The 55,514-nt window shown below is 74.2% G+C and carries 62 protein-coding genes (1 of these 62 running past the window's edge); 43 read left to right on the top strand and 19 right to left on the bottom strand.

The window, feature by feature from the left end:
* Positions 1–760 carry the 5' portion of a long-chain fatty acid--CoA ligase gene (locus ACL02T_RS30995; protein ID WP_412834354.1) on the bottom strand. The gene continues 866 nt to the left of window position 1, outside the view, so 760 of the gene's 1,626 nt are visible here — the first part of the coding sequence; the start codon lies at positions 758–760; its stop codon lies off the left edge, out of view.
* 118 nt (positions 761–878) lie between these two features.
* Between ACL02T_RS30995 and ACL02T_RS30990 the strand changes: the two genes are divergently transcribed.
* The 3 genes from ACL02T_RS30990 (at position 879) to ACL02T_RS30980 (ending at position 4,592) form a co-directional block, all read left to right on the top strand.
* The gene (locus ACL02T_RS30990; protein WP_412834353.1) at positions 879–2,249 is read left to right on the top strand and encodes a glutamate mutase L; all 1,371 of its coding nucleotides are present in this window, start codon (positions 879–881) and stop codon (positions 2,247–2,249) included.
* A gap of 305 nt (positions 2,250–2,554) precedes the next feature.
* Positions 2,555–4,057 carry an adenosylhomocysteinase gene (gene ahcY / locus ACL02T_RS30985; RefSeq protein ID WP_412834352.1) on the top strand — a complete coding sequence of 501 codons (1,503 nt, stop codon included), beginning with the start codon at positions 2,555–2,557 and terminating at the stop codon, positions 4,055–4,057.
* Positions 4,058–4,109: 52 nt separating this feature from the next.
* Positions 4,110–4,592 carry an NUDIX domain-containing protein gene (locus tag ACL02T_RS30980; RefSeq protein WP_412834351.1) on the top strand — a complete coding sequence of 161 codons (483 nt, stop codon included), beginning with the start codon at positions 4,110–4,112 and terminating at the stop codon, positions 4,590–4,592.
* 144 nt (positions 4,593–4,736) lie between these two features.
* On the opposite strand, the gene ACL02T_RS30975 is transcribed toward ACL02T_RS30980, so the two are convergent.
* Both ACL02T_RS30975 and ACL02T_RS30970 read right to left on the bottom strand, forming a co-directional pair.
* Positions 4,737–5,375 (bottom strand): dTMP kinase, encoded by a 639-nt coding sequence (locus ACL02T_RS30975; protein WP_412834350.1) that lies wholly within the window; start codon positions 5,373–5,375, stop codon positions 4,737–4,739.
* A complete protein-coding gene (locus ACL02T_RS30970; RefSeq protein WP_412834349.1) occupies positions 5,363–5,830 on the bottom strand; it encodes a hypothetical protein in 468 nt (155 codons plus the stop codon). Before ACL02T_RS30970 ends, ACL02T_RS30975 begins: the two co-directional genes overlap by 13 nt.
* Positions 5,831–5,849: 19 nt before the next feature.
* Between ACL02T_RS30970 and ACL02T_RS30965 the strand changes: the two genes are divergently transcribed.
* From ACL02T_RS30965 to secA, 12 genes are all read left to right on the top strand, one after another.
* Entirely contained in the window at positions 5,850–6,635 is a 786-nt protein-coding gene (locus ACL02T_RS30965; protein WP_412834348.1) for a helicase-related protein, read from the top strand.
* Complete coding sequence (locus ACL02T_RS30960) at positions 6,620–6,934, top strand: DUF3427 domain-containing protein (protein ID WP_412834347.1); 315 nt, start codon at positions 6,620–6,622, stop codon at positions 6,932–6,934. Before ACL02T_RS30965 ends, ACL02T_RS30960 begins: the two co-directional genes overlap by 16 nt.
* Positions 6,935–6,964: 30 nt before the next feature.
* Positions 6,965–8,488: a TIGR02677 family protein gene (locus tag ACL02T_RS30955; RefSeq protein ID WP_412834346.1), complete on the top strand. Its 1,524-nt coding sequence runs from the start codon at positions 6,965–6,967 to the stop codon at positions 8,486–8,488.
* Entirely contained in the window at positions 8,485–9,705 is a 1,221-nt protein-coding gene (locus ACL02T_RS30950; protein WP_412834345.1) for a TIGR02678 family protein, read from the top strand. The genes ACL02T_RS30955 and ACL02T_RS30950 overlap by 4 nt, the downstream gene beginning before the upstream one ends.
* Complete coding sequence (locus ACL02T_RS30945) at positions 9,702–13,739, top strand: TIGR02680 family protein (RefSeq protein ID WP_412834344.1); 4,038 nt, start codon at positions 9,702–9,704, stop codon at positions 13,737–13,739. The genes ACL02T_RS30950 and ACL02T_RS30945 overlap by 4 nt, the downstream gene beginning before the upstream one ends.
* Positions 13,736–14,962 carry a TIGR02679 family protein gene (locus ACL02T_RS30940; protein WP_412834343.1) on the top strand — a complete coding sequence of 409 codons (1,227 nt, stop codon included), beginning with the start codon at positions 13,736–13,738 and terminating at the stop codon, positions 14,960–14,962. The genes ACL02T_RS30945 and ACL02T_RS30940 overlap by 4 nt, the downstream gene beginning before the upstream one ends.
* Before the next feature lie 321 nt (positions 14,963–15,283).
* Positions 15,284–15,961: an MtrAB system response regulator MtrA gene (gene mtrA, locus ACL02T_RS30935; RefSeq protein WP_232872986.1), complete on the top strand. Its 678-nt coding sequence runs from the start codon at positions 15,284–15,286 to the stop codon at positions 15,959–15,961.
* Between the two features lie 41 nt (positions 15,962–16,002).
* Entirely contained in the window at positions 16,003–17,781 is a 1,779-nt protein-coding gene (gene mtrB, locus ACL02T_RS30930; RefSeq protein WP_412834342.1) for an MtrAB system histidine kinase MtrB, read from the top strand.
* Positions 17,778–19,502, top strand: a complete 1,725-nt coding sequence (locus tag ACL02T_RS30925; RefSeq protein ID WP_412834341.1) for an LpqB family beta-propeller domain-containing protein — start codon at positions 17,778–17,780, stop codon at positions 19,500–19,502. Before mtrB ends, ACL02T_RS30925 begins: the two co-directional genes overlap by 4 nt.
* A gap of 93 nt (positions 19,503–19,595) precedes the next feature.
* Entirely contained in the window at positions 19,596–20,279 is a 684-nt protein-coding gene (locus ACL02T_RS30920) for a ComF family protein (RefSeq protein ID WP_412834340.1), read from the top strand.
* 283 nt (positions 20,280–20,562) lie between these two features.
* Entirely contained in the window at positions 20,563–21,246 is a 684-nt protein-coding gene (hpf, locus tag ACL02T_RS30915) for a ribosome hibernation-promoting factor, HPF/YfiA family (RefSeq protein WP_412834339.1), read from the top strand.
* 248 nt (positions 21,247–21,494) lie between these two features.
* Entirely contained in the window at positions 21,495–24,473 is a 2,979-nt protein-coding gene (gene secA / locus ACL02T_RS30910) for a preprotein translocase subunit SecA (protein ID WP_412834338.1), read from the top strand.
* A gap of 123 nt (positions 24,474–24,596) precedes the next feature.
* Here secA and ACL02T_RS30905 read toward each other — a convergent pair whose 3' ends face one another.
* Positions 24,597–25,235, bottom strand: a complete 639-nt coding sequence (locus ACL02T_RS30905; RefSeq protein WP_412834337.1) for an Rv3235 family protein — start codon at positions 25,233–25,235, stop codon at positions 24,597–24,599.
* Between the two features lie 101 nt (positions 25,236–25,336).
* Here ACL02T_RS30905 and ACL02T_RS30900 point away from each other — a divergent pair, with 101 nt between their 5' ends.
* Together ACL02T_RS30900 and ACL02T_RS30895 are read left to right on the top strand one after the other, a co-directional pair.
* The gene (locus ACL02T_RS30900) at positions 25,337–25,753 is read left to right on the top strand and encodes a MarR family winged helix-turn-helix transcriptional regulator (RefSeq protein WP_412834336.1); all 417 of its coding nucleotides are present in this window, start codon (positions 25,337–25,339) and stop codon (positions 25,751–25,753) included.
* Entirely contained in the window at positions 25,750–26,124 is a 375-nt protein-coding gene (locus tag ACL02T_RS30895; protein ID WP_412834335.1) for an HAD-IA family hydrolase, read from the top strand. The genes ACL02T_RS30900 and ACL02T_RS30895 overlap by 4 nt, the downstream gene beginning before the upstream one ends.
* A 74-nt stretch (positions 26,125–26,198) precedes the next feature.
* Here the strand turns inward: ACL02T_RS30895 and ACL02T_RS30890 are convergent, their stop codons facing one another.
* The 3 genes from ACL02T_RS30890 to ACL02T_RS30880 all read right to left on the bottom strand — a co-directional run bounded on the left by ACL02T_RS30890 (position 26,199) and on the right by ACL02T_RS30880 (position 28,538).
* Positions 26,199–26,423 carry an antitoxin gene (locus ACL02T_RS30890; RefSeq protein WP_412834334.1) on the bottom strand — a complete coding sequence of 75 codons (225 nt, stop codon included), beginning with the start codon at positions 26,421–26,423 and terminating at the stop codon, positions 26,199–26,201.
* 43 nt (positions 26,424–26,466) lie between these two features.
* A complete protein-coding gene (locus tag ACL02T_RS30885) occupies positions 26,467–27,687 on the bottom strand; it encodes an alpha-hydroxy acid oxidase (RefSeq protein ID WP_412834333.1) in 1,221 nt (406 codons plus the stop codon).
* Positions 27,688–27,782: 95 nt separating this feature from the next.
* The gene (locus tag ACL02T_RS30880) at positions 27,783–28,538 is read right to left on the bottom strand and encodes a TrmH family RNA methyltransferase (protein WP_412834332.1); all 756 of its coding nucleotides are present in this window, start codon (positions 28,536–28,538) and stop codon (positions 27,783–27,785) included.
* Positions 28,539–28,574: 36 nt separating this feature from the next.
* On the opposite strand from ACL02T_RS30880, the gene ACL02T_RS30875 reads away from it, so the two are divergent.
* The 3 genes from ACL02T_RS30875 to ACL02T_RS30865 all read left to right on the top strand — a co-directional run bounded on the left by ACL02T_RS30875 (position 28,575) and on the right by ACL02T_RS30865 (position 30,955).
* Positions 28,575–29,987, top strand: a complete 1,413-nt coding sequence (locus ACL02T_RS30875; protein WP_412834331.1) for a WS/DGAT/MGAT family O-acyltransferase — start codon at positions 28,575–28,577, stop codon at positions 29,985–29,987.
* 16 nt (positions 29,988–30,003) lie between these two features.
* Positions 30,004–30,516 carry a DUF6912 family protein gene (locus ACL02T_RS30870; RefSeq protein ID WP_412834330.1) on the top strand — a complete coding sequence of 171 codons (513 nt, stop codon included), beginning with the start codon at positions 30,004–30,006 and terminating at the stop codon, positions 30,514–30,516.
* Between the two features lie 214 nt (positions 30,517–30,730).
* A complete protein-coding gene (locus tag ACL02T_RS30865) occupies positions 30,731–30,955 on the top strand; it encodes a hypothetical protein (protein ID WP_412834329.1) in 225 nt (74 codons plus the stop codon).
* 49 nt (positions 30,956–31,004) lie between these two features.
* On the opposite strand, the gene ACL02T_RS30860 is transcribed toward ACL02T_RS30865, so the two are convergent.
* Positions 31,005–31,529 (bottom strand): enoyl-CoA hydratase-related protein, encoded by a 525-nt coding sequence (locus ACL02T_RS30860; protein ID WP_412834328.1) that lies wholly within the window; start codon positions 31,527–31,529, stop codon positions 31,005–31,007.
* Between the two features lie 825 nt (positions 31,530–32,354).
* Between ACL02T_RS30860 and ACL02T_RS30855 the strand changes: the two genes are divergently transcribed.
* The 7 genes from ACL02T_RS30855 to ACL02T_RS30825 all read left to right on the top strand — a co-directional run bounded on the left by ACL02T_RS30855 (position 32,355) and on the right by ACL02T_RS30825 (position 35,216).
* Entirely contained in the window at positions 32,355–32,663 is a 309-nt protein-coding gene (locus tag ACL02T_RS30855) for a cyclase family protein (protein ID WP_412834327.1), read from the top strand.
* Positions 32,626–32,802 carry a hypothetical protein gene (locus tag ACL02T_RS30850; RefSeq protein ID WP_412834326.1) on the top strand — a complete coding sequence of 59 codons (177 nt, stop codon included), beginning with the start codon at positions 32,626–32,628 and terminating at the stop codon, positions 32,800–32,802. Before ACL02T_RS30855 ends, ACL02T_RS30850 begins: the two co-directional genes overlap by 38 nt.
* Before the next feature lie 157 nt (positions 32,803–32,959).
* Positions 32,960–33,601, top strand: coding sequence for a TetR/AcrR family transcriptional regulator (locus ACL02T_RS30845; RefSeq protein WP_412834325.1), 642 nt, complete (start codon positions 32,960–32,962; stop codon positions 33,599–33,601).
* Between the two features lie 16 nt (positions 33,602–33,617).
* Positions 33,618–33,959 (top strand): hypothetical protein, encoded by a 342-nt coding sequence (locus ACL02T_RS30840; RefSeq protein ID WP_412834324.1) that lies wholly within the window; start codon positions 33,618–33,620, stop codon positions 33,957–33,959.
* A 34-nt stretch (positions 33,960–33,993) separates the two neighbouring features.
* On the top strand, positions 33,994–34,206 hold the full coding sequence (locus tag ACL02T_RS30835; RefSeq protein ID WP_412834323.1) for a hypothetical protein: 213 nt from the start codon (positions 33,994–33,996) through the stop codon (positions 34,204–34,206).
* A gap of 78 nt (positions 34,207–34,284) precedes the next feature.
* Positions 34,285–34,902, top strand: coding sequence for a GNAT family N-acetyltransferase (locus ACL02T_RS30830; protein WP_412834322.1), 618 nt, complete (start codon positions 34,285–34,287; stop codon positions 34,900–34,902).
* Positions 34,884–35,216, top strand: a complete 333-nt coding sequence (locus ACL02T_RS30825) for a hypothetical protein (RefSeq protein WP_412834321.1) — start codon at positions 34,884–34,886, stop codon at positions 35,214–35,216. The genes ACL02T_RS30830 and ACL02T_RS30825 overlap by 19 nt, the downstream gene beginning before the upstream one ends.
* On the opposite strand, the gene ACL02T_RS30820 is transcribed toward ACL02T_RS30825, so the two are convergent.
* Entirely contained in the window at positions 35,188–35,808 is a 621-nt protein-coding gene (locus ACL02T_RS30820; RefSeq protein WP_412834320.1) for a TetR-type transcription factor C-terminal domain-containing protein, read from the bottom strand. The two genes, ACL02T_RS30825 and ACL02T_RS30820, sit on opposite strands and share 29 nt — an antisense overlap.
* 128 nt (positions 35,809–35,936) lie before the next feature.
* Here ACL02T_RS30820 and ACL02T_RS30815 point away from each other — a divergent pair, with 128 nt between their 5' ends.
* From ACL02T_RS30815 to ACL02T_RS30805, 3 genes are read left to right on the top strand one after another with little or no spacing between them, the layout of a single operon-like run.
* A complete protein-coding gene (locus ACL02T_RS30815; RefSeq protein WP_412834319.1) occupies positions 35,937–36,074 on the top strand; it encodes a hypothetical protein in 138 nt (45 codons plus the stop codon).
* A 13-nt stretch (positions 36,075–36,087) separates the two neighbouring features.
* Positions 36,088–36,882, top strand: a complete 795-nt coding sequence (locus ACL02T_RS30810) for an enoyl-CoA hydratase/isomerase family protein (RefSeq protein ID WP_412834318.1) — start codon at positions 36,088–36,090, stop codon at positions 36,880–36,882.
* The gene (locus ACL02T_RS30805) at positions 36,879–37,796 is read left to right on the top strand and encodes a crotonase/enoyl-CoA hydratase family protein (protein ID WP_412834317.1); all 918 of its coding nucleotides are present in this window, start codon (positions 36,879–36,881) and stop codon (positions 37,794–37,796) included. Before ACL02T_RS30810 ends, ACL02T_RS30805 begins: the two co-directional genes overlap by 4 nt.
* A 20-nt stretch (positions 37,797–37,816) precedes the next feature.
* Here ACL02T_RS30805 and ACL02T_RS30800 read toward each other — a convergent pair whose 3' ends face one another.
* Complete coding sequence (locus tag ACL02T_RS30800; RefSeq protein ID WP_412834316.1) at positions 37,817–38,305, bottom strand: DUF1707 domain-containing protein; 489 nt, start codon at positions 38,303–38,305, stop codon at positions 37,817–37,819.
* A gap of 181 nt (positions 38,306–38,486) precedes the next feature.
* Here ACL02T_RS30800 and ACL02T_RS30795 point away from each other — a divergent pair, with 181 nt between their 5' ends.
* Positions 38,487–38,894, top strand: a complete 408-nt coding sequence (locus ACL02T_RS30795; protein WP_412834315.1) for a YciI family protein — start codon at positions 38,487–38,489, stop codon at positions 38,892–38,894.
* Between the two features lie 8 nt (positions 38,895–38,902).
* Positions 38,903–40,063, top strand: a complete 1,161-nt coding sequence (locus ACL02T_RS30790) for an RNA polymerase sigma factor (protein WP_412834357.1) — start codon at positions 38,903–38,905, stop codon at positions 40,061–40,063.
* A gap of 32 nt (positions 40,064–40,095) precedes the next feature.
* On the opposite strand, the gene ACL02T_RS30785 is transcribed toward ACL02T_RS30790, so the two are convergent.
* The 3 genes from ACL02T_RS30785 to aroA form a co-directional block, all read right to left on the bottom strand.
* Positions 40,096–40,932, bottom strand: a complete 837-nt coding sequence (locus tag ACL02T_RS30785) for an SCO4651 family lipoprotein (protein WP_412834314.1) — start codon at positions 40,930–40,932, stop codon at positions 40,096–40,098.
* Positions 40,933–40,966: 34 nt separating this feature from the next.
* Positions 40,967–41,992: a ribosome small subunit-dependent GTPase A gene (gene rsgA / locus ACL02T_RS30780; protein ID WP_412834313.1), complete on the bottom strand. Its 1,026-nt coding sequence runs from the start codon at positions 41,990–41,992 to the stop codon at positions 40,967–40,969.
* 73 nt (positions 41,993–42,065) lie between these two features.
* A complete protein-coding gene (aroA, locus tag ACL02T_RS30775) occupies positions 42,066–43,358 on the bottom strand; it encodes a 3-phosphoshikimate 1-carboxyvinyltransferase (RefSeq protein WP_412834312.1) in 1,293 nt (430 codons plus the stop codon).
* 90 nt (positions 43,359–43,448) lie between these two features.
* Between aroA and ACL02T_RS30770 the strand changes: the two genes are divergently transcribed.
* Both ACL02T_RS30770 and ACL02T_RS30765 read left to right on the top strand, forming a co-directional pair.
* Positions 43,449–44,261: an SOS response-associated peptidase gene (locus tag ACL02T_RS30770; RefSeq protein ID WP_412834311.1), complete on the top strand. Its 813-nt coding sequence runs from the start codon at positions 43,449–43,451 to the stop codon at positions 44,259–44,261.
* Positions 44,258–44,959 (top strand): alpha/beta hydrolase family protein, encoded by a 702-nt coding sequence (locus ACL02T_RS30765; RefSeq protein ID WP_412834310.1) that lies wholly within the window; start codon positions 44,258–44,260, stop codon positions 44,957–44,959. Before ACL02T_RS30770 ends, ACL02T_RS30765 begins: the two co-directional genes overlap by 4 nt.
* Positions 44,960–45,031: 72 nt before the next feature.
* Here the strand turns inward: ACL02T_RS30765 and ybaK are convergent, their stop codons facing one another.
* A complete protein-coding gene (gene ybaK / locus ACL02T_RS30760; RefSeq protein ID WP_412834309.1) occupies positions 45,032–45,511 on the bottom strand; it encodes a Cys-tRNA(Pro) deacylase in 480 nt (159 codons plus the stop codon).
* 200 nt (positions 45,512–45,711) lie between these two features.
* Between ybaK and ACL02T_RS30755 the strand changes: the two genes are divergently transcribed.
* Both ACL02T_RS30755 and rsrA read left to right on the top strand, forming a co-directional pair.
* On the top strand, positions 45,712–46,389 hold the full coding sequence (locus ACL02T_RS30755) for a sigma-70 family RNA polymerase sigma factor (RefSeq protein ID WP_412834308.1): 678 nt from the start codon (positions 45,712–45,714) through the stop codon (positions 46,387–46,389).
* Complete coding sequence (gene rsrA, locus ACL02T_RS30750; RefSeq protein WP_412834307.1) at positions 46,386–46,721, top strand: mycothiol system anti-sigma-R factor; 336 nt, start codon at positions 46,386–46,388, stop codon at positions 46,719–46,721. The genes ACL02T_RS30755 and rsrA overlap by 4 nt, the downstream gene beginning before the upstream one ends.
* A 73-nt stretch (positions 46,722–46,794) precedes the next feature.
* On the opposite strand, the gene ACL02T_RS30745 is transcribed toward rsrA, so the two are convergent.
* A complete protein-coding gene (locus ACL02T_RS30745; protein WP_370467464.1) occupies positions 46,795–46,869 on the bottom strand; it encodes a 50S ribosomal protein bL37 in 75 nt (24 codons plus the stop codon).
* Positions 46,870–46,932: 63 nt separating this feature from the next.
* On the opposite strand from ACL02T_RS30745, the gene ACL02T_RS30740 reads away from it, so the two are divergent.
* Positions 46,933–48,432 carry a sensor histidine kinase gene (locus ACL02T_RS30740; RefSeq protein WP_412834306.1) on the top strand — a complete coding sequence of 500 codons (1,500 nt, stop codon included), beginning with the start codon at positions 46,933–46,935 and terminating at the stop codon, positions 48,430–48,432.
* 230 nt (positions 48,433–48,662) lie between these two features.
* On the opposite strand, the gene ACL02T_RS30735 is transcribed toward ACL02T_RS30740, so the two are convergent.
* The gene (locus tag ACL02T_RS30735; RefSeq protein WP_037051753.1) at positions 48,663–48,914 is read right to left on the bottom strand and encodes a WhiB family transcriptional regulator; all 252 of its coding nucleotides are present in this window, start codon (positions 48,912–48,914) and stop codon (positions 48,663–48,665) included.
* A gap of 437 nt (positions 48,915–49,351) precedes the next feature.
* The gene (locus ACL02T_RS30730) at positions 49,352–50,302 is read right to left on the bottom strand and encodes a diacylglycerol/lipid kinase family protein (protein WP_412834305.1); all 951 of its coding nucleotides are present in this window, start codon (positions 50,300–50,302) and stop codon (positions 49,352–49,354) included.
* A 36-nt stretch (positions 50,303–50,338) separates the two neighbouring features.
* Between ACL02T_RS30730 and ACL02T_RS30725 the strand changes: the two genes are divergently transcribed.
* Entirely contained in the window at positions 50,339–50,788 is a 450-nt protein-coding gene (locus tag ACL02T_RS30725; RefSeq protein WP_412834304.1) for a hypothetical protein, read from the top strand.
* On the opposite strand, the gene ACL02T_RS30720 is transcribed toward ACL02T_RS30725, so the two are convergent.
* Positions 50,774–51,262: a GNAT family N-acetyltransferase gene (locus ACL02T_RS30720; protein ID WP_412834303.1), complete on the bottom strand. Its 489-nt coding sequence runs from the start codon at positions 51,260–51,262 to the stop codon at positions 50,774–50,776. The two genes, ACL02T_RS30725 and ACL02T_RS30720, sit on opposite strands and share 15 nt — an antisense overlap.
* 111 nt (positions 51,263–51,373) lie before the next feature.
* Between ACL02T_RS30720 and ACL02T_RS30715 the strand changes: the two genes are divergently transcribed.
* Positions 51,374–51,901, top strand: coding sequence for a L,D-transpeptidase (locus ACL02T_RS30715; protein WP_412834302.1), 528 nt, complete (start codon positions 51,374–51,376; stop codon positions 51,899–51,901).
* A gap of 48 nt (positions 51,902–51,949) precedes the next feature.
* On the opposite strand, the gene ACL02T_RS30710 is transcribed toward ACL02T_RS30715, so the two are convergent.
* Entirely contained in the window at positions 51,950–52,537 is a 588-nt protein-coding gene (locus tag ACL02T_RS30710; RefSeq protein WP_412834301.1) for an acid phosphatase, read from the bottom strand.
* A gap of 142 nt (positions 52,538–52,679) precedes the next feature.
* Between ACL02T_RS30710 and ACL02T_RS30705 the strand changes: the two genes are divergently transcribed.
* From ACL02T_RS30705 to ACL02T_RS30690, 4 genes are all read left to right on the top strand, one after another.
* Positions 52,680–53,318: a carboxymuconolactone decarboxylase family protein gene (locus tag ACL02T_RS30705; protein WP_412834300.1), complete on the top strand. Its 639-nt coding sequence runs from the start codon at positions 52,680–52,682 to the stop codon at positions 53,316–53,318.
* A 106-nt stretch (positions 53,319–53,424) separates the two neighbouring features.
* Complete coding sequence (locus tag ACL02T_RS30700) at positions 53,425–54,582, top strand: globin domain-containing protein (protein WP_412834299.1); 1,158 nt, start codon at positions 53,425–53,427, stop codon at positions 54,580–54,582.
* 68 nt (positions 54,583–54,650) lie between these two features.
* On the top strand, positions 54,651–55,004 hold the full coding sequence (locus ACL02T_RS30695; protein ID WP_412834298.1) for an ArsR/SmtB family transcription factor: 354 nt from the start codon (positions 54,651–54,653) through the stop codon (positions 55,002–55,004).
* Positions 54,982–55,464: an SRPBCC family protein gene (locus tag ACL02T_RS30690; RefSeq protein WP_412834297.1), complete on the top strand. Its 483-nt coding sequence runs from the start codon at positions 54,982–54,984 to the stop codon at positions 55,462–55,464. Before ACL02T_RS30695 ends, ACL02T_RS30690 begins: the two co-directional genes overlap by 23 nt.
* Positions 55,465–55,514: the final 50 nt, after the last annotated feature.

The raw sequence follows: 55,514 nt of genomic DNA, 5'->3' as shown, positions 1-55,514 counted from the left end.
TCGGGCCGGGGAGGACCAGGTCGGTGCCGGCGAGCAGCGCGCCGTAGGGGATGCCCCAGGCGTTGGCGTGGAACATCGGCACGACCGGCAGGACGACGTCCCGCTCGGACAGGGCGAAGGCGTCGGCGGTGAGCGTGATCAGCGAGTGCAGCACCGCGGAGCGGTGGCTGTAGACCACACCCTTCGGGTTGCCGGTGGTGCCGGAGGTGTAGCACATGGCCGCGGCGCTGTTCTCCTCCGCGACCTCGAAGCGCCCGGCGAAGGGCTCGGCCGCGGCGAGCAGCTCCTCGTAGTCCCGGACGCGCGGGTCCGCGGGGATCTCGTGGTCCGCGCCGTCGTCGATCACGACGACGTGCCGGACGGTCTCGAACTTGTCCACCAGCGGCCACAGCAGCGGCAGCAGCGAGCGGTCGACGAAGACGACCTCGTCCTCGGCGTGGTTGACGATGTAGACCAGCTGCTCGGGGAACAGCCGGATGTTCAACGTGTGCAGGACACGTCCGGTACAGGGCGCGGCGAGGTACAGCTCCAGGTGGCGGTCGGTGTTCCAGCAGAAGGTGCCCACCCGGGCGTCGGCGGACAGGCCGAGCGTGTCGAGGACCGTCGCAAGCCGTCGGACGCGCACGGCCCACTCCGCGACGGTCGTCACCCGCTCGCCGGAGGTCTCGGCGGTGATCAGCCTCTTGTGCCCGAAGAGCTGTTCGGCGCGGTGGAACACCTGGGGCAGCGCCAGCGGGCGGTCCTGCATCAGTCCGAGCATCTTCGCTCCCGAGGAGTGTCGTGGATCACAATCACCGTACCGGGGCACCCCGACATCGGGACAGATCCGGCGCGCGTGACGGGACCGCGCAGCGTCACCGCCGGTACGCTCCCCGTCCATGACGGGTGCGGCAGCGCCGGGCGGTCCGGGGGCGCCTCGGGGGACCGGTGCCGTCTGCCTGGACGTCGGTTCGACCTGGACCAAGGCGGTGCTCGTGCACCCCGACGGCGGACTGGCGGGGTTCGCCGAGCACCGCACCACCACCGGGGACGTCCTCGAGGGGGTCGACGCCGCCCTCCGCGGCGTCACGGCGGCGGCCGCGCGCGAGCCCGAACCGGCAGTGCTGGCCTGCTCGTCGGCCGGGGGCGGGCTGCGGCTCGCGGTCGTCGGCACCGAGAAGCTGATCTCCGTCGAGGCCGGTCATCGGGTCGCGCGGTCGGCGGGCTCGCACGTCGTGCACGTCCACGCCGGGCCCCTCGAGCCGGCCGACGTCCGGGTGCTGCGCGGGCACCGGCCCGGGGCCGTCCTGCTGGTCGGCGGCGCCGACGGGGACGATCCGTCCGTCCTGCTGCACAACGCCGGCAAGCTCGCCCGGGCCCGCGTCCGGTTCCCGATCGTGCTGGCCGGCAACGCCGAGGCGCGCGACGACGCCCTCGCTCTGCTCCGCGCGACCGGCCGCACCGTCGTGGCCTGCGCGAACGTGGCGCCCGCGCCGGGCGAGCTGGTCCCCGGGCCGGCCCGCGCGGCGCTCGCCGAGGTCTTCGCCCAGCACGTCCTCGGCGGGCGGGCGCCGGCCGCGGCGCCCCGCTTCCGCCGGATGGTCCGGTTCATGACGCCCGACGCCGTGTGCCGCGGTACCGCCGAACTCGCGCGGATCTGCGGGACCCGGGTCCTGGTCGTCGACGTCGGGTGTGCGACCACGGACGTCCACTCGGCGCGGCCGGGGCGGCGGGTCCGGCGCACCGTGGAGGGGGACCTCGGGGTGCGTGCCGCCGCGGAGGGTGTGCTGCTGGAGGCCCAGACCGAGGAGATCGTCGACCCGGTCGAGGCCGACCTGCTCTCGGCGACCGTCCGGGGGATGACGGCCGAGATCGGGTCGGTCCCGCGGGACCCGGGCAGCGCCGCCGAGGACCGGCGGATCGCGGCGCTCGCGGCCGTCGTCGCCGCGCGGCGGCACCTGCGCGACGCCGATCCGGACCCGGAGGACCCCGCTGCGGGGCCGGCCCGTGCGGCGGGAGCGGAGGCCGATCCCGGCCCGGTCGGGCTCGTCGTGCTCTCCGGCGGGGTGTTCCGGCAGCGCGACGCCGCCGGCCTCGGGGCCGTGGTCGGCACGCTGCAGCAGGACCCGGTGCTGGCCCCGCTGCTCGCCTCGGCGTCGGTGCTGGTCGATGCGGACTTCGCACTCGCCCCCGCCGGCCTGCTCGCCGCCCACGGCCGGTGCCACGCGGCCGAGGCACTGCTGCGCGACCACCTGCTGGGGTCACGTTGAGCGGGGCGGGTGGGCGTGCCATCCTGGACGGCGTACGCACCGCGGGACCGAGAGGCGCTGCAGCGGACGGAACCGTCCGCCACGCTCGGTCCGCGGCCTGACGACGAGAAGGGCGCCTCCACCGTTTTCGAGGGAGGAGGCCCCGTGTCGGCATCCGGTCCGGCCCCGCGGTGGCGCCGCCGCCGCGTCGATCCCGCAGGGCCCACCCCGCAGCCGCCGACCCCGCAGCCGTCGACCCCGCCGTCGTCGGCCTCGTCGGGGTCCCTCCCCCCTGCCCCGACCGCAGCACGAGGAGACAGTTCACGATGACCGCCAGCATCACCGACCCGCACGGCCGGCTGCAGGAGCGCAACGGCCTCGACTTCGCCGTCGCCGACCTGGGCCTGCACGAGTTCGGCCGCAAGGAGATCCGGCTCGCCGAGAACGAGATGCCGGGCCTGATGGCGCTGCGTCGCGAGTACGCCGAGGCCAAGCCGCTGCACGGTGCCCGGGTCGCCGGCTCGCTGCACATGACCGTGCAGACCGCCGTCCTGATCGAGACCCTGGTCAGCCTGGGGGCGGAGGTCCGCTGGGTCTCCTGCAACATCTTCTCCACCCAGGACCACGCCGCCGCCGCGATCGTGGTCGGCCCGCACGGCACCCCCGAGGAGCCGAAGGGCGTCCCGGTGTTCGCGTGGAAGGGCGAGACGCTCGCCGAGTACTGGTGGGCGACCGAGCAGCTGTTCAACTTCCGGGACTCCGGGGGCAACCTCGTGGGCCCCAACATGATCCTCGACGACGGCGGGGACGCCACCCTGCTCGTCCACAAGGGCGTCGAGTTCGAGAGGACCGGCGTGGTGCCCACCGTCGAGGACGAGGACCTGACCGTCTCCGACGAGTACCGGGTCATCCTCGACGTCCTGCGCCGCTCGCTGACCGAGGACCCGCGGAAGTGGACCACGGTCGCCTCGGACATCCGCGGCGTCACCGAGGAGACCACGACCGGCGTCCACCGGCTCTACCAGCTGGCCGAGCAGGGGCTGCTGCTGTTCCCGGCGATCAACGTCAACGACTCGGTCACCAAGAGCAAGTTCGACAACAAGTACGGCATCCGGCACTCGCTGATCGACGGCCTCAACCGCGGCACGGACGTGCTGATCGGCGGCAAGGTCGCGCTGGTCTGCGGTTTCGGCGACGTCGGCAAGGGCGCGGCCGAGGCGCTGTCCGGCCAGGGCGCGCGGGTCATCGTCACCGAGGCGGACCCGATCTGCGCACTGCAGGCGCTGCTCGAGGGCTACCAGGTCGCGCGCCTGGAGGACGTCATCGAGCAGGCCGACATCGTCATCACCACGACGGGCAACAAGGACATCGTCACCGTCGAGGCGATGAAGCGGATGAAGCACCAGGCGATCCTGGGCAACGTCGGGCACTTCGACAACGAGATCGACATGGCCGGGCTGGCCCGCATCGAGGGCATTGTCCGGATCACCATCAAGCCGCAGGTCGACGAGTGGGTCTTCCCGGACGGCCACTCCATCCTGGTGCTCTCCGAGGGCCGGCTGATGAACCTCGGCAACGCGACCGGGCACCCCTCCTTCGTGATGAGCAACAGCTTCTCGAACCAGGTGATCGCGCAGGTCGAGCTGTTCACCAAGCACGAGGAGTACGACAAGGACGTCTACCGGCTGCCGAAGGTCCTCGACGAGAAGGTCGCGAAGATCCACGTGCAGGCGCTGGGCGGCGAGCTGACGACGCTCACCAAGGACCAGGCCGAGTACATCGGCGTCGACGTCGAGGGCCCGTTCAAGCCGGAGCACTACCGGTACTGATCACCGGCTGTTCGTCTGGTTGGGGTGGCGGTCGTCGGGTTACGCTCGCCGGGTGACCGCCGCTCCCCTCCCCGAGCCGATCCCGACCGGCTCCAGCGGCGACGGGTGGCAGTACTGCGCCCAGGGGCACAAGCACTGGGGGTTGTACGGGGCCGCGGGCCTACTGGTCCGCTCCGGCGACCTGGTGCTGCTCCAGCACCGGGCGCTGTGGAGCCATCACGGCGGCACCTGGGGCATCCCCGGCGGCGCGCGCCACTACGGGGAGCCCGCCGAATCGGCGGCCCGGCGCGAGGCCGCGGAAGAGTCGGAGCTCGACACCGCGCCGCTGCTCGAGACCGCCCGGTTCGTCGACGACCACGGCGGCTGGAGCTACACGACCGTGGTGGTCCGGACCGCGGAGGCGCGGCCGGTCGACATCCGTGGCGGCGAGAGCGTCGAGTTCCGCTGGTTCTACGCCGCCCTGCTCGGCACCACCGAGGGGCCCGAGCTGCACCCGGGCTTCGCCGCCACCTGGCCTCGTGTCTCCACCCTCTGACGGTCCGACGCTCGCCCGCAGTATGGCTCCACAACGCGAGCCGGGCGCGGGATCTGAGCGCAATATGGTTCCATAGTGGGCAGCGAGGACGGCCTCTGAGCGCATTATGGCTCCATAACGCGAGCGGGCGTCGTGAGCCGCTCGTCAGGGGCGAAGGAGCGTCCTGGCGAGGGCGGGGATGTCGGTGTCGCCCTCCAGCACCGTCCAGGGGCTGAGCCACGACCGGGCCGCGAGCTCCCGGTACACGGCGTCGGTGCGTTCCTGCAGGCCCTCGTCGGACTCGTAGGCGTCGCGCGCCCGGCCCGGATCGGCCGCCGCCCGCCGCTGCGCCCGCTCTGCGGCCACTGCTCGCGGGGTGGCGAGCAGCAACTGGTGGTCCGGCACGGGGATGGCGAAGCGCGCGATCTCCAGCTCCCGCACCCAGCCGACGACCTCGCCGTCGGCCCCCTGCGTCAGCCGCGCGGCGTTGTAGGCGGCGTTGCTCGCGACATACCGATCGACGAGGACGACGTCGTGCGCGGCGAGGAGTCCCCGCAGCTCGGGCGCGGCGTCGCGGCGATCCAGGGCGAACAGCACGGCCATCCCGTGCACCGAGTCGGCGAGGTCGCCGAGCCGGCCGTACAGGGCGTCGCGCGCGAGCGCGGCGTGGACGTCGGCCTCGTAGCGGGGGAAGGCCAGGGTGGCGACGCGTGCGCCGCGCTCCTGCAGCGCGGCCACCAGCGCGGCGGTCAGCGTGGCCTTGCCCGAGCCGTCCAGCCCCTCGATCACGATCAGCCGCCCCACGGGACCGGACGGTAGCGGAGCGCACGCCGGCCCTCCGACGTCACCCGATAGCGTGGCCGCCTCGCTGATCTTGAGGGGTGCGCCGGCGGGCGCGGGTAGGGGGCGGTGTGCTGAACGAGGGCGTGCACGAACGGTTGCGCACGACGGGGCTGGAGGTCGAGCTGGCGCGCGTCGCCGAGCCGGTGCCGCATTGGGCCGACGTGGAGAAGGCCGACCAGCCGCAGGTCCTCGCCCGCCACGTCGCCGCCGCCGTCGAACGGGCCCTGCTGGCCAGCCCGACCGAGGCGCAGCGGGTGGCCCTCGTCAACGACCTGCTCGACCGGGTCTCCGAGCACGACCAGCGCCTCGCCGAGGCCGTCGAGCAGCTGGTGGTGCTCGCCCGGCAGATCGTGCGCGACAAGGTCACGGACGCCCGGTCGATGCGGGCGCTCGGCTTCTGCGTCTCCGTGGCGCACGCGGAGTACATGGCCGAGGGTGTTCACGCGGGCCGGCATCGCGAGCCTCGCGGTCTCCGGGGCGACGCCGCGGCCCGAGCGCGAGCAGGCCCTGCGCCGGCTTCGCGAGCGCGAGCTGAACTGCCTGTTCGCCGTCGACCTCTGCAACGAGGGCCTCGACGTCCCCGAGATCGACACCGTGCTGCTGCTGCGGCCCACCCAGAGCGCCACCGTGTTCCTGCAGCAGCTCGGCCGCGGGCTGCGCCGGGCGCCGGGGAAGGCGGTGCTCACGGTGCTCGACTTCATCGGGCAGCACCGCCGCGAGTTCCGGTTCGACCTGCGGTACCGGGCCCTGACCGGCAGCTCGCGACGCCGGCTGATCGCCGACGTCGAGCAGGGCTTCCCGTACCTGCCCGCGGGGTCCGCGCTGGTCCTCGACCCGGTCGCGCGGCGGACGGTGCTCGAGAACGTGCAGGGGCAGCTGCGGCTGCGGAGGGTCGACCTGGTGGCCGACGTCCGCTCGTACGGCGACGTCGGGCTGGCGGACCACCTGCGCGAGGCGGACCGGGACCTGGCCGACGTCTACCGCTCCGGCGGTTCGTGGACGGCGCTGCGTCGCGAGGCCGGGCAGCCCACGGCCGGCGCCGGCCCGGGTGAGACCGCGCTGCTCCGGCGGCTGGCCCTGTTCACGCACGTCGACGACCCCGAGCGGGCGTCGGCGTACGCGGGGCGCGGCACGTCCCGCGGTCCCTCGGCGAGGGGCTGCAGCACGCGCCGCTGCAGAGCCACGCGCACCACCGGCGCGAGGAGGTGCTCGCCGCGCTGAACTGGGCGTCGCTCGAGCGGAAGGCGCACCGGCACGCGGCCGGCGTGGTGTGGGCGCCGCAGACGCGCACGGACGCCTTCTTCGTCAACCTGCGCAAGACCGAGCGGGACTTCTCCCCGACCACCCTGTACCGCGACTACGCCCAGCGGCCCGACCTCTTCCACTGGGAGTCGCAGAACGCGACCACTTCGCGTCCGAGACTTGCGCCGGGAGATGCCGGGGAAGACCTTCCTCGCGGCGAGCGTGGTGGCGGGCTGATCGGTCCGGTCCGGTCCGACCGGGACGAGGCGGAGCCCTGAACCGTCGGTGGCCGTCGCTACCCTCGCGCCATGCCGTCGGAGATCGACCTGACGCACGTGCAGCGGGTGCGACTCGAAGCGCTCCGCTACGCCTGCGGGGAGGAGTCGGCCACCTATCTGGCGATCATGCGGTCGTTCACCGGGGACGTCGCGGGACTGCTGTCGGACCAGTCCGCCGCCGAGGTCGCCGGTCGGCTCGCCGAGCTCGGCGTCGAGCTGTGCACCGACACGGTCGACGATCGACTGTCGTACCTGGTCGAACACGGGAACCTGGCCCGCAGCCCGCGCGAGGCCGAGGCCCGCAGCCTGCGCGAGTACCTGCAGAACCGGGCGCGCTACCAGCTCACCCAGCGCGGCGAGCTGGTGCACCGGTTCGTCGAGGAGCTCCTCGGGCACACCGAGTCCGCGCGGGAGGTGTCCACCGAGATGCTCGGCGGCATCCTCTCGGGCCTGCAGGACCTCGCCCGGGTCGACCCGGACACCGCCGACCCCGACACCCTCGCACGGGAGATCGGCACCCTCTTCGCCCAGTTCGAGCGCCTCGTCTCGTCGACCAGGGACTTCTACACGTATCTCGCACAGGTGCTCGTCCGCTACGACCTGGACCGCGGCGAGTTCGAGGCCTTCAAGACCGCCTTGCTCGACTACCTCCAGCGCTTCGTGGACGAGATCGCCCGCCATATGCCGCAGCTCGCCGAGGCACTGGTGGCCGTCGAACCCGCCGTCCCGGGGTTGTGCGCGCGGGCGAACTCCGGGAGGCGTCTCCTCGGCGTCGACGGGGAGCGGGCCCGCCGGTCCAGCGGGCTCGATCGCGAGGACTGGGCGGGCCTGCACGCATGGTTCGTCGGGGCCCCGGGCCGCGACTCGGACGCGGCAGGAGTCCGCAGACTCGCCACGGAGGCGATGCGGGCGCTGCTGGTCAACCTGCGGCGGATCGCCAAGGGCAACCGGGAGCAGAGCCGCTACACGGATCTGCTGACCCTCGCGAGCTGGTTCGCGGAGGCGGAGGACGACACGGCCCACGCGCTGTGGGCCTCGGCGTTCGGGCTCTACTCCTGTCGTCACCTGGCCTTCGCCGCGGACGACGACGACGATCCGGTGCCGGCGACGGCCTCGTGGTGGCGCACCCCGGTGGCCGACGTCCCGCTGGCGCTGCGCCGGACCGGGACACGCACGATCCGCGGCCGGACCGGACGGAAGGAGGACTTCGCCGCGGCGAAGGCGGCCCGGATCGCCGAGCGGGAGCGGGCCGAGCGGGCGCGTGCCGCTGCGCTCGCCGAGATCGGGAGCAGGCGGGGCAGGCTCGGCGTCGTGCGGCTCTCGGACGACGCGCGAGCGGTGCTGCTGAACCTGTACGCGCAGGCGCTCGTCGGCCGCGGTCGGCCCCTGGCGGACGGGGCGACCGCGGAGGCCGACACCGAGGACTGGCGGTTGGTGGTCGAGCGCTCGCCGGGCGCGGACACGGTGATCGTCAGCCCGGAGGGACGGCTGGAGCTGACGGGGCTGACGCTCCACGTCGTCCCCCGCGGGGCCGCCGAGCGGAGGACCGGATGAGCAGAGCGAGGATCGAACGTCCGGCACCGGCGGTGGACGCCGCGGCGCTCGCGGAACGCCGTCGTGCCGTGCGGGCCCTCCTCCGGAGCCCGCTCCTGCACGGCGACGGCCCGCACGCGGACGAGTTCCGGTTGGTCCGGAGGCACCGGGCCGAGCTCGAACGGATCTTCGCCGACGGTCTCGGGTACCGGCTCGTCGTCGAACCCGGTTCGGCCCGGCTGATGAAGGCGGGCCTCGGCCGGGACGCCACGCACCCGCTGCGGCGGCGCAGCGGTGCGCCCTTCACCCCGCGGATGTACTCGCTGCTCTGCCTGACCGTCGCGGCGCTGACGCGGAGCAAGGGCCAGCTCCTCGTCGACGAGCTGGTCGCCCAGGTCCGGTCCACCGCGGCGGATGCCGGGATCGAGGTGGACCTCGACGCGATCGCCGACCGGCGTGCCCTGCACGCGGCCCTCTCGGCCCTCGTCGAGCTGGGGGTGATCCACGAACGGGACGGGGACCTGGAGCACTGGGCGGACCAGCGCACGGCGTCCCTGCTCGACGTGCGGCGAGAGCGACTGGCGTTGCTCGTCTCCGCGTCCGTGGCGGGGATGTCCTCGCCCGAGGACCTGCTCGACGCCGCGGCGCTGCCGTCCGCGGTCGGTGGCGCGAGGGTCGCGGTGCGCCGCACGCTGGTCGAGACCCCTGTCCTGTCGGCCGACCAGCTCACCGAGGACCAGGCCGAGTGGTGGAGCCGGAGCCGCAACCGCGAGCGCGAGTGGTTCGTGGAGACCGTCGGCCTGGATCTGGAGCTCCGGGCCGAGGGCGCCGTCGCGGTGGATCCGGACGGCGTCCTGACGGACGTCGCGTTCCCCGCGGGAGGATCGGCGCGTCACCTCGCGCTGCTCCTCCTCGAACGGCTGGTGGCGTTGCTCAGGGAGCCCGCGCGTCAGGCCGCCGTCACCGACCGCGTGTGGCGTCGGGTGCCGGCGGACGCGCTCGCGGCGACCGCGCGCGAGGTGATGGCCGAGTGGGGCGCGGGGCTGCGCAAGGACCATCGTGAGGATCCGGACCTCGCCCTCGCCGAGGCGCGGGACGTCCTGATCGGCGCGGGACTGGTCCGTCTCCGCGCCGACGGTGGCTGGCAGGTCCACGCCGCGGCGGCGCGCTACGCGGTGTCCGCGGCGATCACCGAGCCGGTCGGCGACCAGCGGTCCCTGTTCGAGGAGGAGACATGAGCGGGGTGGAGCGGTTCCGGCTCACGCGGGCGGGTGTGCTCAACGTGTGGCAGTACGACGACCAGGTCTTCGAGTTCGCGGGCGGCCGGCTGTTGTTGCGCGGCGCGAACGGCGCGGGCAAGTCGAAGACGCTCGAGATGCTGCTGCCGTTCGTCCTCGACGGGGACAAGGCCCGGATGACCGCGTCCGCCCGCCATCACACCAGCCTGCTGTGGCTGATGCTGGACGGCTATCCCGGGCAGAACCGCGCGGGTTACCTGTGGGTGGAGTTCACCCGCGGCGACGAGGTGCTGACGTGCGGGATCGGGATCCGGGCGTCGCAGAGCCAGCGCTCGGCCACGTCCTGGCACTTCACCTTCCCCGGGCGGGTGGGCGAGGACCTGCACCTGGAGGACGCGGCCGGGCCGCTCGCCCAGGACCGGCTCCGGGAGGCGGTCGAGTCGGGCGGTGGCCACTTCATCCGGGAACCGCGCGCCTACAAGCAGCACATCGGTCGACTGCTGTTCGGACTCGAACCGACCCGGTACGACGAGCTCCTCAGGCTCCTGTACTGGCTGCGTCAGCCCCAGGTCGGCGAGGACATCGAGCCGGCGCGGCTGGCCGAGCAGCTCGTCCAGGCGCTGCCCCAGATCGACGACGAGGCCGTCCGGACCGCCGGCGACACCTTCGACGAGCTGGCGGCCTTCGGCGAGCAGCTGGAACGCCAACGGCGGGCCGCGGAGGGCGTGGCGGCGCTCGCCGAGGTCTACGCCGGCTACGCCCGCGAGGTCCTGCGGCGCCGCGGCGCGGACGTGAGCGAGGCGCACACGGAGCGGACCCGGCGGGGGCGGGCCGTGGAGGCGGCGGAGACCCGGGTCCGCGAGCTCGACGAGCGGCGGGTCGAGACGGAGGCCCGGCTGGCCGAGGTCACGGCCGAGCGTGAGCGCCTCGCCGCCCGCCTGCGCGAACTCCGGGCGGATCCGCTCATGCGCACCGAGCAGCGGCTGGACGCGGCGCGACAGCTCGCCCGGGCCCTGGCGGAGGAGGCGGTGCGGGCGGAGCGCACCGCCACGTCCGCCCGGGAGCGGGCCGAGGCGTCCGGAACCCGGCTGCGCCGGGATGCCGGGGGGATCGCGGACGAGGTCCGCGAGTTCGCCGAGCTCTCCCACCGGCTCGCCGGCGGACTCGCCGAGGTGGGAGCACGCCCGTCGCTGGCCGTCACGACCCTGCCGGCGACCTTGGCGACCACCGCGGACGCGGGGACGACCGTCCAGGCACTGGAGCGGCAGCGCGAGGACACCACGGTCGCGCAGGCCTCGGTCGGGAGCCTGCAGGCCGCGGTCCTCGTCGTGCAGGAGGCGGAGCAGAGCCTGGGTCGCGCGGCCGGGGACGCGCGACATGCGGCGGAGGCGGCCGCGGTGGCGGAGCAACGCGCCGAGGAGGAACGCGGGCAGCTGGCCGACGCCCGATCCGGGGCCGACGATGCCGAGGCCCGGTACGCGGAGGAGCTCACGACCTGGGCCGCGGCTCCGGCCGCAGTGCCCTTCGCCCTGCCGGACGAGCTGACACCGGAGGCGGTGGCCGGCATCGGTGGGCTGGCCAGGACGGCCGCCACGCCACCGTTGCGTGGTCATCGGGAGCGACAGGACGACGCGGCGGGAGCCCGGGTCGCCGCGTCCGAGCGCCTCGTCGCGGCCACCGCGCGCCGCGAGGCGGTGGCGGCCGAGGCCGATCCGGCCCCGCCGGCGCCTGCGTGGCGGCGCGCTCCGCGCGCGGCGTCGGACGGGGCACCGTTCTGGCGTCTGGTCGACTTCGCCGAGGAGCTCGACCCGGGGCGGCGGGCAGGTCTCGAAGCGGGTCTCGAGGCGTCCGGGCTGCTCGACGCCTGGGTCCGGATCGACGGCGCGGTGCTGGACGATCGGGAGGACACGGTCCTGGCCAGGGCGTCCGGAGCCGAGGACGGCCCGGGGTTGAACGGCCTGCTGCGGGCGGATCCACCCGCCGGGTGCCCGGTCGCCGCCGAGACGGTGCAGGCGGTGCTGGCCAGGATCGAGGTCGGCGGCACCGGCACCGCCCGGGTCGGCACGGACGGCACGTGGACCCTCGGGCCGCTGTCCGGTCGCGCGCGGAAGGAGGCGGCGCAGTACATCGGCGCCACCGCCCGCGAGGCGGAGCGCGCCCGCCGGATCGCGGAGCTGGACGAGAAGATCGCGGCGCTCACCGCGGCCCGCGACGTCGCAGCGGCCGAGGAGGAGACCGCCCGGGCCGCGGTCGCCGCGATCGAGGCATGGCTGGCCCGCGTTCCCGACGGCACGGCGGTCGTGGCCGCGTGGGCTCGGGTCGACCAGTGCGCCCGAGGCGTGGTGCGGGCGGAGCGGTTCGCCGCGCAGGCGGAGGAGACCGCCCGGTCGGCGCGGTCCGTCGAAGCCGCGCGACGCCGGGACCTGCACGATCTCGCGGCCCGGCACGACCTCCCGGTCGAGGCGGGCCGGCTCGAGGCCAGGAGGCTCACGCTGCAGGGGCTGGACCGGGCGTTGACCGACCACCTGCGGCGCGGCCGGGAGCTCGGCAGGGCTGCCGAGCGGTGGGGTCGGGACGCGCAGGGGCACGAGGCGGCGATGCGGGACGCCGAGGAGGCCGGTGCGGCCCTCCGCGATGCTCGCGCGCGCGCCGACCGGGCCGCGTCCGCCGCCGAGGTGCTGGAGGAGACCATCGGCAGGCCGCTGCAGGAGATCCGGTCCCGAATCGAGGAGGCCACGGACCGGGACCGGCTGCTGGAGCGGACCGGGTCCCACCTGGAGAAGACCGTGCGCGAGGTGCTCGCCGCCGGCGGCGCGGCCGCGCAGACGGTCACCGACACCCGGGCCCGGCTCGCCGAGCACGAACCCGTGCTGGTCGAGGCCGTCCGCGCGCTCGCCGCCCTCCCGGACACACCAGGCCTGCTCGGCTCGGGAGATCCCGAGGGGGAGGCGACGCCCGGGACGCGATCCGGCACGGTATCGGCACTTGCCGCGGCGTCCGGCTTCGCGCCCGGCGAACCGGTGCCCGCGGCGGTGCTCGGGCTCGGCCGCCGCCTCGCGGCGCTGCCGCCCGCGGCGCGGCCGGGCACCGACAACGCCGTCCTCTCGGCGTGGCAGGAGGCCTCCAGCGGTCCGGCGGCCGACGTGGATCCGCGCATCGTCGAGAGCGCGGGCGCGCTCGCCGTCCTCGGCCGGGACGACGCGGGGGAACGTCCGATCGGCGAGCTCGCCGCGCGACTGTCGGCTGCGGCGGTCCGGGACGGAGAGCTGCTCACCGACCGCGAACGTCGGCTGTTCGAGGAGCACATCCTCGGCGACCTGGGGGAGTCCCTGCGTGCGCGACGGCTCGAGGCGGAGGAGCTGGTCGCCGAGATGAACACCCAGCTCGGCGGTGTGAGCACGAGCCAGGGCATCCAGGTGCGGCTCCGCTGGACCCTCCGGGAGGACGTCGCGCCGGACGCGCGGCAGGCCGTCGACCTCCTGGGCCGTCCGGTCGGGTCGCTCCTCCCGGACGAGCGCCGCGAGCTGAGGGACGCGCTGCACCGCCTGATCGAGGCATCCCGTGCGGACGCACCGGAGGACTCCTACACGGAGCACCTCGCGCGAGCCCTCGACTACCGCCGTTGGTTCGCCTTCCGTGTCCGCTACACCCGGCCCGAGACCGAGGGGACCTGGTACGACCTGCACCGGCGCTCGCCGCTCTCGCAGGGCGAGCAGAAGGTCGTCTGCTACCTGCCGTTGTTCGCCGCGGCCGCCGCCCACTTCAGCTCCCTCGCCGGAGCGGCGCCGCACTCGCCGCGGTTCGTCCTGCTGGACGACGCCTTCCCCAAGATCGACGTGCGGACCCATCCGCTCCTCTTCGGCTTGCTCGTCCAGCTCGACCTGGACTTCGTGGTGACCAGCGAGCGACTCTGGGGTGATCACGCGACCGTGCCGTCACTGGCGATCTACGAGGCGTTGCGGGATCCCGCCGAGCGAGGGATCGCCCAGTACCGGCACACGTGGGACGGCCAGCGCCTCCAGGCGGTCGGATGAACGCGCACCGCGAGGCGTGGTGGGCCGTTCCCGCTCTCGACCGGATGTGGCGGGTCCTCCGCGGCCGGTTGGAGGACCGGGGTGTCCGTGCCGAGGGACGGGTCGCCGTCACCGGGCTGAGCCGCGCGGAGCGGCACGCCGTCGCCGGGCTGCTGGGCAGACCGGTGCTCCGTGATCGGGTCAGCGTGGATCTCGCCGACCTCGATCGGGAGTTGTCCCGCCGCTCCGGGGTCGGGGGCCTCGTCGCCGTGGTCGAGGCGGCGACGGGGAGCCCGCTGCGCGATCGCGCCGCCGAGCGGGCGCGGAGGGTGGCCGAGCGGGAGGAACCTCTCGCTCTGGCCCGTCGACTCCTCGGCGGCCGGCCGTGGTGCGAGGACTGGCTGCACGAGGTGCGCCGCGCGGGGCTGCTCGGTCGCGCGCGTGACCCCGCCGCAGCCGTCCGGTCGACGGCCGCGGTGCTCGAGCGGCTGGCGGGGCCCGCCGCGCCGATCCTCTCGCGCACGGATCTGGCCGCCTCGGTGTGCGGCGACGCGCACGCGCTGGACGACGGACGCACCGCGGCGGCGTTGGTCCTCCGGGCCCTCGCGGCGAGCGACGGGGAGGCCCCGCCCACCACCGTGGCGGCGCGCCGGGAACTGTGGGAACGCCACGGCGTGCGGGTCGACCTGATCTCCACCACCTGCCTCGTGTACCTGGTGGGCGCGGACGGGGGCTCGGTCGGCACCAGGCTGGCCGTGGCCGCGGCGGCCGGTGATCCCGTCCACCTCACGGCGTGGGACCTCCGTCGGTGCCGGCTGGTGCCGCCCCCGTCGGTGCTGGTCTGCGAGAACCCGCGGGTGCTCGAGTCCGTCGCGGAGGAGGGGCTCCCGGTCCCGGTCGTCTGCACGAGCGGTCGGCCCACGCTCGTCGTCCTGGACGTGCTGCGGGCCCTGCGGGGCTCACTCCTGCGCTACCACGGTGACTTCGACTGGCCCGGGATCGCGATCGCGAACCGGCTGCGCGCCGAGAGCGGGGTCGTCCCCTGGCGGATGGGTGCCGTCGACTACGAGGCGGGCGTCGGCGAAGCCGGTCCCCGGTTGGCGGGGACCGCCGTCGAGCCCGCCTGGGACCCCGAGCTCGGCGCGGCCATGCGCCACCACGGCCGCGCCGTGCACGAGGAGCTGGTGCTCCCGGATCTGCTCGCGGCTCTCCAGGACCCCGATCCGTGGGAGGACCGTCCGTGAGGGCGACACGCTCCGCACGAGCGCGACGGCGGTCCCGCCCGGCGCTACCGTGGCTCGCGATGACACCCGTTCCGACGGTCATCGCGCGTGAGGAGGCCGAGGCGCTCGAGGCGCGGTGCGGTAGCGCGGGAGAAGGATGGCGGTCCCCGCCCGGGGTGCCCGTGTCCCTGCCGGACGGACGTCGCACGTGGTCGTCCGCGTCCCGCATCCGCACCGTCCTCGCTCTGGTCCGGGCGTGGCCGGGTGCACGCGGAGCGGATCCGTACCGGGAATCCGCGGGCCGGGACAGGAGCGTCGGTCCCGGGTGGGATGCTTCCTCCCATGAAGTCGCGCGTTCTGGTGGTCGACGACGACCCGGCCCTGGCCGAGATGCTGACCATCGTCCTGCGGGGCGAGGGCTTCGACACGGCCGTGGTCGGGGACGGGACCCGGGCGCTGCCCGCCGTGCGGGACATGCGCCCGGACGTCGTGCTGCTCGACCTCATGCTGCCCGGCATGAACGGGATCGACGTCTGCCGGGCCATCCGCGCCGAGTCGGGCGTGCCGATCGTCATGCTCACGGCGAAGAGCGACACCGTGGACATCGTCCTGGGCCTGGAGTCCGGGGCGGACGACTACGTGGTGAAGCCGTTCAAGCCCAAGGAGCTGGTCGCGCGGATCCGGGCGCGGGTGCGACGCACCGAGGCGGAGCCGGCCGAACAGCTCACGATCGGCGACGTCGAGATCGACGTCCCGGCCCACCAGGTCACCCGCAGGGGTGAGCGGATCGCGCTCACCCCGCTGGAGTTCGACCTGCTGGTGGCGCTCGCCCGCAAGCCGCGGCAGGTCTTCACCCGCGAGGTGCTGCTCGAACAGGTGTGGGGCTACCGGCACGCGGCGGACACCCGGCTGGTCAACGTGCACGTCCAGCGGCTGCGCTCGAAGGTCGAGAAGGACCCGGAGCACCCGGAGGTCGTGCTGACCGTCCGCGGCGTCGGGTACAAGGCCGGCCCACCGTGATCCCACCGCGTGTCTGAGGTTCCCGTGTCCCCGAGGTCGTCGTGTCGCTGAGGTCCCTGGTCGCGCGGCTGCCGCTCGCCCGGCGGGCGAAGCGGGCGGCGGCGTCGGCCGCCGTGCTCGTCTCCGAGATCCGTGCCGTCGCCCTGGCGGCGTGGCGCCGCTCGCTGCAGCTGCGCGTCGTCGTCTCCACCCTGGCCCTGTCCACGGCGGTGTCGCTGGTCCTGGGCCTGGTGCTGCAGACCCAGATCGCGGACCGGCTGCTGCAGGGCAAGTTCGACGCGGCCATCGCGCAGGCCGAGTCCGCGCGCCTGATCTCCGAGCGGGACCTCTCCGGCGTCGACCCGGACCGTGAGGGCGCGCAGGGTACCCTGAACAACGCCCTGGACCAGCTCACCAACCAGTCCACGTCGGAGGCGCCGGACGCGCCGACGGCGGGGGAGTTCCGCGCCGCGCTGACCACCGGCACCGGGAGCGGGCCGGAGATCTCGGCGGGCAACCTCGACCAGGTCTCGCCCGAGCAGCGGCAGACCGTCGCGAACGGCGCCCTGTCCACCCAGTACACCACCGTGGACGGCATCCCGACCCTGGTCGTCGGGCAGCCGGTGCGCACCGCCGGGCGCGAGCTGCAGCTCTACCTGATGTTCCCGCTCGACGCCGAGCAGCGGACCCTCGGCCTCGTCCAGAGCACCCTGATCGTCGGCGGGCTGGTACTGATCCTGCTGCTCGCGGGCATCGCGAGCCTGGTCACCCGGCAGGTGGTGCGGCCGGTCCGACAGGCGGCCGAGGTGGCCGAGCGGTTCGCCGAGGGGCACCTCGACGAGCGCATGCCGGTGCACGGGGAGGACGAGGTCGCGCGGCTGTTCGAGTCGTACAACGAGATGGCGGGCAGCATCCAGACCCAGATCCGGCAGCTGGAGGAGTTCGGCGCCCTGCAGCGCCGGTTCACCTCCGACGTGAGCCACGAGCTGCGCACGCCGCTGACCACCGTGCGGATGGCGGCGGACATCCTCTACGCCTCGCGGGACGAACTGCTCCCGGCCCTGCGGCGCAGCTCCGAGCTGCTGGTCACGGAGCTGGACCGGTTCGAGACGCTGCTCGGTGACCTGCTGGAGATCTCCCGGCTCGACGCGGGCGTGGCCGAACTGGGCACCGAGCGGCTGGACATGCGGCACATCGTCTCCCGGGCGGTCGAGGCGGTCCGCGGACTGGCCGAGGAGTCGTCGACACCCCTGGTGCTGGACCTGCCCGCGGACGTCTACGCCGAGGTCGACTCGCGGCGGGTCGAGCGGATCGTGCGCAACCTCGTCGCCAACGCCATCGACCACGGCGAGGGCCGGCCGGTGCACGTCACCCTGGCCGGGGACGAGCACGCCGTCGCGGTGGTCGTCCGGGACCACGGCGTCGGCCTGCGACCGGGCGAGGCCGGGCTGGTGTTCAACCGGTTCTGGCGCGCCGAGGAGTCCCGCGCGCGGCGCAGCGGCGGCAGCGGCCTGGGCCTGTCGATCAGCCTGGAGGACGCCCGGCTGCACGGCGGCTGGCTGCAGGCCTGGGGCGAGCCGGGCCGCGGCTCGGCCTTCCGGCTCACGCTGCCGCGCACCGAGGGGGACCTGCTCGAGTCGAGCCCGCTGCCGCTGCAGCCCGAGGGCGACGACCCGGGCACCGCGCTCCCGTTGCCCGCCTCGGTCCCCACCCCGCCGTGGGGCACCGCGATCCCGGCGGAGCTGCGGGACGCGGAACCGGCGGAGGACGGCGACGGTGGCGGTGTCGCGTCCGTCGCGTCCGCCGAGCCGGCCGTGCTGGACCCGCGGGGCGAGCGGTGAGCCGCCGGCTCTGGCTCGTCCTGGTGGCGCTGCTCGTGCTGGTCGCCGGGTGTGCGAGCGTGCCCGGCGAGTCGTCCGTGCAGGTGCTGCGCAAGGTCACCGACGGCGACTCGCCGGACATCCCGGCCGGCCCGGTCGAGGGCACCAACCCCCTCGACCTGGTCCGCGGCTTCGTCTACGCCTCGGGCAGCACGGTCGACCGGCACGGGGCCGCCCGCCGGTTCCTCACCCCGGAGGCTGCCCAGAGCTGGGACGCCGACGAGTCCCTGACCGTGCTGGACGAGCAGTTCGACACCGTCTACCCGCCCACGAGCAGCACCGATCCCGACACCGCCACCGTGCGCATCCGCGGGGACCGGGTCGGCTCCCTCGACGCGGTGGGCGCCTTCGAACCCGGCGAGGCGCCGGTGGAGATCGACGTGACGGTGCGCCGGGCGAACGGGCAGTGGCGGATCGACCGGTTGCCCGACGGCGTCCTCGTGCGCCTCTCGGACTTCCGCACCAACTTCCGCACGGTGAAGGGGTACTTCGTCGACCCCGTGCGCCGCGCGACAGTGGCAGACCTGCGCTACCTCCCGGCGGTGCCGGCGCAGGCGTTGCCGTCGCGGACCGTCGACATGCTGCTCACCGGGCCCTCGCCCGCGCTGCAGGGCGCCGCGATCTCGGCCGTGCCGCCGGACACCCGGCTGCGCACCAACGTCACCGAGTCCCCGGACGGCGCGCTGGTCGTCGACCTCACGCAGGTCGGCGACCTCGACGAGGCCCGCCGCCGGCTCATCGCCGCCCAGTTCGTGCAGACCCTCGCGGAGATCACCGTTCCGCGAGTGCGGCTGCTCGTCGACGGTGCCCCGCTGCTCACGGACGAGCCCGACCTCACGGCCGACGACGTCGCCGGGGCCGGGGCGCACGTCCAGCCCGCCGCGGACGTCCCCGCGCTGGTCGTGACCGGCGGGCGCGTGCGGGCGCTGCCCGGCGGCGAGCCGATCGGTGGCCAGACCGGCAACGGGTCGTTCGACATCGCCTCCGCCGCGACCACCGCGGACGGCGCCCGCATCGCCGCGGTCGCCCGCGACGGCGGCCGGATGCGGCTGCTGGTCGGGCCCACGGACGGGATGGTGCAGGCGGTGCCGCTGTCCGCGGCCGCCCTGTCCCGCCCGACCTGGACGCCGACCGGCGGCGAGGTGTGGACGGTGCTGGGCGGCGGCCCGGTGGCGGTCGTCGCCCGGGTGACGGTGGACCAGGCCGGGGCGGTGCGGACCGGGCAGGTCGACGTCGCGGCGCTCACCGCGCTCGGCCCGCTCACCGACCTGCGGCTGTCCCGGGACGGCATGCGGGTCGCGGCGATCGTCGACGGCGGCGTGGTCACCGGCGCGGTGGTGCGCGCCGACGGCGGCGACGTCGCGGTGCGCAACGTGCGCCGGCTGCGCCCGACGGACCTCTCGGGGGTGGTCGGCGTCGACTGGCGGGCGGACGAGTCGCTGATCGTCGTGACGGACCGGTCGGACCGCCCGGTCTCCCTGGTGTCCTCCGACGGCCTGACCCTGCAGCTCGTGCCGGGCAGCAACCTCACCCCGCCGCTGGAGGCCGTCACCGCCGCGCCGAGCCGGCCGTTCCTGGTGGCGGACCAGGGCGGGATCTGGAGCTACGACGGCGGCGAGCTCGACAGCTGGCGGCAGGTGCTCGGCTCCGCGCCGGACGGCGTGCCGCTCTACCCGGGCTGACCCCGGACCCGGCAACGCCGGATCGGTGGACAACTCGGCCCGCGCCGCCGGTTCCGGCAGGGAACCGTCGGTGCCGGGGGTCAGGGTGGATGCATGGTCCGCCCCGACCCCCCGACCCCGTCCCGCCCGACCCCGCGGCTGCTGCTGGACGGTCTGCTCGACCTCCTGCTGCCCGGGTCGTGCGGAGGGTGCGGCGCGGGCGGCGCGGGCTGGTGCCCGGAGTGCTCCGCGCGGTTGCCGGGCCCGCACCGTGTCGTCCTGCCCGGTGCGCCGGAGACGCTCGCGGCCGGCCGGTACCGCGGGCCGCTGCGCACCGCGCTGCTCGCCTACAAGGAACGCGGCCGGCGCGACCTGGCCGCGCCGCTGGCGGCGCTGCTCGCCCCGCTCGTGCCGCCCGGCGGGCTGCTCGTGCCGGCGCCCTCCCGGCCCGCGGCGGCGCGGGCCCGCGGTGGTGACCACGTGCTGCGGCTCTGCCGGCGGGTCGCGCCGGGGCGCACGCTGCCGCTCCTCGGGTTGGCGCGGCGCACCCGGGACTCCCTCGGGCTCGACGCCGCACAGCGCACCGCGAACCTGGCCGGCCGGGTGTTCGTGCGGACCGGGGAGAACCCGCCGGAAGCGGTCCTGCTCGTCGACGACGTGGTGACCACCGGGGCGACGCTCCGCGCCTGCGCGCGGTCCCTGGCGGAGGTGGGGATCGCGGTCTCGGGAGCGGTCGTGCTGTGCGACGCGAGCGGCCGGACGGACCGCCGGCACCGGGCGGGACGCGCGGGACCGTAGCGTCCGGCAACCCGACCACGATACGTGTTTGCGCAGGTCAGCGGAAGAGAATCGGCGGATTTCGACCGTTTCGGCGTCACTCGCCGTCCAGCACTGTTGCCAAAGCGTGATGCGCACTACCGTTCCTGGCACACGTAACCCAGACCACAACGGGAGGGGAACACCGACTGTCCGCTTCGGGTCCCCCAGGGTCGCACCACACCTCGAGCACGTGCGCTCCCCGTCCCCGGGCCCCGGAGTCACCACCCCGACGCCGCAACGCACGGAGAGCGAGGGAAGTCGAGTGGAGATTGTCGTCACCGGCCGGAACGTGGAGGTCCCGGACCACTTCCGGGTCCACGTGGAGGAGAAGTTGTCCCGGCTCGAACGGTACGACCACAAGATCGTCGGGATGGAGGTCGAGCTCTTCCACGAGCCGAACCGCCGTCAGGCCAAGATCTGTCAACGCGTGGAGATCACCGGCCGGGGTCGCGGCCCCGCCATCCGCTCCGAGGCCTGCGCGCAGGACTTCTACGCCGCCTTGGACTGCGCGGTGTCCAAGCTCGAGAGCAGGCTGCGGCGCTCGCACGACCGCCGCCGGCTCAACGACCGCCGCTCCCGCGTCATGTCGGTCCGGGACGGCTCCGCCGTCGCCGTGCTCGAGACGCTCCCGGAGACCGAGGAGGCGCTCGGCGACGCGGAGGTCGCGGTGCCCCGACCGCGTGACCACACCGAGCACCTCGACGACCTGCCGGGCGCCGGGACCGGGGCGGCCGGGTACGAGACCGACGACGAGGACAACCTCCCCGGCCGCATCGTGCGGCGCAAGCGGCACTCCGACGAACCGATCAGCGTCGACGAGGCGCTCTCCCGGATGGAGTTGGTCGGCCACGACTTCTATCTCTTCGCCGACGCCGAGAGCGGCGCCCCGTCCGTCGTCTACCGGCGCCGGGGCTACGACTACGGCGTGATCAGTCTCGGCGGCTGATCGGGCGGAACCGGCACCACCCGCGAGGGCGCCGGGGCGCGGTGATCCGCCGCGCCCCGGCGCCCGTCCATCGCACGACCCCGGAACCCGCGAGGGCCCGGGGTCGTTGCACGGTGAGGGGTCGCCGCGCCGATGGCTACCATGGCGTCGCGGGTGTCTGCCGTGCGCCGGCGTCCGCCCCGGTCCTCGAGTGCCCGCCGGGCACGCAGGGCCGCGCCCGAGACCGCGATCGCGAATGAGGTCGACCAGTGCCGTTGTTGAACCGCCTGCTCCGTGCCGGGGAGACGAAGCTGGTGAAACGGCTCGGCAGGATCGCCGCGCACATCGACTCGCTCGAGCCCGAGATCGAGCCCCTGTCCGACGCGGAGCTGCGCGCGAAGACGGACGAGTTCCGCGAGCGGCACGCCGACGGGGAGAGCCTCGACGAGCTGCTGCCCGAGGCGTTCGCCGTCGTCCGCGAGGCCGCGCGGCGCACCCTCGGCCAGCGCCCGTTCCCGGTCCAGCTGATGGGCGGCGCCGCGCTGCACCTGGGCAACGTCGCCGAGATGCGCACCGGTGAGGGCAAGACCCTGACCTGTGTCCTGCCCAGCTATCTCAACGCCCTCACCGGCCGGGGCGTGCACGTCGTCACGGTGAACGACTACCTGGCTAAGCGGGACGCAGAGCTTATGGGTCGGATTCACCGGTTCCTGGGCCTCGAGGTCGGCGTGATCCTGGCCGAGATGACCCCGGCGCAACGCCGCGAGATGTACGCCGCGGACGTCACCTACGGCACGAACAACGAGTTCGGCTTCGACTACCTGCGCGACAACATGGCGTGGAACGCCGCGGACATGGTCCAGCGCGGGCACCACTTCGCGATCGTCGACGAGGCGGACTCGATCCTCATCGACGAGGCCCGCACCCCGCTGATCATCTCCGGCCCGGCGGAGCAGAGCGCCCGGTGGTACCAGGAGTTCGCGCGGATGGCGCCGCTGCTGCGCAAGGACGTCCACTACGAGGTCGACGAGCGCAAGCGCACCATCGGCGTCACCGAGGAGGGCGTCTCGTTCGTCGAGGACCAGCTCGGCATCGACAACCTCTACGAGGCCGCCAACACCCCGCTCGTCGGCTACCTGAACAACGCCCTCAAGGCCAAGGAGCTGTTCAAGAAGGACAAGGACTACATCGTCCGGGACGGCACCGTCCTGATCGTCGACGAGTTCACCGGCCGCGTGCTGGCCGGGCGCCGTTACAACGAGGGCATGCACCAGGCCATCGAGGCCAAGGAGAAGGTGGAGATCCAGGCGGAGAACCAGACCCTGGCCACCATCACCCTGCAGAACTTCTTCCGCCTCTACGACAAGCTCTCGGGCATGACCGGTACCGCCGAGACCGAGGCGGCCGAGCTGCACCAGACCTACGGCATGCACGTCGTCGTCATCCCGACGAACCGGCCGATGATCCGCGCCGACCAGGCCGACCTGATCTACAAGACCGAGGCGGCGAAGTTCGAGGCGGTCGCGGACGACATCGCGGAGAAGCACCGCAAGGGTCAGCCGGTGCTGGTCGGCACCACGAGCGTCGAGAAGTCCGAGTACCTGTCGAAGCTGCTGGTGGCGCGCCAGGTGCCGCACGAGGTGCTCAACGCGAAGCATCACGAGCGCGAGTCGATGATCGTCGCGCAGGCGGGCCACGCGGGCGCCGTCACCGTCGCGACCAACATGGCCGGTCGCGGAACGGACATCATGCTCGGCGGCAACCCCGACTTCCTCGCCGATCTCGAGCTGCGCGGCCGCGGGCTGGACCCCGTGCAGCACCGCGAGGAGTACGAGGCGGCCTGGGACGAGACCGTCGCCCGGATGAAGAAGCAGGTCGCGGCGGAGGCGGAGGAGGTCCGCGAGGCCGGCGGCCTGTACGTGCTGGGCACCGAGCGGCACGAGTCCCGGCGCATCGACAACCAGCTCCGCGGCCGGTCGGGCCGCCAGGGCGACCCGGGCGAGTCCCGCTTCTACCTCTCGCTGGGCGACGAGCTGATGCGGCGGTTCAACGGCGCCATGGTCGAGTCGATCATGACCCGGTTCAACCTGCCCGAGGACGTCCCGATCGAGGCCAAGATGGTCACCCGGGCGATCCGCAGCGCGCAGACCCAGGTTGAGCAGCAGAACTTCGAGATCCGCAAGAACGTCCTCAAGTACGACGAGGTGCTCAACCAGCAGCGCAAGGTCATCTACGCCGAGCGTCGCCTGGTCCTCGCGGGCGAGGACGTCCAGGAGCAGACGCGGCACATGCTCCACGACGTGATCCACGCCTACGTCGAGGGCGCCACCGCCGAGGGCTACGCCGAGGACTGGGACCTCGACAAGCTCTGGACGGCGCTGGGCCAGCTGTTCCCGATCTCGATCAAGTGGCAGGACCTCGTCGACGGCGATCCGGACGAGGGCGGTCTCGACGAGCTGAGCGCGGAGCGCCTCGAGGAGGCCGTGATCGCCGACGCCGAACGCGCCTACTCGGTGCGCGAGGCCGAGATGGACGCGCTGATCGGCCCGCAGGGCGGCATGCGCGAGCTCGAGCGGCAGGTCCTCATGCAGGTCATCGACCGCAAGTGGCGCGAGCACCTCTACGAGATGGACTACCTCAAGGAGGGCATCGGGCTGCGGGCGATGGCCCAGCGCGACCCGGTGATCGAGTACCAGCGCGAGGGCTACGACATGTTCACCGCGATGCTCGAGGGCATCAAGGAGGAGACGGTCGGGCACCTGTTCAACGTCGTGGTGCAGGTCCAGGAGTCGCCGGCGCCCGAGGCGGTGCCGGCCGGCGCCGGGGCGAGCGGGACCCCGAACGACGGTGCCGGCCACGGCGGTGCGGGCCAGGCCGGCGCACAGAACGGGTCGGGTCGCACCGCGGTGCAGCAGGGTGCCGGAGCGACCGTGGCGAACGCACCGGCCGCGGCCGAACCGGTCACCAGCCGGTTCCCGCGGGTCGCCGCACAGGCCGCGGACGGGCACCCGGACGACACCCCGACCTCGGTCCTGCCGACGGCCTTCCGCGCCGGCCCGGCGCAGCAGAACCTCAGCTACAGCGGCCCGAGCGACGACGGCGGCGAGGTCGTCACCGGCGGCGGGCAGCGGGGCGGGGCCCAGCGGGGAGGTGGCGCCCAGCGCGGCGGTACCCGCCAGCCGCAGGGCGCCGGTGTCAACCGCGCCGAGCGGCGGCGCCAGGAGCGGGCCGCGCGTAAGCAGCGCTGAGCGGGCCCGTGGCAGGTCGTGCACGGGGCCGGTCGCGCGGGGACCAGGCACGGCGCGGGGCGGGGTACCGCGCACCGGCAGGGGAGTGTGAGCGAGAGGGGGTGGCGGCGGCCCGCGCCGCCCTCAGATGACCCGGAGGGCGACGCAGCGCCACTCGCCCCGCCCGGTGAGCTCGAGACGGGCGGCGAGGGCCCGGACCCGGGAGCCGAACCGGCACACGGCCGCGACCTCCGCGTCGGCCCGCGCGGGAAGGCTCACGTGCAGCGAGCGCAGGGAGGCACCTCCCGTGCCGGCGCGCCCGCGCCGCGGCACACCCGCACTCACGTAGCGCAGCACCTCCGGCGCCGCGTACGGGGCGAGGTGCCGGACGGGCCGGCGGCCGTCGAGCACCTCCAGCGCGGTCCGCACGATCAGCTCCGCCCGTCGTCGCGCCGCCACCGTCCGCTCGTGCTCCCGGCGCCGCGGTCCCGCGACCGCCCCAGCGGCCGCCCTGCTCCCGGCCGCCCTGCTCCCGGCCGCCACCCTGTTCCCGGCCGCCGCCCTGTTCCCGGCCGCGTCACCGTCGGCCGTCCCACCCACGGGCGCCCCGGCGACGGAGGGCGGCGGGAGGGCCTCGGCCCCCGCACCGCCGGGCGGCGGGTCGCCCTCGAGCAATCCGCTCTCCTCGCCGGAGGGCACCTCCGGGTCGAGCGGCTCGAGGGCCGGCTCGTAGGCGACCGTGTCGAAGAGCGGCAGCGCGGGGGCCGGGGCGGTGAGCGTCATGGCCCGAGCGTGCGGCCGTCACGTCCCCCGCCGGCGCGGATCGTGGTACTTCGTCGCCGAATCGTCTGTGCCCTGATCGTTCGACGGATAAGGTGCGGGCCGTGGGTGAGCAGCCGTTGGACCGGCTCCTGATCGTGGCCGGCGCCACCCTCGGTCGGTTCCGCCAGCAGGTCGTGGCCGAGCACGGGCTCTCGGCGACGGCACTCGACCTCCTCACGGCCTTGAACTGCGAGGACGGGCTCCCGCACCGCGAGCTCGCCGGCCGGCTCGGGTTCACCCCCGCGACCCTCACCCCGGTCGTCGACGTGCTCGAGCGGACCGGGGACGTCCGGCGCGAGCGTGACGGCACCGATCGGCGGGTGATCAGGGTGTACCTGACGCCGAGCGGCCGGCGGCGCTGGGCGTCCGTCGCCGACCAGGTGGCCCGCACGCTGCGTGAGACCATGCCGGGCGAGGAGCCGGCCGTGCGCCGGTACCTGGGCGCGGTCCTCGCGGCCGTGCAGGGACGGTTGACGTGACCGGCTTCCGCGGACTGATCCTCGACTACGGCGGCGTGCTCACCGACGGCCCGGAGATGGCCGAACTGCCGGTCCGGGCCCGGGCCGCGGGCCTGCGCGTGGCCCTGCTCTCCGACGCCCACTCCGTGCCGGACGAGTACGCCGAGCGTTTCGACGCCGTCGTCCTGGGCGGGGCGACCGGCGCCCGCAAGCCCGATCCCGAGGCCTTCCGCCGCACCGCGCAGCTGCTCGGGCTGCCGCCCGGCGACTGCGTGGTCGTCGACGACCTGCCGGTCAACGTCCGTGGGGCGAGCGCGGCCGGCGCGGTGGGCGTCCGGCACACGGACCCCGAGTCGACGGTGCGCGAGCTGGGGATCCTCCTCGGCTGGTGAGAACGACGACGGCGCCGCCCGGGTGGGCGGCGCCGTGCGGATCGGCGGTGGTCACACGGCCGCTGCCGGGCGGGTCACTGCTGGGGCGGGGGCGGCTGCTCGCCCTCCGGGGCGGACGGCTGGGCGGCCGTGGTGTCCCCCTCGCCGGTCCTCTCCTGGAGGAAGTCGACGCCCTTGTCGATCTGCTCGTCGTGGCCGGCGAACCTGTCCTTGGCCATCTCGCCGCCCTTGTCGAGCCCCTGGTCGACCTTGTCGTCGTGCTGGCCGAGCATCTCCTTGGCCTTGTCCATGAAACCCATACCGGCCACAGTGGCCCCCTTCGCGGGGTCCCGCACCTCGATGTCACCCGGTCGGACGAAGCCGCGCGTGCTCGCGCCGCAGTTCGTCGACGGAGGTGAGGCCGAGGAGCTGCAGGGTCCGCCTGATCTCGCCGGTCAGGATGTCGACGGCCTTGGCGACGCCCGCCCGGCCGCCGGCCATCAGCCCGTACAGGTAGGCCCGGCCCACCAGCGCACCGCGCGCGCCCAGGGCGACGGCGGCCACGACGTCCGCCCCGTGCAGGATCCCCGTGTCGACGTAGACCTCGGCCGAGTCGCCGACCTCCTGCACCGTCGGGTCGACCAGCTCGACCGGAACGGGTGCGCGGTCCAACTGGCGGCCGCCGTGGTTGGACAGCAGCACCGCGTCGACGCCGGCGTCGACGACCCGACGGGCGTCGGTGACGTTCTGGATCCCCTTGATCATCAACTTGCCGGGCCAGGCCCCGCGCAACCAGTCGACGTCGTCCATGGTGAGGGCGGGGTCGAACACGCGGTCGATGAGGTCGGCGACCGTGCCCTCCGTGCGCTCGAGGGTGGCGAAGGTGAGCGGGGAGGTCGTCAGCAGGTCGAACCACCAGTGCGGGTGGAGCGCCCCGTCGAGGAACGTGCGCAGGGTCAGGGCCGGCGGGACGGTGAGGCCGTTGTGCACGTCGCGGCGCCGGTTGCCGCCGACGGGGGTGTCGACGGTCAGCATGAGGGTGTCGTAGCCGGCCGCGGCCGCGCGCTGGACCAGGTCCTTCGCGAACGTCCGGTCCCGCCAGAGGTAGAGCTGGAACCACCTGCGGGCGGTCGGTGCGGCCTCGGCGACCTCCTCGATGGTCGTGGTGCCCATCGTCGAGAGCGTGTAGGGGATGCCCGCGTCGGCGGCGACGGAGGCGACCGCCGGCTCGCCCTCGGTGCCCATCATGCGGGTGAACCCGGTGGGCGCGAACGCGAACGGCAGGGCCGAGCGCGCGCCGAGCATGTCCCGGCCCAGGTCGACCGTGCTGACGTCGCGCAGCACGGTGGGGGTGAACTCGATGCGGGACCAGGCGTCCCGCGCCCGGTCGAGGGAGAGCTCCCCGTCCGCGGCGCCGTCGGTGTAGTCGAAGACGGCCCGCGGGGTGCGGCGGCGGGCGATCTCGCGGAGGTCGGTGATCGACGCCGCTCGGCGCAGCCGGCGCTCGGTGGCGTCGCGGACGAAGGGCGCGGGCCGGAGGAGGGGCAGCAGTTCGCTCGGCCGGGGCATCCGACGCTGGACCATGTCCCGAGGCTAGCCCGCCTGACGCGCCGCTGACGCGCGCGCGGCGCGCCGGGGTCGGACCCGAGGGCCGGGAGCGTTGTCCGGTCCTCGGATCCTCAGCGGCGGCGGTGCAGTTCGTATGCGGCGACGGCGGCGGCGCTGGCCACGTTGAGCGATTCCACCCCGCCCATCAGCGGGATCGCGAGGACGCCGTCGAGCAGCGGGCGGACCGCGGGGGACAGCCCGTCGGTCTCGTTGCCGAGCACCAGGGCGACCCGGGGCGGCAGGTCGGCGGTGAGCAGGTCCGCCCCGCCGGCGTCGAGCCCGAAGACCCCGAAGCCGGCCTGCGTGAGCTGGGCCAGCCCCTCCTCGGCGGTCGCCGAGCGGAGCACCGGCGCGGAGAACGCCACCCCTGCCGAGGCCTTGATCACCAGCGGGTCGATCGCGGGCACGCCGCGTCGGGGCAGCAGGACGCCGTCCAGACCGGCGCCCGTGGCCGTCCGCAGGATCATCCCGACGTTCGACGGGTTGGTGACCCGGTCGAGCACGAGCACCGCGGCCGGGCGCCGGGATCCGAGGTCGCGCAGGAACACCGGCACCGGCGCCATCCGCGGCGCCACGACGTCGGCCAGCACCCCCTGGTCGTGGCGTCCGTTGCCGGCCAGCACCTTCACCCGGTGCGCGCTGGCCCGCTGCACCGGCACGCCCCGGCGGCGTGCCGCATCGGTGATGGCGCGCACCGACTCGCCGCGCGTGCCCTCCGCGAGGATCACCTTGTCGACGGCCAGCGCGTCGTCGTCGAGCGCCTCGAGGACGGGTTTGCGGCCGTAGACGGTGATGAAGGAGTCCTTCGGCGAGACCGGCGATGCCACCCGTGCAGGGTCGCACGCGCACGTAGGATCATGCCCATGCCGCCCCGGCTCTCCGCGCTCGACGCGTCGTTCCTCTACCTGGAGCAGGCGACCACCCCGATGCACGTGGGCGGCGTCGCGATCTTCCGGCGTGCCGGCAAGGGCGGGCTCGACTACGAGAAGCTGGTCGGGCTCGTGGAGCAGCGGATCTCGCTCGTGCCGCGCTACCGGCAGAAGGTCAAGCACGTGCCGGGCAACCTCGCGCGCCCGGTCTGGGTCGACGACACCGAGTTCGACGTGGCCTACCACGTCCGGCGGTCCGCGCTGCCCCGCCCGGGCACGGACGAGCAGCTCTGCGACCTCGTCGCGCGGCTGATGTCCCGGCCGCTGGACCACACCCGGCCGCTGTGGGAGATGTACCTGGTCGAGGGCCTGGAGCGCAACCGGGTCGCGGTCGTCACCAAGACCCATCAGGCCATGGTCGACGGCATCTCCGCGATCGACCTCTCCCAGGTGATCCTGGACGTCTCGCCCGACGCCCGCCTCGGCGTCGAGGAGGTCTGGATGCCGCGGCCGGAGCCGAGCGATCTGCGGTTGATCGCCGAGGCGGTGGGCGACGCCGTGGCCCGGCCCGGGGAGATCGTGGACAACGTCCGCGTCGCCACCGGCGACGCCGTCGCGACCGCCACCAAGCTCGCGGGCATGGCGGGCAAGCTGCTCACCATGGCCCGCACGGCCTCGCGCCCGGCCCCGGGTACCCCGCTCAACGTGCACATCTCCACGCAGCGCAGGTTCGCGATCGCCCGCACGGACCTCGAGGCGTACCGCCGGATCCGCACTGCGCACGGCTGCACGGTGAACGACGCCGTGCTCAGCGTGGTGTCGGGTGCCCTGCGGAACTGGCTGCTCTCCCGGGGCGAGCCGGTGACGTCGGGGGCGGCGGTGCGCGCGATGGTGCCGATGTCGGTGCGCGGCGAGGCGGACGTGCCCAGCTCGGCGACCTCGGGCTCGCTCGGCAACCGGGTGTCGTCGTTCCTGGTCGACCTGCCGGTGGGGGAGCCGAGCCCGGTCGTGCGGCTGCACCACGTCACGCACGCGATGCGCGAGCACACCTCCTCCGGGCGCAACGTGGGTGCCGACACGCTCGTCCGGATCGGCGGGTTCGCCCCGCCGACCCTGCACGCGCTGGGCGCGCGGGCCGCGAGCGGGTTCTCCCGGCGGATCTTCAACCTCGTGGTGACGAACGTCCCCGGCCCGCAGTTCCCCCTCTACGCCGCCGGAGCGCGCATGCTGGAGATGTTCCCGGTCGTACCGCTCGCCAAGGGGCAGGCGCTCGCGATCGGGCTGACCAGTTACGACGGCGGGGTGTACTACGGGTTCAACGGCGACCGGGACGGGATGCCGGACGTCGACGTCCTCGCCGGGCTGGTCGACGAGGCGCTGGACGAGTTGCTGGCCGCGAGCCGCTGAGAGCAGGAGAGAGACCGTGCGGATCTACCTCCCCGGGACCTGGCCGATGCTGCGGAAGCTGGTCAAGACCGGACGGTTCGACCCGATCGGGGGGACGGCGTTCGCGCTGACCCCCCGGTTGCGGGAGGCGTACGTCTCCGGCGACGACGAGGAGCTGGAGTACGCGGCGATGGGCGAGGCCGCCCGGGCGTCGCTGCGGCTGCTCGCCGTCGAGTTCGGGCTGGGTGAGGACCAGACCCCGGCCCGGAGGGTGGTGGTGGCCGCCGACCTCGACGACGTCATGCTGCGGCCAGACCTCGACGACGGCGCCGTCCGGATCAGCGGGTCCGTGCCGATGACCGCGATCGCCGCGGTGCACGTCGACGCCGGGGAGGCCGAGCACGCGGTGCGGGAGGCGGCGGCGGTCGTCGACAAGGCCGACCTGGGCGATCTCGACGCCGAGTTCCTCGTCGGCGAGGCGGAGGACCACGAGCTCGCCTGGTACTCGCCGGAGGAGATCGCGTTCCTGGTGGACCTCGGCGACCTCTGAGTCCGAGGGCCCGCCACGGGTGGGCACGGCTCGCGGTGGCGGGCCCGAGGCGACCCTCGCGCCGGCCGGAACCCCTCCGGGGAACCGTCGGAGGTACGCGTGCCCTGCCGCCGTCCGCCGCGGACGAACTCGGTGGCCCTGCGCCCACCCCGCCGGGCCGCGGTGGACCGACCTCGAGGAGACCTCGGCCGGGCCGCCGGAGTGGGATCTCGCGGTGCTCGCCGCCAGTGCCGGCCGCGAGGCCGCGGTCGCCTGTGCCCGGGAACGCGGGGTGCCGGTCGTCCCGGACACGGACCTCGCGCCCTTCCGGCGGGCGCGCGAGCTCGACGGGCCGGCGTGGTTGCTCGCCGTGGCCCAGATCAGTCCCGACCGCTACCGACCGCTCGCCGAGCGGGCCGTGCGGCAGTGGGAGCCGCCCCGGCGGCGGCCGACACGGTAGGCCGCCGTGAGCGCCCACCGCCCCTGTAGGGGCGGTGGGCACGCACGGTTCAGTCGGTGAACCGCGGGGCGCGCTTCTCGAACGACGCGCCGCCTCGACCTGGTTGGGGCTGCCGATGAGCGCGCCGATCTCGGTCTGCTCGGCGGCCAGCTGGGTGGCGACGTCGACCCGCCCGGAGGTCTCGAGCAGCCGCTTCGCCGCGCGGACGGGCGTGCGGGTTGAAGCCGGAGATCTCGCGGGCCAGCTCAAGCGCGGCCTTGCGCGGGTCCGGATCGGCCCGGGTGGCCAGCCCGATCGCGGCGGCCTCCTCGCCGCTCACCCTGCGTCCGGTGAACGTCAGCTCCTTGGCCTTGTCCCGCCCGACCAGCTCGGGCAGGACCTGGGTGCCGGTCATTTCCGGGATCAGCCCCCAGCGGACCTCGAACACCGAGAGCCTCGCGTCCGGCGCCACTATCCGGATGTCGGCGCCCAGCGCGATTTTTTGCAGCCCGCCGCCCAACGCGTTGCCGGTGATCGCGGCGATCACCGGCACCGTGACCTGCGCCCAGACGTGGGCCGCCCGCTGTTCGGTCAAGTCATCTACCCCCACGTGAACCGGGGCCGCCCGCCGCTCCAGGAACGACGAGACCCCCCGGCATGATCCTCCGACGCGAAGCACTCGGCGAGCGCCTCCCGCGTCGCGACGACGTGCTCGGCCATCCTGACCCCGGCGCCGGCGAGCACCCGGGCCATGCAGGTGCACGGCGGGCTGGGCTACTCCCGCCACCAGCCCTTCGAGCACACATCCCATCTACCGCCACCACCGCCGCTACCGGATCACCGAGGGCGCCGAGGAGGTCCAGATGCGCAACGTCGCCGGCTAGCTGTTCGGTTTCGCCGGCCCGAACAAGCGCTGAGCGGGTCCACGAGGAGCACGACGCACGGAGGAGTGCAGTGATGCAGGACTTCCGCGAGCTGGGCGAGCGGCCGTCGAACTGGGGCAGATGGGACCGCGACGTGGCCCGCGACGAGCGCGGCACCACCAACCTGCTCACGCCCGAGCGGGTCGCGACGGCGGCCCGGCTCGTGCGCGAGGGGCGAATCTTCGACCTGGGCATCCCCTTCGGCAGCGGCGGGCCGCAGCCCGGTGTGCGCCGCCCGATGACGTGGCCGAGACCGGCGAGGACCAGGACCACCCCGGCGCCCTTCACTTCGCCGACGACTACGTGTTCATGTCGTTGCAGAGCGCCTCGCAGTGGGACGGGCTGGCCCACGTCTTCTGTGACGACCAGCTCGACAACGGGTTCCCCGCCTCGTCGGTGAGCCCGCACGGCACGAGCGCGAACTCGATCGAGCACCAGGCCAAGGGGATCGCCGGTCATGGCGTGCTGGTCGACGTCGCCCGGCACCGCCGGGTCGAGTGGCGGCAGGCCGGCGAGGTGATCACCCCGGAGGAACCGACGCCGCGAGGGCCGCCCGGCGCGTCGCGCTGCAGGGCGGGGACATCCTGCTCGTGCGCCCCGGCTGGCGGCGCAAGTTCCTGGTGGAGTCGGACGCGAGCGCGTTCACGGCCGGCGGGCCCGGGCTCGGCCTGGACTGCTGCGAGTGGCTCCACGAACACGAGGTCGCCGCGGTATGCTCGGACAACTGGACGATCGGGGTGCTCCCGGCGAGTTGCCCGCCGAGCGGCTGTGCGTGCACATGGTGCTCATCCGGGACACGGGGATGACCTCGGCGAGATCCTGGACTTCGAGGAGCTCTCCGAGGACTGTGCGGCCGACGGCAGGTACGAGCTCGTCCTCACCGCGCCGCCGATCGAGTTCCGCCGAGCCCTCGGCACGCCGATCAACCCGTTGGCGATCAAGTGAACCGCCCCGACCTCCTGCGGCACAGCGGGGTAGCCTTCCCGGAGCCGTCCGGAGCCGTCCGGAGCCGTCCGGAGCCGTCCGGAGCCGTCCGGAGCCGTCCGGAGCCGTCCGGAGCCGTCCGGAGCCGTGGGCGGGCCGGCGGACGGGGGAGGGACCGATGGCGCGCACACATCAGCCCGCCACGCGGCTCCCGAACGCACCGCCGGGCGACGCGGCGATCCTCGAGGCGTCGATCGCGACCATGGCCGAGCACGGCTACCACGGCACCTCGGTGCGGGACATCGCGTTGCGGGCCGGACTGAGCCCCGCGGCGCTGTACCACCACTTCCCCTCGAAGCAGGCCGTCCTCGCGATGATCATGGAGCGGGGGATCGAGGCGCTGCTGGCCCGGACCCGAGAGGCGCTGGAGCGCGCGGGGGACGACCCGGTCGACCGGCTCAGGGCACTGGTCGAGGTGCAGGTGCTGTTCCACCTCGAGGACCAGCGCGGCACCCTGCTGGGCACGAGCGAGCTGCGGGCGCTGGAGGAGCCGGTGCGCACGCCGCACCTGGCGAAGCGGCACGCGCAGCAGCGGATGTTCGACGAGGCGGTGGCCCGGGGCGTGGAGCTCGGCGCCTTCCGGACCCCGCTGCCCGGCGAGGCCGCACGGGCGATCGTCGTGATGTGCACGGGCGTCGCGAGCTGGTTCTCCCCGGAGGGGCCCGCCACCCGGGAGGAGATGGTGCGCCGCTACCAGCGGCTGTCCCTCGACATGGTCGACGCGGTGGATCCCGGCCCGTGGGAGGGCCCGCCCGGCTGACCGTCGGGGGTGCCTCGTGATCGCGGCCGCCGACACCCGCCGGCCGACCGGTGATCCCGCCGACCCGGCCGTGCTCGCGGACCTGCTCTCCGCCCGCCTCGCCGGGTCCTCGGCCCCCGGGTGGAGATCGACGTTGAAGCTCGGCCGCCCGGCCGCCGAGGCGGTGCGCTGGTGGCAGGTCGCCGGCGCCACACGCTGGGCCGTCGGCTGCCGGGGCATGGCGGAGCGCCACCTCTCCGGCGACGTGCCGTCGGCGACCTCGGCGTACCCGTCGAGCAGCTGGTCCAGCGGGCCGAACCCGCCGACCGACCGGCTCCGCGTGGCGAACCCGAAGTACCGGTCCCACCCCGGCGAGTGACCCCGACTGCCCCGACCCTGCAGTTCTGACGGCCGTGCTGGACTGGGAGGTCGTCCACCGCGGCGACCCCGCCGGGGTCCGGGCGCGGTACCTGGCCGGGGTGATGGCCGACGACGGCTACGCCGACCAGGTCCGCGCCCGCGTCGGGACGGGGCGGCTGCTCGGTGGGTCCGCCAAGGAGGCACTGGAGGCCGCTCGTTCGGGCGGCTGCGCGGGGAGCGAGAGTGCCGCTCGCCGGCCGGGGTGACAGGGGGATGACAGGGGCCTGACACCGCCGGGTCGCACCCTCGTCGTCGACCCGTCACCGAGCCGAGGGGACCTCACGATGAAGGCGACGAGCCGGACCGCTGCTCCCACGACCGTCCGCAGGGTGGGGCGGAGCGACCACGCGGCGGTGGCCGCGACGCTCACCGCCGCCTTCCACGACGACCCCGTCTTCACCTGGCTCCACCCGGGTCCGGCCGACCGGCAGGCGAAGATCCGGTTCTTCTTCGACCTGACCGTCGACGTGCTGGCCCAGCACGACGACACCTGGGCCACCGGAGCGGACGTCGCCGGCGCCGCGCTGTGGGTGCCGTACGGCAGGGCCCCGATGTCCGACGAGGAGGGCGAGGCGTTCGGTGCCGCCCTCGCGCAGCGGGCGGGCGGCGACGCCGAGCGGCTCTTCGCGCTGATGACCATGATGGAACGCCATCATCCGCACGAGCCCCACGAGTACCTGTGGTTCCTGGGCGTGCGGCCGGACCGGCAGGGCCAGGGCCTCGGCACAGCGACGATGGCCCCGGTCCTCGCCCGCGCCGACCGGGTCGGCCACCCCGCGTACCTCGAGGCGACCAGTTCGCGCAGCAAGGCGCTGTACGAGCGGCACGGCTTCGTCGCCGACACCCCGATCTCCGTCGACGGCAGCCCGCCCCTGTGGCCCATGTGGCGCGACCCGGCCTGACCCGGGCAGCGGCAGCGACTGGCGATCGCCCCGCGATCGCGCTCGACCCGCGGCTGCTGGTCTGCGACGAGGCGGTCAGCGCGTTCGACGTGTCCACCCGGAACCAGATCCGCAACCTGCTCGAGGACCTGCAGGCCGAGTTCGGGCCGTCCTACCTGTTCATCGCGCACGACCTCGCGGTGTTCCGCCGCGTCGCGCACCGGGTCGCGGTGATGTACCTCGGCGGGCGATGGCCGGTGTGTGGGAGTCCCCGGCGCTGTGACCTCCTCGGTGGAGGCCGCCCGGTCAGTCCCGGTGGTCGACGATCCGTATGACGATGCGGGTGTAGTGGTCCACGAGCTCCTCCATCGTGACCGGGCCCGTGGGGTCGTACCACTGCGCGATGGCGTTGCACGCCGCCTGCGCGGCGCGCCGCGCGTCGGCCGGGTGCTCGCAGTGGAAGGTCCCCTGCTCGACGCCCGCGTCGACGATGTCCGACCAGATCGTGCTGGCCTTGGTGCGCAGCCCGGCGAGCCGCTCCTCGTGCGCGGGCTCGAGGTTGCGCCACTCCCGGGAGGAGATGTTGCTCTCCGTGCGCCGCTGGACTCGGTACACGACGGTGGCCCTGACCAGGGCACGGAGCCGGTCCGCCGGGTCCTCCCCGGCGTCGGCCAGCGCCTCGTCGCAGCGGCGGAAGTAGTCGAGGGTGTTCTCCTCGATCAGCGCCGCGAGCAGGTCCTGCTTGCTCGGGTGCCAGTAGTAGAGCGCCGACAGGGACAGACCCGCGCGCTTGGCGATGTCCCGGATCGACGCTCCGTGGTAGCCGCGCTGCTCGAAGACCTCCCGCGCGGCCGCGGCGATCGCCTCGCGACCGCCCCCGCGGGGGATCGGGCCGCCCTCGGGCGATCGGTCGATTGCAGTGCTCACACCGAGAGGATAGGACGCGAACGCCCTTCTGGCGGCGTCGCGACGGTGTTAACTTAACGAGTGATCGTTCAAGGGTTGCTCGTCGCCACCTACCTCGGCCCGGCGTACTTCACCACGCGCAGGCGTGTGTGCAGTACCACGGCGGCATCGACTACACCTGGGAACACGACGCGCACCTGTACCACAAGCGCGCCAAGAGCACGGAACTGCTGTTCGGCGCGCCTGGCCGCGACCGGGCGCGGCTCGCCGACCGGCTCGGCGTCTGAGGAAGGGCGGCACATGACCGACACGACCGAGAAACCCGTACTCGTCGAGACCGCGGACGGGATCCGCACGGTGACCCTCAACCATCCGCGGCGGAAGAACGCGGCGAACGCGCCGGTGTGGGACGGGCTGCAGGCCGCCTTCGCCGACGCGGCGAAGGACCCCGCGGTCCGCGTCCTGGTGCTCACCGGCGCCGGCGGCGACTTCTGTGCGGGGGCGGACCTGTCCGGCGACAGGGCCGGGGTACATCCCCTGAGCCGGATGCACCGGATCAACGACGTCGCGATGGCGCTGCACGACCTGCCGATTCCGACGATCGCGAAGGTCAGCGGCGTGGCCGTCGGGGCCGGGTGGAACCTGGCGCTGGGCTGCGACCTGGTGGTGGCCGAGCGCGACGCCCGCTTCTCCCAGATCTTCGCCAAGCGCGGGCTGTCGCTGGACTTCGGCGGCTCCTGGCTGCTGCCCCGGATCGTGGGGCTGCAGCAGGCCAAGCGGCTCGCGCTGCTCGCCGAGATCATCGGTGCGGAGGAGGCGGAGCGGCTCGGCCTGGTGACCTACGTCGTCGAGCCCGGGACGATCGACGCGTTCGTGGCCGACCTGGCCACGACGCTCGCCGCCGGGGCGCCCGTGGCGCTCGCCCAGTCGAAGCGGATGCTCAACGAGAACGCCGACAAGACGCTGCGCGAGGCACTGGAGAGCGAGGCCCGCGCCCAGACGATCAACTTCGCGGGCACGGACGCGCCGGCCGCCTACGAGGCCTTCCTGGCCAAGCGGGAGCCGGTCTTCACCGGCGGGTGGGCGGCGAAATGACCAGCACGCAGAAGCCGACGACCGACCAGGGTTACACCGAGATCGCCTACGAGGTCTCGGACGGCGTCGCCACGATCACGCTCGACCGGCCGGACCGGCTGAACGCCTTCACCACGACGATGATGCGCGAGCTGGTCCGGGCGTACGGCGAGGCCGACGCCGACGACGCGGTGCGCGCCGTCGTCGTCACGGGGCGGGGGCGCGGGTTCTGCGCCGGCGCCGACCTGCAGCGGGGCGGTTCGACGTTCGACGCCGACGACCCGGAACGGGCGGCCGAGCGACGGGACATCGGCACGATCGGGGGTGTCCCGCGCGACGGCGCCGGGGTCACCTCGCTCGCGACGGCCGCCTGCCGCAAGCCGGTCATCGCCGCGATCAACGGGCCCGCCGTGGGTGTCGGCGCCACCATGACGCTGCCGATGGACATCCGGCTGGCCTCGGCGAACGCGAAGTTCGGCTTCGTGTTCGCCCGGCTCGGGCTGGTGCCGGAGGGGGCGTCGAGCTGGTTCCTGCCCCGGATCGTCGGCATCTCCCAGGCCATGGAGTGGGTCGCGACGGGCCGGGTGTTCGGCGCCGAGGAGGCCCTCGCCGGCCGGCTGGTGTCGAAGGTCCTCCCGCCCGACGAGCTGCTGCCGTGCGCCTACGGGATCGCGCAGGAGATCGTGGAGAACACGTCCGCGGTGTCGGTGGCGCTGAGCAAGCAGATGCTGTGGGCGATGCTCGGCGCCGACACGCCGTGGGAGGCGCACCGCGTCGACTCGCAGGCGATCTACCGGCTCGGGCAGAGCGCCGACGTCGCCGAGGGTGTGCAGTCCTTCCTGGAGAAGCGGGCGCCGATCTTCCCGAACACCGTGAGCGCCGACTACCCGGAGATCGTGGAGCGCTGGCCGAGCCGGCCGGCCGGGACGGACTGACGGTCCGGCGCCGGGGCGGGTCAGCCGTCCCGGCCCTGGTCGTCCCCGGGCAGCTCCCGGCGCTGCTCGCGCCCGAGTTCCCGCTCGTCCTGGCGCTCCTTCGACAAGCCCAGCGCCCCGACGAGCGGGATGAGCAGGAAGGCGAGCCAGGCCATCGGCACGCCCGCGCTGTTCAACACGAAGAAGAGGATCACCGCGACGATCGGGCTGGCGGCGGCGATCCGAGCGCCCCAGCCGTTCCCGAACCGCCGTTGCGGCGCGGCGGCCCGCCGGGGCCGGACGACGGGAGCGCTCCCGGGGCCGGCGGGCAGCTGCGGATGCGGCTCCGGCAGGTCGGTGAACAGCGCGGACAGCTCGTCCGCGGTCACGGCGTCGGCCGCCACCGCCGAACGGTCCGCATACTCCTCGACGCCGAGACGACCGGCCTCGAGATGCGTGTTCAGCGCCGCGGCCGCGGCCTCCCGCTCGGCCGTCCCGATGCGCACCGTCCCGTCGCCCGCCGTCGTCATGACAGCATTATGGGTCCAGCAGTCGCCGCAGCGGACGATCCGTGCACGTCGTGAATTCCGGATGCGGCCGGTGGGCGCTCCGGGAGAAACTTCCGGGCGCGACGTCGAGAAGACCGGACCGGCTCCGTCCCCGGGGCGAACGTGACCACGACGGGTCGCGCCGGCACCGAGGAGAACCACGATGGCCAAGTACCTGCTGCTCAAGCACTACCGCGGCGCCCCGGCCGCGATCAACGACGTGCCCATGGACCGGTGGACGCCGGAGGAGATCTCGGCCCACCTGCAGTACATGCGCGACTTCGCGACCAAGCTCGAGGGAACCGGCGAGTTCGTCGACAGCCAGGCGCTCGCCCCCGAGGGGGTGTTCGTCCGGTACGACGGCGAGGGGCGCCCGCCGGTCACCGACGGCCCGTTCGCCGAGACCAAGGATCTCGTCGCCGGCTGGATGGTGATCGACGTCGACAGCCACGAGCGCGCCGTCGAGCTGGCCGGAGAGCTGTCGGCCGCCCCCGGGGCGGGCGGGAGGCCGATCCACGAATGGCTGGAGCTGCGCCCGTTCCTGACCGCCCCGCCCACGATCACGGAGTGAGCTCCCCGGTGGACGAGGTCCTGCTCCGGCGCCTCTCGCCGGCCGTCCTCGGGATCCTCGTCCGCCGCGGAGCCGACTTCGCGGCGGCCGAGGACGCCGTGCAGGACGCGCTCGTCGAGGCGCTCCGGGTCTGGCCGGCCGACCCGCCGAGGGACCCGAAGGGCTGGCTGATCACGGCGGCCTGGCGCAAGTTCCTCGACGCGACCCGGGCGGACGCGGCCCGCCGCCGGCGGGAGGACCTCGTCGAGGAGGAGCCTGCGCAAGGGCCTGCGCTCGCGGCGGACGACACGCTCCAGCTCTACTTCCTGTGCGCCCACCCGTCGCTGACGCCCTCGTCGGCGGTGGCGCTCACGCTGCGCGCCGTCGGAGGGCTGACCACCCGTCAGATCGCCCGGGCCTACCTGGTGCCCGAGGCGACCATGGCGCAGCGCATCAGCCGGGCCAAGCGCACGGTCGCGGGAGTGCGGTTCGACCGGCCCGGCGACGTCGCCACCGTGCTGCGCGTCCTCTACCTGGTGTTCAACGAGGGTTACACCGGCGACGTCGACCTGGCCGCCGAGGCCATCCGGCTCACGAGGCAGCTCGCGGCCGCGATCGACGCTCGCCACATTCTCTACGGCGAGGTGGCGGGGCTGCTCGCCCTCATGCTGCTCCACCACGCCCGGCGCGCCGCTCGGACCACGGACGACGGCGACCTGGTCCCCCTGGCCGAGCAGGACCGAGGTCGGTGGGACACCCGGGCGATCGTCGAGGGCGTCGCGATCCTGCAGGCGGCGCTGGCCCGCGACCGCCTCGGCGAGTTCCAGGTCCAGGCCGCCATCGCGGCCCTCCACGCCGACGCACCCACCACCGAACAGACCGACTGGGCGCAGATCGTCGAGTGGTACGACGAGCTCGCGCGCCTGACCGACAACCCCGTCGTCCGGCTCAACCGCGCGGTGGCCGTCGGCGAGGCGGACGGACCACGCGCAGGCCTGGCGGCACTCGCGGCGCTGGACGACTCCCTGCCCCGGTACGCCGCGGTGGCGGCGTACCTCCACGAGCGCGAAGGCGACCTGTCGACGGCGGCCCGGCTGTATGCCGAGGCGGCGCGGAAGGCGGCCGATCTCGTCGAACGCGACCACCTGACCCGTCAGGCCGCCCGGCTCAACGCCGGCCGCGGTCGGTGAGGGGCGCGGGCACCGCGGTTCCGGGGAGCCGATCAGACGGCCGGCCCGGGGGCGGCGATCGCGACGGGGCCGCCCCAGTCGCGGTAGTCCGCGGTGAGCGTCAGCGTGCCGACGCCGGGCACGTTCCGGCGGGTCTCGCTGCGCAGTGGCCGGTTGTCCGCGTCGATCCAGAGGGTGGAGGACATGCGGGTGAGGCCGCCCTCGGCCTGGGCGCGCAGCGCCTCCCGCACGGCCGGGTCCTCCTCCAGCTCGGCGGCCCGGACCAGGTCGACGACCACCAGGTACCGCACCGCCGGGACCCCGGCGACCGTGTCGTCCGCGGCGTCGGCGACGAGGGCGGCGTCCCGGTAGCGGGCCAGGTGCGCGGTGGGCTCGGCCCCGGCGACGACGTTGGCCGCGGTGGTCGCCAGGGTCTTCTCCGGCGTGCCGGTGGCCGCCTCGTCGACCCGGGTCCAGCCGTCCCCGGCCTGCTGCCACACCTGCTCGCCGCGCAGCACGGCGAACGTCGAGCTCGACGGGGCACCACTGGGCGGACCGAGGGTCTGGGTGAGCTGCGCGGAGACGCCGTCCCGCTCGACGCGCAGCGCCCCGTGGCCGGACAGTTCGGTCGGGGCCGCCTCAGGGGTGTCGAGCCGGCCGGACAGCCGCAGCTGAACCGTACGGTCCTGCTGCTGGCGCCGGGTGACGGCGGTGAGCAGGTCCGCCGCGGCGTAGTACTTGGGCAGGCCGTGCCCCTCGCCGGCGTCCTCGGAGTTGCCGCGGGCGCAGGAGACGGCGCCCACCAGGGCCAGGAGGACGCCGATCGCCGCGAGCACCGGGACGAGCGGCGTCCGGCCCGGCCCCGCCACCGACGCTCTCCCGTGCGGCACCTTCCGCCTCCTCACAGCAGGGAAGGCACCGAGATTATCGGTCCGCCGTGAGCGCGCCGGGCGGTGCGGCCCGCAGTGCGACGAGCACGCGGCGCAGTGCGGCGAGCCGCCCCGGACGCAGCGCGCCCTCGCCGACCAGCGCGTCGAGCGCGCACTCCGGGTCGGCGGGCGGCCCGAGGTGCCCGCAACCGCGCGGACAGTCGGCGACGGCGACGGCGAGGTCGTCGAAGGCGGCGATGACGTCGTCGGGGGTCACGTGGGCGAGCCCGAAGGACCGCACGCCCGGGGTGTCGACCACCCAGCCGCGCCCCTCCGGCAGCGGGAGGGCCAGCGCCGCGGTGGTCGTGTGCCGGCCCTTGCCGACGCCCGAGACCCGCCCGGTGCGCTGCTCGGCGTCCGGCACCAGGGCGTTCACCAGGGTGGACTTGCCGACACCGGAATGGCCGACCAGGGCCGAGACCCGGCCGTCGAGGAGCTCGGCGAGCTCGTCGGGGAACGTGCCGCGCCGGGTCACGACGACCGGGAACTCCAGCTCGGCGTAGTGCGCGGCGAAGGGCCCCGGGTCGGCGAGGTCGGCCTTGGTCAGGCAGAGCACCGGCTCCAGGCCACCCGCGTAGGCCGCCACCAGGCAGCGGTCCACGAACCCGGTCCGCGGCTCCGGCTCGGCCAGCGACGTCACGATCACGAGCCGGTCCGCGTTCGCGACCACCACGCGCTCGAACGGGTCCGTGTCGTCCGCGGTGCGCCGCAGCACGGTGCGCCGCTCCTCCACCCGCACGATCCGGGCCAGCGTGTCCGCGGCGCCGGACAGGTCCCCGACCAGCCCGACCCGGTCCCCGACGACGATCGGCGTGCGGCCGAGCTCGCGGGCGCGCATCGCCGTGACGGGCGGGCGGTCCGCCGCGGCACCGGGGGCACAGGTCCAGCGGCCCCGGTCGACGACGACGACCATGGCCTCCTCGGCGTCGGCGTGCTCCGGCCGGCGCTTGGTGCGGGGGCGGGAGCCGCGGCCCGGGCGGATCCGGACGTCGGACTCGTCGTACTGGCGGGCCCGGCTCACGAGCCCCCCTCGACGGCGCCCGCGCGCCGTGTCGGCGGCGCCGTCGCGGTGGGCGGCGGGCTCGCACGCTCGCTCACGAGACCAGCGAGGCCCAGCGCCCGGGGAAGTCCGGGATGGTCTTGTCGGTGCAGCCCACGTCGTCGATCACGACGCCGGGGACGACGAGCCCGAGGATCGCACCGGCCGTCGCCATCCGGTGGTCGGCGTAGGCACCCCAGGGCCGCTCACCGGCCGCGAGCCGCGCGGGCCGGATCTCCAGGCCGTCCTCGGTCTCGGTGACCGCCGCGCCGAGGGCGGTCAGCTCGGTGCGCAGCGCCGCCAGCCGGTCCGTCTCGTGCCCGCGGATGTGCGCGACTCCGCGGATGACGCTCGGGCCCTCGGCCACCGCGGCCAGGGCGGCGACCGTGGGGGTGAGCTCGGAGGCCTCGTGCAGGTCGACGTCCACACCCTGCAGCCGGTCCGGGCCGGCGACGGTCGTGCCCGCCCCCGACGCCGTCACGGTGGCGCCCATGCGCTCCAGCACGCCGAGGATCTCCGCGCCGGGCTGGGTGGAGCCGGCGGGCCAGCCCACGACCGTCACCTCCCCGCCGGTCACCGCGGCCGCGGCGAGGAACACCGACGCGTTGGACAGGTCGGGCTCGACGACCCAGTCCCGGGCCGTGATCGGCCCGGGCCCGACGCGCCAGGTGTCCGGTTCCCCGCTCGATCCGGGGTCGTCGACGGCCACCCCCGCCTCGCGCAGCATCGCCACGGTCATGTCGATGTGCGGCAGGCTCGGGACCGGCTTCCCGTCGTGGTGCACGGTCACGCCCTCGTCGAACCGGGCGCCGGACAGCAGCAGCCCGGACACGAACTGGCTCGACGCCGAGGCGTCGATGGTGACCGCGCCGCCGGGCAGCCCGCCGCCGCCGTGCACGACGAAGGGGAGGCGGTCGCCGTCGATCACCGCGCCGAGGGCGCGCAGCGCGTCGAGGACGGTGCCCATGGGGCGCTCGCGGGCGTGCGGGTCGCCGTCGAAGACCACGGCGCCCTCGGCCAGGGTCGCGGCGGGCGGGACGAACCGCATCACGGTGCCCGCGAGGCCGCAGTCCACCGTCCTGCCACCGGTCAGGGTGCCGCCGTCGATCGTGACGGTCTCCCCCTCGGTCCGCACCGCGATCCCGAGCGAGCGCAGCGCCCCGCACATCAGCGCGGAGTCCCGGGTGGCGGGCACGCCGCGCACCACCGATCGGCCCTCGGCGAGCCCGGACAGCAGCAGCGCGCGGTTGGTGACGGACTTCGAGCCGGGCACGGACACCGTTCCGCGCACGGGCCCGCCCGCCGTCGGTGCGGCGTAGCGGCTGGACGGGGCACGGGTCGGGGCCACGGCCCCATGATTCCGCATCGGTCCGCCGGCGGGGCGCGCCCCCGGAATCGGGCCCGGAGGACCGTCGGTGCGCCGTGCCACGATGGGGGCATGTGCGGGAGGTACGCCTCGACGAAGGCGCCGACGGACCTGGCGGAGGAGTTCAGCGCCGTCGACGCCGTCACCGAGGAGGCCGGCGAGGAGCGGCGGCCGGACTACAACGTGGCGCCCACGCGGGACGTGATCGCGGTCGTCCAGCGCCACCCCCGGGACGCGGACGGCCACCCCGACCCGGACACCACCGAACGCAGTCTGCGGCTCGTGCGCTGGGGGCTGGTGCCGTCGTGGGCGAAGGACCCGTCCGCGGGCGCCCGGATGATCAACGCGCGCAGCGAGACGGCCGCGGAGAAGCCCGCCTTCCGCCGCGCCCTCGCCGCCCGCCGCTGCCTGCTCCCGGCCGACGGCTGGTACGAGTGGCAGCGCCGGGCCGCCACGAAGGACCACAAGGCGAGCAAGCAGCCGTACTTCACCCACTACAAGGACGGCCGGTCGCTCGCGATGGCCGGGCTGTGGGAGTTCTGGCGGCCCAAGGAGGGCGAGCTGCGGGAGAAGTTCCCCGAGGGGCTGGTCACCTGCTCCGTGCTGACCACCGAGGCGGTCGGCCCGCTCACCCAGGTGCACGACCGCATGCCGCTGGTCCTGCCGCCGGAGGCGTGGGACGCGTGGCTCGACCCGGACACCGACGCGCAGGCGGACGAGGTGCGCCGCTGGCTCGCCCCGCCGTCGCCGGACCTGGTCCGGACGCTGGACATCGTGCCGGTGTCGGACAAGGTGAACAGCGTGCGGAACAACGGCAGGGAGCTGCTCGAACCGCTCGACCCCTCCCAGGTGGAGGAGCCGATCCAGCTGGACCTGCTGAGTTGACCCCCCTCGGGCCCGCGGAGGTGGCCGAGATCCCCACGCCGCACGGGCCGGCCCGGGTGCACGTCCGGCGGGCGGCAGGCCCGCCACGGGGCGCGCTGCTGATGGGGCACGGGGCCGGCGGCGGGATCGATGCCCCGGACCTGCGCGCCGCCGCACGCGCCGCGCTCGACGTCGGCCTGCACGTGGTGCTGGTGGAACAGCCCTACCGGGTCGCGGGCCGACGCGCCCCCGCCCCCGCCGCGCAGCTCGACACCGCATGGGGTGCGGTGGTCGCGGCGCTGTGCGGGACGGGTGGAGGTGCGGTGGACGAGGGGGCCGCGGCCGGGGGCCCGGGCGCCCAGGACGCCGGGGCCGGTGTGGTCGGCGCACTGCCGGCGGGCCTGCCGCTGCTGTTCGGCGGGCGCAGCTCGGGGGCCCGGGTGGCGTGCCGGTGCGCCGCCGCCGGCGGCGCGGCCGGGATCGTGTGCCTCGCCTTCCCCGTGCACCCGCCGGGCAGGCCGGAGAAGGACCGGATGGCCGAGATCGACGGCGTCGACGTTCCGGTGCTGGTGGTGCAGGGCGAGTCGGACCCCTTCGGCCGCCCCGGGCCCACACCGACCCGCGAGGTGGTCCTGCTCCCCGGTGACCACTCGCTGAAGCGGGACGTCCCGGCCGTCGAGAAGGCGGTCGGGGAGTGGCTGGCGCGCCACCTCCCGTAGCGCTCCGACCGGGCCGCGCCGGTGCGGCCGGGGTACGTCCGGGCCCGGCCGCCGCATCCGGACGGCGCCCGGCTACCCCCGCACGGCGATGGGTGCGGTGCGGGCGTCGGTGACGGCGACCAGGTCGGCCGGGGCCAGCTCCACCTCCAGGCCCCGCCGCCCCGCGCTGCAGAAGACGGTCTCCCAGCCGGCGGCCGAGGCGTCGACCACGATCGGCAGCCGCTTCTTCTGCCCGAGCGGCGAGATCCCGCCGGCGACGTACCCGGTGGCGCGTTCGGCGTCGGCGACCTCCGCCATCCGTGCCCTCTTCCCGCCGACGGCCGCGGCGAGGGCCTTGAGGTCGAGCGTGGCGTCGACCGGGACCACCCCGACGGTGAGGCTCCCGTCGACCTCGGCGACGAGCGTCTTGAACACCCGCCCGGCCTCGAGCCCGAGCGCGTCGACGGCCTCCTGCCCGTAGGCCGCGCCGCCCTCGTGCTCGTAGGAGTGCAGCGTGTGCGCGACCCTCCTCCTGGTCAGCAGCGCCGTCGCCGGGGTGCCCCGCCCTGCCACTCGTCCCGACCTCCTGCGATGACCGGCCGGGAATCGGCACCCGGCCACGGGTGTTGAGACCGTACGTGACCCCAGTACTGATGGACGCCCCGGTCGCGGGCCCACCGGCTCGGCCGCGCCCGTCACGTCGCGGGCGCGTAGGCTCGACCCCCGCAGGTTCACGGACGATCGTGCACACGGTCGCGGGGGAGAGGAGCGCGGTGCCGGACGAGACGGCGGCCGAGACCGGGCAGGACCTGGCGCAGGACCCGGGGCGGGACGAGAGCGACTCGCTCGACCGGGCTCCGGAGGAGACCGAGACCGAGCGCGCGGCCCGCTTCGAGCGGGACGCGATGCCGATGCTCGACCAGCTCTACGGGGCGGCGCTGCGGATGACCCGCAACCCGGCCGACGCCGAGGACCTCGTCCAGGAGACCTACCTCAAGGCGTACTCGGCGTTCCGGACCTTCCGCGAGGGCACGAACCTCAAGGCGTGGCTCTACCGGATCCTGACGAACACCTACATCAACGGGTACCGCAAGCGGCAGCGGCAGCCGATCCAGGCGCCCACGGACGAGATCACGGACTGGCAGCTCGCCCAGGCCGGTGAGCACTCGTCGACGGGGCTGCGCTCGGCCGAGGTCGAGGCGCTGGACAACCTGCCGGACTCGGACGTGAAGGACGCGCTGCAGCGGCTTCCCGAGGACTTCCGGATGGCGGTGTACCTGGCCGACGTCGAGGGGTTCGCCTACAAGGAGATCGCCGAGATCATGGGGACGCCGATCGGCACCGTGATGTCGCGCCTGCACCGCGGGCGCCGGCAGCTCCGCGACATGCTCACCGACACCGCTCGGGAGCGCGGGTTCATCCGGGGCGAGCAGGAGGTGACCAGCTCATGAGCTGCGGCAACCACCACGAGACCGACTGCTCCGAGGTCCTCGCCGAGGTGTGGCTGTACCTCGACGGCGAGTGCGACGCGGAGCGCAAGCGCCAGCTCGTGCAGCATCTCGATGAGTGCGCTCCCTGCCTGCAGGAGTACGGCATCGACGAGAAGCTCAAGCAGCTCCTCGCCCGTAAGTGCAGCGGCGAGATCGCCCCGGACGGGCTGAAGGACCGGCTGCGCCGGCAGATCCGCACCGCGGTGCTGGAGCAGGCGGAGGTGAGCGTCGAGTCGGGGCCGGGTGGCACGACCGTCGAGGTCCGCACGACCCGGATCGAACGCCACGCCTGATCGACCACACACGGAACGGCCCCTCGGCTCCGGACGGGAGCGGAGGGGCCGTTTCCGCGTCGGGGGCGGGCCCTCAGGTGTTGGGCCGCTTGCCGTGGTTCGCGCCGCCCTTCTTGCGGTCGCGACGCTTGCGCGCACGCTTCGACATGCCTGTCCCTCCTTCACAAGTACGCAGGACTGCGACCAGTGTCCCACGTGATTGGATGAGCCCGTGTCGACCCTGAGCGAACTGCTGGCCGAGCACACGAGTCTCCCCGGGGACGCCGTCGAGCACCTGCAGCGGGTCGTCGCCGAGTGGCAGCTGCTGGCGGACATGTCGTTCGCGGACTTCCTGCTCTGGATCCCGCTGCCGCAGGACGCCGACGTCGAGATGGCCGGCGGTCCGAAGGAGTTCCTCTGCGTGGCCCAGGCCCGTCCGACGACCGCGCCGACCGCCCACGCCGAGGACGCCGTCGGTGCCCGGGTGGACCCGCGGGACAACCCGCAGCTGCGCCGCGCCGTCGTCGAGGGGCGGATCTGCCGCGAGGAGGAGCCACGCTGGCACCTCGAGGTGCCGGTGCGCCGCGAGACGATCCCGGTGCGCCACCACGGACGCGTCATCGCGGTGCTGTCCCGGGACACGAACCTGGCCATGCCGCGGGTGCCGAGCCCGCTCGAGATCGCCTACCTCGGCAGCGCCTCGGACCTGTGCCAGATGATCGCCGACGGCACCTTCCCGACGACCGCGGCCGCGGCCGGTGCCGACACGAGCCCGCGGGCGGGCGACGGCCTGATCCGGCTGGACGCGCACGGCCTGGTCGCCTACGCGAGCCCCAACGCCCTGTCGGCCTACCACCGCATGGGCCACGACACGGACCTCGTGGGCGTCCCGCTGGCCTCGCTGACGAAGTCCCTCACCCGGGACCCGTTCGACGCGAGCGAGGTCGCCGCGCGCATCCAGGCGGCCCTCGACGGCCGCACGTCGCTGCGCATGGAGATCCGCACCCGCGGTGCCACGATGCTGGTGCGCGCGCTGCCGCTGCGCCCGCGTGGCGACGCGGCCGGCGCGCTGGTGCTCGTCCGCGACATCACCGACCTGCGCCGCCGCGACCAGGCGCTGCTCAGCAAGGACGCGACGATCCGCGAGATCCACCACAGGGTCAAGAACAACCTGCAGACGGTCGCGGCGCTGCTGCGGCTGCAGGCCCGGCGCACCCAGATCCCGGAGGCCCGCCGGGCGCTCGCGGAGAGCGTGCGCCGGGTGACCTCGATCGCGCTGGTGCACGAGGCGCTGGCCTACTCGGTGGCCGAGATGGTGGACCTCGACGAGCTGGTGGACACCGTGCTGCCGGCGATCGGCGACGGCGCCACGGCGGAGGTCCGGGCGAAGGTCCGCCGCGAGGGCTCGCTGGGCACGCTCGGCTCGGCGTTGGCGACACCGCTGGTCCTGGTGCTGACCGAGCTGGTGCACAACGCGCTGGCGCACGCCTACGAGCCGGGGCAGGCCGGCGAGGTCGTGGTGACGGCGAACCGCTCGGCCCACACCCTGGAGCTGTTCATCGCCGACGACGGGCGGGGCATGCCGGAGGGCTTCGACCTCGACCGGGCGGACGGCCTGGGCCTGCAGATCGTGCGCACCCTGCTGGCCGAGCTCGACTCCACGCTGGCGCTGCGTCCGCGCGAGGGGGGCGGAACCGAGGCCCTTATCACGGTGCCGATGACGGCGCGATAGCCTTGGAGCGTGATCGCCGATCCCGGTGCCGAGGTCGCGCCGGTGCCGTGCCCGACGGTCACGGGTTCGCGGGGCGTGCGGTGACACATCCCGGAACCACAGAAGAGCGGGCCCGTCGCCGGTGGCGTCCGGCTTCGGGCCCGCTCTTCCGAGTCTGGTGAGGGCGGCGAGGGCGGGGAGAGCCCTCGGGGGAGTGCTGGTTCTTCCTGCTACTTCTCGGGTGCTTCTGCTCAGGCGGTGCGTGCGCGGGTACGGGCGTTGCGGCGCTTGAGGGCGCGGCGCTCGTCCTCGCTCATACCGCCCCAGACACCCGCGTCCTGGCCACTCTCGAGCGCCCAGGCCAGGCACTCGGTGACCACCGGGCACCGGCGGCAGACGCTCTTCGCCTCGGCGATCTGCAGGAGGGCCGGGCCGCTCGTCCCCACTGGGAAGAAGAGCTCCGGGTCCTCGTCGCGGCAGATAGCGCGGTGACGCCAATCCATGATCGTCCTACTCCTCGTACGTCGCGATCGGGGTCGCGCCGATCGCTGGTCTCTCTGTCACGGTGTTTTCGCGCTTGTGAATGATTTCACGAGCGCCGTCGCTCTTCAAGGGACAAGGTCCACCCGGGTGAGGATCCTCACCCACACTTCGCAACGAAGCCCGGCACGTTCGGTTACTGCATCGATCCGTGTCGTCCGCCGTCACGAGGTGCGATGGACAGTGTCCCTGGCCAACGGAGACCGGGCTACCCCGATTTCCGTGGACCATGCCGGGTGACCCCGACGCGGTCCCTTGCTCTCGCAGGACCTACCTTGGATCACGGTCCGCACAGGTGCGAGCCCCTAGCTGCTCGGTGGTCGCCGAGCATCGGTGAATGGCCGCCACCTGTCACTCGGCCGGGTGGGGGCACCGGCCGAACTGCGACGAGGGGCGCCTCTCACACGACGACGCGTAACGCTCCGGGTACGGAAACGAACTCGACGTCCGTCCTCGACCCGAGGTGATCCCCGTCCAGCTGGAGGGCCAGCGGCTCCGCGGTGCGGATCCGTACAGAGGGAACGGCGTCCTGCCGCACGATGTTCCTCCCGTGCGGGTCCGCGTCCGGCGACAGGATGTGCCGCAGGGTGCGCCCGATCGTCGGGAGCCCCAGGTGGCGCAGCGCGAAGAGGGCGAGGCCGGTCGAGAACGTGGCGCCCGGGTTGGTGCGCACCGCGCGGCCCGCCAGGAAGGTCCAGGGGTCGGTGTTGCTCACGAACGCCAGCCGGATCTCCGCCAGCGGCCCGGCCCCCGGCACCTCGACCGTCATCGACGGCGGGCGGCGCCGCTGCCGCAGGTACTCGGCGATGGCCGTGTTCGCGTAGCGGATCGGGGTGGCCTCCCGCCCCGCGGCGCGGGCCCGCTCGACCGCGGCGACGACGTCGGCGTCCCAGCCCATGCCGGCGTTGAACGTGAACCACCGGTCGTCCGCCCGGCCGAGCCCGACCAGCCGGCTGCTGCGCCGCGCCAGGGCGGCCAGGATCGCTCCGGTGGCCTCCACGGGGTCGCGCGGCATGCCCAGTGCCCGGGCGAAGACGTTGGCCGACCCGCCGGGCACCACGGCCAGCGCGGGCGCGTCGGGGTCACTGCCGTCCGGCGCGCGCGGCCCGGTCGCCTCGCGGTCGACCAGCATGCCGTTGACGACCTCGTTGACCGTGCCGTCGCCGCCGAGCGCCACGATCAGCTCGACACCCGCGGCGCAGGCCGCCGCCGTCGCCTCGGCGGCGTGCCCGCGATAGGCGGTCTCCAGGACGTCCAGCTTGAGCTCGCTCGCCAGGGCGTGCGTCAGCACGTCCCGCCCCGCCGGGGTCGTCGACGTCGCCCGGGGGTTGACGACGAGCAGCGCGCGCACGGACCCGAGCCTAACCGGGCCCGTATCCTCGTCGTCGTGACCTCCGAACCCAGCGACCAGTCGAGCCGGGAGCCGCGCGGCGGGGCGGGCCGGCCCGCCCCGGTGACGCCGCCCGTCCCGGTGCGGGCGGCGGCCGCGATCGTCGGGCTGGAGGGCCTCGTCGGCCTCGGCACGGCCGTCGTGTTCGGGGTCGCCTCGGAGGGCGGCCTCGGCGACCGGATCGGCGAGGCGTCCTACTTCGTGCTGCTCGGCGGGGCCCTGGTGCTGTGCGCGGTCCTGCTCTGGCGCGGGAGGCACGGGGCCCGCACGCCCTCGATCGTGGCCCAGCTGCTGCTGGTCCCGTTCGTCTACTCCCAGCTCGCGGAGGGCCGCCTCGCGATCGGCGTCGTCGCCCTGTTGCTGGTCGTGGGCACGTTCCTGCTGCTGGTCAGCGAGCCCGCGCGGCGCTGGTCGATCGGTGCCGACGAGCGCTCACGCGCCGAGTGAGACCAGCGGGTCTCCGGTGAGCCGGAAGGTCGTCCACTCGTTCATCGACACCGCGCCGATCGAGCGGTAGAAGCCGATCGAGGGCTCGTTCCAGTCGAGCACGGACCACTCCAGCCGCGCGTAGCCCCGCTCGACGCAGGTCGCGGCCAGGGCGGCGAGCAACTCCCGGCCCAGTCCGGAACCGCGGTGCGCGGGCTGCACGTAGAGGTCCTCGAGGTAGATCCCGTGCACGCCCTCCCACGTGGAGAAGTTCAGGAACCACAGCGCGCAGCCGACGACCGTCCCGTCGACCTCGGCGACGTGCCCGAACAGTGCCGGTGCCGTACCGAAGAGCGCGGTCCGCAGCTGTTCCGGGCTCAGCAGACACTGGTCGAGGGCCTTCTCGTACTCGGCGAGCTCGCGCACCAGCCCGACCACCGCCTCGACGTCGCCCGGTTCGACCCGCCGCACCCGATTCGTCCACCGCTCCGTCACGTCTGCACGATATCTGCAGCTCAATGGGCTCGTCTTCACCCGACGAACGGAGCAACCTCCGCTGCTCCCACTCGTCATACGTGTGGGGGTAGGAACGCCGAGGAGTGACGAGTGGGTAGACACAGCGTGAAGCGGATCACGGCCGGGAGGCTCCGCGCCGCGTCGGTGACGGCGGCCGTCGTCGGCCTCGGCTCACTCGTGGCCGCCCCCGCCCAGGCCGCCCCCGCCCAGGCCGCCCCCGCGCGGAGTGCGCCCCGCGGGGACACCGGCACCGTGGCCACGGTGGCCGGCACGCCCTGCACTGCCACCGCGCACGCCTGTGTCGACCTCGGGACCCACCGCGCCTGGCTGCTCGACGAGGGCGAGATCGCCCGCGGGCCCGTGCGGATGATGCCGGGCGACGCCACCGACCCCACCCCCGTCGGCACCTTCCACGTGCAGTGGAAGGACCAGAACCACGTCAGCGACATGCCCAACCACGCACCCATGCCGTTCTCGGTGTTCTTCGCCGACGGCGGGGTCGCCTTCCACGAGGGCAGCCTGCGGAGCTCCTCGTACGGCTGCGTGCACCTCGCCCACGACGACGCCGTCGCCTTCTTCAACACCCTGCAGGTCGGGGACGAGGTGCAGGTGCACTGAGCCCGCGCGGGCCCGCGGCGGCGCCGCGGACTCGAGCGGTGGGGCGCGCTACTGGATCCGCAGGTTCACCGCGTCGAGCCGCGGGACCCCGCGTTCGTCGCCGAGGATCGTGCAGGCAGCGGCCTCCATCGCCACGTGCACGCCGCCCTCGGGCGGCAGGCCGATCCACCGTGCGGTCAGCACCCGACCGAAGTGGCCGTGCCCGACCAGCACGACGTCGCCCTCGGGCAGCAGGTCCCGCACGCCGTCGAGGAGGTCGTCGGCCCGTGTCCCGACCTGTGCGGCCGTCTCCCCGCCGGGGCAGGGGTGGGTCCAGACCGTCCAGCCCGGGACCTCCTCGCGGATCTGCGGGGTCGTGAGGCCCTCGTAGTCGCCGTAGTCCCACTCCGCCAGCCGCTCGTCCGTCGCGTCGGGCTGCAGGCCGGCGAGCTTCGCCGTCTCCTGGGCCCGGCTGCGGGGACTGACGACCACCCGCACCGGCGGCGGGGCGTCGCGGCGCAGGGCCTCGAGCGTTCGGCCCGCCTGCACCGCCAGCTCCCGGCCGTGGTCGGTGAGCGGGATGTCGGTGCGGCCGGTGTGCCTGCCCGTGGCCGACCACTCGGTCTCGCCGTGCCGGAGGAGGAAGACGCGTCCCACGTCGCCGGAGGCTAGTGGCACGGCGCGGGAGGTTCAGTACGGAAGGCGGCGGCGCGGACCCGCTCCGGTCGAGCATCCCGGGGAAGCCTGGTCGCGGCGCTGTTCGGGACCACCACGCCGCGGTATCCTCCGATCACCAGGCGTGAGTGGGGGGATCTCGATGGCCGGAGGCGTGGTCGACCGCGTGACGGTCCGGGTTCTCGAGGCCGGATGCCGCGGGATGTGGGGCTTCGCGCCCCGGATGATCCCGCACATCGTCGCCCGGATGGGTGCTCTCGGCGCGCTCGGTTGGTTCTTCGTGAACATGCCGCGCTACCTCGTGTCGATGAAGGTGCTGGGCCACGAGCGCACCCACCTGGCCGGCATGGTCATCTCGCTGTACAACGGCTGCCACTACTGCGCCTACGCGCACGGCTACGCCCTCGAACTGCTCTACCTGCGCGACCGGGACCGGTTGTTCCCGCTCGACGCGCGGACTCTGGAGGGCTGGCTCGGCCTGCCGCCGCGGCAGCTGGCCGACCGGGTGCAGGAGGTCCTGCGCGCGGCCGGGATGCAGGCCGAGGCGCTGTGGGTGGACACCACGCTCGGCCTGCTGCGCGGCGACCAGCAGCCCGTCGACGGCGCGGAGCTGCGGCTCGCCCACCTGGTCCGGATGTTCGGGACCATGAACCGGATCGCGGTCGAGGCGGGTTGCACCGAGCCGGACGAGGCGCAGAACCCGGTGAACAAGGACCGCGCCGTCAAGGAGCGCAACGCCGCCCTGCGCGCCGCCCGCGTCTGACGGGCCGAGACAGGGCCCTCCGCCGTCGGACAGGGCAGGTCGGGCTCGGCCGTTCCGCGGCGGCGGCTACGCTTCCGCCCGTGGTGGCGGCGCACCGGTCCCGGCGATGACGACGGAGAGCCGCGCCCTGCCCGGCTCCCTCGCGCCCCACCTGGAGCGTGCCCGGCGCAGTGCCGCCGAGCTGGAGCTCGACGTCGACGACTTCGTCCCGCGCTTCTACCGCACGCTCTTCGGCTACGCCCCGGGCCTGCGCGGGCTGTTCCCGCTGTCGATGACCACGCAGTACGCGCGGTTCGGCCGCGCGCTGGTGCACCTGGTCGACGGGCTCGACGACCCGGCGTCGCTGGTCCCGTTCCTCGCCCAGCTCGGCCGCGACCACCGCAAGTTCGACGTCCGGGACGAGCACTACACCGTGTTCGGCCAGGCCTTCCTGGCCGCACTCGCCGAGGTCGCCGGCGAGGCGTGGACGCCGGAGGTCGCCGAGGCCTGGGAGTACACCTACGCCTTCCTCGCCGGCACCATGCAGAAGGCGGCGCAGGCGGAGGCGGGGCCCGCGTGGTGGGCGGGCGTGGTCGTCGACCACGAGCGGGTCGACCGGGACACGGCGGTCGTGCGTGTGCAGGTCGAGGGCGCCGACGGGCCGGTCCCCCACCGGGCCGGGCAGTACGTCGGCGTCGAGACCCCGCAGCACCCGCGGCTGTGGCGCTCTCTGTCGCCGGCGACCGCGCCGGATCCGGGGGGCGTGCTGGAGTTCCACGTCAAGGCGCTGGGCTACGGCAGCGTGAGCCGCGGGATCGTCGCCTCCGCCCGGGTGGGGGACCGGTGGCGCATCGGACCGCCGATGGGTGCGCTGGACCGGGCGGTGCGGCCCGGACGGGAGCTGCTGATGATCGGCGGTGGCACCGGGATCACCCCGATCCGGGCCGTGCTGCAGCAGCTCGAGCGCGAGGGCGGGCGCTCGGAGCGGGTGGTGGTCTTCTACGGGGCGCGGTCCTGGGAGGCGCTGTACGCGCTCGACGAGCTGCGCCGGATGACCTACCGGCACGCCTGGCTCGACGTCGTGCCGGTCGTCGAGGAGCAGCCGGCGCACCCCGGCCCGTTGGTCGGCCGGCTCGCCGACGTCGTCACCGGGTTCGGGTCGTGGGGCGACTGCGAGATCGTGGTCAGCGGGTCCCCGCCGATGCTGACCGCCACGGTGCGGGCGCTGCGGGTCGCCGGCGCGGCGCCCGAGCACATCCACTACGACCCGTTCGTCATCGACTGAACCTCACCGCAACGAGGTCGTCGCGACCGGGGCCTTGACGTATTCCCATATGGGAATACAATGGGCACGTGGCACGGGCGGCGACCACCACCGACGCGTTCAACGCGGTGGCCGAACCGCGGCGCCGGCAGATCCTCGACGTGCTCGCCCGGGGCGAGCGGTCGGTGACCGACCTCGTCGCGGCACTGGACCTCGCCCAGCCGCAGGTCTCGAAGCACCTGAAGGTGCTGCACGAGGTGGGGCTGGTGGCCGTCCGGGAGGACGGGCGGCGCCGGTTCTACCGGCTCGAGGGCCGCGGGCTCAAGCCGATCCACGACTGGGTGGCCGGTTTCGCGCGGCACTGGGAGGACCGGTTCGGCGCGTTGGACGCCGTCCTGGCGGAGATCACGGGGGAGACCGATGGGAACGACCACGAGGGGTAGCGCCGTCGTCACGCTGCCCGCCGACAACCAGATCCTGATCGTGCGCGAGTTCGCGGCGCCGCCCGCCGCCGTCTACCGCGCGTGGACCGAGCCCGAGCTGGTGAAGCGCTGGTGGGCGGGTTCGATGGGCACCGTGACGTCGGCCGAGATCGACCTGCGGGTCGGTGGCGGCTGGCGCTGGGTGATGGAGGCGACCGGCGGCTTCGAGGTCGCGTTCCACGGGGAGTACCGCGAGCTGGTGCCGGGCGAGCGGATCGTGACCACCGAGGTCTTCGAGGGCATGCCCGAGGGCTACGCCGTCAACGCCCTCGACTTCGCCGGGTCCGGCGGGCGCACCACGCTCACCATTCTCGTGCAGCACCAGAACAAGCAGCACCGCGACGCCCACATCGAGTCCGGAATGGAGGGCGGCATGCAGACCTCGCTCGACGCCCTGGAGGACGTCGCGGTCTCCCTCTGACGCCGCATCATGGTTCCATAACGCGATCTCGAGCCCGGATTCTCCGCGTT

Source organism: Pseudonocardia oceanicola (assembly GCF_047200735.1).
Taxonomy (GTDB): Bacteria; Actinomycetota; Actinomycetes; order Mycobacteriales; family Pseudonocardiaceae; genus Pseudonocardia.
The sequence above is the reverse complement of the archived record's forward strand: the minus strand, read 5'-3'. Positions and strand labels throughout refer to the sequence as shown.

Excerpts from the sequence above, each read along its gene's own strand:
- ACL02T_RS30770 (WP_412834311.1), top strand. The coding sequence starts at position 43,449 with ATGTGCGGGAGGTACGCCTCGACGAAGGCGCCGACGGACCTGGCGGAG.
- ACL02T_RS30885 (WP_412834333.1), bottom strand. The coding sequence starts at position 27,687 with ATGGTCCAGCGTCGGATGCCCCGGCCGAGCGAACTGCTGCCCCTCCTC.
- ACL02T_RS30905 (WP_412834337.1), bottom strand. The coding sequence starts at position 25,235 with ATGACGCTCACCGCCCCGGCCCCCGCGCTGCCGCTCTTCGACACGGTC.
- ACL02T_RS30795 (WP_412834315.1), top strand. The coding sequence starts at position 38,487 with ATGGCCAAGTACCTGCTGCTCAAGCACTACCGCGGCGCCCCGGCCGCG.
- ACL02T_RS30700 (WP_412834299.1), top strand. The coding sequence starts at position 53,425 with ATGACGACGGAGAGCCGCGCCCTGCCCGGCTCCCTCGCGCCCCACCTG.
- mtrA (WP_232872986.1), top strand. The coding sequence starts at position 15,284 with ATGAAGTCGCGCGTTCTGGTGGTCGACGACGACCCGGCCCTGGCCGAG.
- ACL02T_RS30735 (WP_037051753.1), bottom strand. The coding sequence starts at position 48,914 with ATGGATTGGCGTCACCGCGCTATCTGCCGCGACGAGGACCCGGAGCTC.
- ACL02T_RS30800 (WP_412834316.1), bottom strand. The coding sequence starts at position 38,305 with ATGACGACGGCGGGCGACGGGACGGTGCGCATCGGGACGGCCGAGCGG.
- ACL02T_RS30690 (WP_412834297.1), top strand. The coding sequence starts at position 54,982 with ATGGGAACGACCACGAGGGGTAGCGCCGTCGTCACGCTGCCCGCCGAC.
- ACL02T_RS30940 (WP_412834343.1), top strand. The coding sequence starts at position 13,736 with ATGAACGCGCACCGCGAGGCGTGGTGGGCCGTTCCCGCTCTCGACCGG.
- ACL02T_RS30875 (WP_412834331.1), top strand. The coding sequence starts at position 28,575 with ATGCCGCCCCGGCTCTCCGCGCTCGACGCGTCGTTCCTCTACCTGGAG.
- ACL02T_RS30920 (WP_412834340.1), top strand. The coding sequence starts at position 19,596 with ATGGTCCGCCCCGACCCCCCGACCCCGTCCCGCCCGACCCCGCGGCTG.
- ACL02T_RS30810 (WP_412834318.1), top strand. The coding sequence starts at position 36,088 with ATGACCGACACGACCGAGAAACCCGTACTCGTCGAGACCGCGGACGGG.
- ACL02T_RS30845 (WP_412834325.1), top strand. The coding sequence starts at position 32,960 with ATGGCGCGCACACATCAGCCCGCCACGCGGCTCCCGAACGCACCGCCG.
- ACL02T_RS30805 (WP_412834317.1), top strand. The coding sequence starts at position 36,879 with ATGACCAGCACGCAGAAGCCGACGACCGACCAGGGTTACACCGAGATC.
- ACL02T_RS30830 (WP_412834322.1), top strand. The coding sequence starts at position 34,285 with ATGAAGGCGACGAGCCGGACCGCTGCTCCCACGACCGTCCGCAGGGTG.
- ACL02T_RS30955 (WP_412834346.1), top strand. The coding sequence starts at position 6,965 with ATGCCGTCGGAGATCGACCTGACGCACGTGCAGCGGGTGCGACTCGAA.
- ACL02T_RS30945 (WP_412834344.1), top strand. The coding sequence starts at position 9,702 with ATGAGCGGGGTGGAGCGGTTCCGGCTCACGCGGGCGGGTGTGCTCAAC.
- ACL02T_RS30990 (WP_412834353.1), top strand. The coding sequence starts at position 879 with ATGACGGGTGCGGCAGCGCCGGGCGGTCCGGGGGCGCCTCGGGGGACC.
- ACL02T_RS30950 (WP_412834345.1), top strand. The coding sequence starts at position 8,485 with ATGAGCAGAGCGAGGATCGAACGTCCGGCACCGGCGGTGGACGCCGCG.
- ahcY (WP_412834352.1), top strand. The coding sequence starts at position 2,555 with ATGACCGCCAGCATCACCGACCCGCACGGCCGGCTGCAGGAGCGCAAC.
- rsrA (WP_412834307.1), top strand. The coding sequence starts at position 46,386 with ATGAGCTGCGGCAACCACCACGAGACCGACTGCTCCGAGGTCCTCGCC.
- ACL02T_RS30890 (WP_412834334.1), bottom strand. The coding sequence starts at position 26,423 with ATGGGTTTCATGGACAAGGCCAAGGAGATGCTCGGCCAGCACGACGAC.